Below are 56,315 nucleotides of genomic sequence, written 5' to 3' on the forward strand. Positions count from 1 at the left end.
GTCGAGGCGGATGATGTCGCCCTCATGGATCCTGGCGATAGGCCCGTCCTCGACCGCCTCCGGCGTCACATGGATCGCTGCCGGCACCTTGCCGGAGGCGCCCGACATGCGCCCGTCGGTGACCAGCGCCACGCGCTGGCCGCGATCCTGCAGGATGCCGAGCACGGTGGTCAATTTGTGCAATTCCGGCATGCCATTGGCCTTCGGCCCCTGGAAGCGGATGACGGCGATGAAATCGCCGGTCAAAGTACCGGCCTTGAACGCCTCGTTCAGCCCTTGCTGGCTGTCGAAGACTTTGGCCGGCGCCTCGATGAGGCGCCGCTCCGGCTTCACCGCGGACGTCTTGATGACGGCGTGGCCGAGATTGCCCGCAAGCACCTTCAACCCGCCGGTCGGCTGGAACGCCTTGGCGAACGGCGCCAGAACTTTTTCGTCGCCGCTTTCCAGCGGCGAGGCCTCGCGCACCACGCTGCCGTCTTCGCCGAGCCTGGCCTCGACCGCATAAGGCCTGAGACCTTCGCCCCACACCGTCTGCACGTCCTCGTGCAGGATGCCTTCGTCGAGCAGTTCGCGGATCAGGAAGCCCAACCCGCCCGCCGCGTGGAAATGGTTCACGTCGGCAAGGCCGTTCGGATAGACCCGCGCCAAAAGCGGCACGGCTTCCGAAAGGTCGGAAATATCCTGCCAGGTCAGCGCGATACCAGCGGCCGCCGCCATGGCGATCAAATGGATGGTGTGGTTGGTCGAACCGCCGGTGGCGTGCAGGCCGACGACGCCGTTGACGATCGAGCGCTCATCGATCATGCGGCCGACCGGCGTATAGGCATTGCCGAGCGCGGTGATCGCCAGCGCCCGCTTCGTCGCCTCGCGGGTCAGCGCGTCGCGCAGCGGCGTGCCAGGATTGACGAAGGAGGCGCCCGGCGTATGCAGGCCCATGATCTCCATCAGCATCTGATTGGAGTTGGCGGTGCCGTAGAAGGTGCAGGTGCCCGGCCCGTGATAGGATTTGGACTCAGCCTCGAGCAGCTCGGCCCGCCCGGCCTTGCCCTCGGCAAAGAGCTGGCGGACCTTGGCCTTTTCGTCGTTGGGCAGGCCTGTCGTCATCGGTCCGGCCGGCACGAACACCGCCGGCAGGTGGCCGAAAGTGAGTGCGGCGATCACCAGCCCCGGCACGATCTTGTCGCAGACGCCGAGATAGACGGCAGCGTCGAACATGTTGTGCGAGAGGCCGACCGCGGCCGCCATGGCGATCACGTCGCGCGAAAACAGCGACAACTCCATGCCGGGCTGTCCCTGCGTGACGCCATCGCACATCGCCGGCACGCCGCCGGCCACCTGGGCGATACCGCCGGCCTCGCGCGCCGCTTCCTTGATCAGCGCCGGAAACGTCTCGAACGGCTGATGCGCCGACAGCATGTCGTTGTAGGAGGTGATGATGCCTAGGTTCGGCACCCGGTCGCCGCCAAGCGCCACCTTTTCCGACGGGCTGCAGACGGCAAAGCCATGCGCGAGGTTGCCGCAGGACAGCACCGCCCGATTGGCGGTGCGGTTCGAGGCCTCGGCGATGCGGCCGAGATAACGTTCGCGGCCTGGCTTGGAGCGCTGGCGGATCCGTTCGGTGATGGCTTCGATGTCGCGTCTGGCTGTCATGGCGGTCGGTCCTTTCAAGTCCCGGAAAACATCCTCCCACCGTCTGCCGGGACCATTGGCGAGTTGAAAATCAGGGTGCCCAGTAAACCTCTACGGCCCTGGGTGCCGCCTCGAGCACGGCGCGGATCGGCTTTTGCGGTCCCGGCGCCACGGCGTTCTCGAAGGCGCTGCGTTTTTCCTGGCCCTCTATGTGGAGCGCGATGAAGCCGGCGGCAACGATGCGTGCCAGCGACAGCGTCAGCCGCGGCTCGCCGGCGCTGGCTGCGTGGACCGGCAGCACGATCCTTGGTGAGGACGGGTCGAGCAATGTCGCCAGGTCGTCCGCGTCGGGAAAGAACGAGGCGGTGTGGCCGTCGCCTCCCATGCCGAGCACGACGATGTCGAGCGGCCAGGGCAGCGACTGCAATGCCGCGTCGTCGGACGCCGCGGCGGTCTCGATGCCTGTCGCCTCATGGTAGAGCGGCACGAAATGTGCGGCGGCGGCCGCGTTCTGCAGCAGGTTGGCGGCCACCAGTCCGGCATTAGAGCGCGGCGAGGAGGCCGGCACGAAACGCTCGTCGACCAGCGTCACCGTGACCTTGTCCCAGGCGATCGGAATATGAGAGAGCGCAGCGAAGAACTTCGCCGGCGTCGTGCCGCCGGAGACGGCGAGCAGCCCTGTGCCGCGCTCGGCGATCGCCTTGGTCAGGCGTTCCGCGACATGGCCGGCGAGTGCCGCCGCCAGCTCCGGGCGATCGGCGAAGCCGTTCCAGTTGTAGCTGGCGCCGTTCAATTGCTCTCGTGCCATGTCCGCCCGTCGCGTTCGATCAGCGCAATCGAGGCCGATGGCCCCCATGTGCCGGCCGTATAGCCTTGCGCCTCCTGCCTGGCGCTTTCCCAGGCGTTCTGGATCGGATCGATCCATTTCCATGCCGCCTCGACCTCGTCGCGGCGCATGAACAGCGTCTGGTTGCCGCGCACGACATCCATGATCAGCCGCTCATAGGCGTCCGGCGCGCGGCCGTCGAAGGATTGCGCGAAGCTCATGTCGAGCGGGATCTGGCGCAGCCGCATGCCGCCCGGACCGGGATCCTTGATCATGATGAACTGCTTGACGCCTTCGTCGGGCTGCAGCCTGATGACCAGCTGGTTGGCGAAGATCGGCCCGGCGCTGTCGCCGAAGATCGAATGCGGGATCGGCTTGAACTCGATGACGATTTCCGAAACCCGGGTCGCCAGCCTTTTGCCGGTCCGCAGATAGAACGGAACGCCCGACCAGCGCCAGTTGCCGATCTCGGCCTTGATGGCGACGAAGGTCTCGGTGTTGCTGTCCTTGCCGAGTTCCTCGACATAGCCTTTCACCGGCCCGCCGGCCGAGGCTCCGGCGCGATACTGGCCGCGCACCGTGTGCTTCGGCGCCTCGTTGCCGTTGACGCGCTTCAGTGCCCTGAGCACCTTCAGCTTCTCGTCGCGCACCGCGTCGGCGTCCATTGACGAAGGCGCCTCCATGGCGACCAGGCACAGAAGCTGCAGCATGTGGTTCTGCACCATGTCGCGCAACGCGCCGGCCTTGTCGTAGTAGGTGACGCGATCTTCCAGGCCGACCGTTTCGGCGACCGTGATCTGCACATGGTCGACATTGGCCGAATTCCACAGCGGCTCGTAAAGTGCATTGGCGAAACGCAGCGCCATCAGGTTCTGCACCGTCTCCTTGCCGAGATAGTGGTCGATGCGGAAGATCTGGCTTTCGTGGAAATCGTCGCCGACCAAATCGTTGAGCGCGCGCGCCGATGCGAGGTCGCGCCCGATCGGCTTTTCCAGCACGATGCGCGAATTCGGCGTGATCAGATTGTGCTCTTTCAGCTTGTGCGAGATATCGCCGAACAGCGCCGGAGCAACCGCCAGATAAAAGGCGCGGATGCGGTCGCTATCGCCAATCGCCTTTTTGAGCTTGTCGAAGCCGGCCCCCGTGGTCGCGTCGGCCGAGACATAGGACAGCCGCGCCAGAAAGGTCTTCAGCTCCTTGGCGTCGATATCGGCTGGTTTCACATGATCAGAAATCGCCTGCTTGGCGAAGGCCTGGAATTCCTCGTCGGTCATCTTCGAGCGCGAGGTGCCGATGATCCGGGTCGGTTCGGAAAACTGGTGGTCGCGCTGGCGATGGTAGAGCGAGGGCAGGAGCTTGCGTTCCGACAGGTCGCCGGTGCCGCCGAAAATGATGAAGTCGAAAGGATCGACGGGAATAATCTGGCTGGTCATGGTCTGTCCGCGTTGGCGCCGGTCGCATTGACGGGGCTGATATAATCTAATCGATTTAAATTTTCCAGTGCCATGGTGTCACATCCTAAGTGCTGGAGCGTGCCCCTTGACACTGGCACAAGCCGGAGGTCTGTCGACGGACGATGGTTCCGGGAGCCTTCGCACCTGCAACATAGAGCGGGATTGTGACGAAAGCCAAAGGAGAAATTGGCGTTTGCTGCACATCTTTCGAGGGTTGTGGCCGGCGCAATGAGTAGTCTTCATCATGGGTGAGAAAAGCATGCGCCTGGAAAACAAGGTCGCCATCATCACGGGTGCGGCGTCGGGCTTCGGCGAAGGCATGGCCAGGCGATTTGCCGAGGAAGGCGCCAAAATCGTTGTCGCCGACCTCAACGCCAAAGGCGCCGAACGCGTCGCCGCCGAGATCGGCAAGGCCGCGATTTGGACCCAGACCGACGTTTCGCTGCGGTCCGAATTCGATGAGATGGTCTATGCCGCAAAGAACGCCTTCGGCCGCATCGACATCATGGTCAACAATGCCGGTTACACGCACCGCAACGGCGACATGCTCGACGTCAGCGAGGAGACCTTCGACCTGATCACCGCCGTCAACATGAAGGCGATCTATCACGCTGCTCTCGCCGTGGTGCCGATCATGGAGCGGCAAGGCGGCGGCGTCATCCTGACCACCGCCTCGACCGCCGGTCTCAGGCCCAGGCCCGGTCTCACCTGGTACAACGCCTCGAAAGGCTGGGCGATCATCGCGACCAAATCGATGGCGGTCGAGCTGGCGCCTAAGAACATCCGCGTCAACTGCCTCTGTCCCGTCGCCGGCGAGACCGGCATGCTGGAGAAATTCATGGGCGCCGACACGCCCGAGATCCGCGAAAAGTTCCGTGCCTCGATCCCGCTCGGCCGTCTCTCGACGCCGCTCGACATCGCCAACGCTGCACTCTGGCTTGCCTCGGACGAGGCCGCCTTCATCACCGGCGTGGCGCTGGAGGTCGATGGCGGGCGCTGTATCTGAACCGCGACTGCCGGGAGACTGATCGCCCGGCTGTGCCGGCTGCTACCCGGCGCTCAACCGCCACTGCCGATCGTCAGGCGCCGGTCTTGATGTAGGTCTTGTAGATCCAGCCGCGTTTGCCGTTGTAGACGATCTGGCACCATTTCTTGCAGCTTATGACCTGTACCGAAGTCTTGGCCGGCACGGTGAGCATGGCGGCGGCTTTCTGTTTCGGACCGGCCCGCATCGTGACGGCCTTCAGGATGCGTCCGGTGGCGGCGCTCGCTTTCTGTGGCTTGGCCTGGGCCTGGCTGTCGTCGCCTTCGCTGGCAGCAGCACTCGCCGCCGCAACCTGCGGCTTTGGTGTGGGAATGGCGGCGGTCTGTGCGCCGTCCATGCTGTCGTCCGTCGCTGCTTCTTCTGGTGCTGCGACCGCGGATAGCGCAGTCGTTGCGTCGTTTTTCGCTGCTGGTTCGGCGAAGGCCGCCGCCGATGGCTTGGCGCTTTCGTCCGCGGGCTGGTTTGCCGCCTGCCCGGAGGGGGCGGCCGCCGCCGTGCTGGCAGGGGTGGTCGTGGCTTCCGTGTCCGCACCGGACCAGCGCGGGTCATTGGCCGCCAGCGCCGGGATGTTGGCCTCCTTGGCCGCCACCGCCGGTGAAACCGCGTCGGCCTTGCGCGCTGCCTGCGGTGCTGCCACGGCGACCGTCGCGTTCGCGGTCGGGGGCGCAATCTTGGTTGTCTTCACCGGAACGGCTGGAACGGTCTGCTCGGGGCTCGCGATGGCTTGCCGGTCGTTGGCCGGCAATGCCAGCCACAGCGCCACGCCCGCGACGCCAAGCAGTGCCGCGGTACCGACCGCTGCGATCACCAGATGTGAGTTCGAGCGGACACCCTGCCAGAAAGTGGGCCGCATCTCATAACCGAACTGCATGGCGAAGCGCCGCCGTTCCGGCGCACCGAAACTGAAGGGCTCGTTCACTCCACTACCTCCAACATACGGGCCGACGTTCTTTCGATCGGCGCCGGAATCCGGCTTTCGATCGGCATCGGTCCCAAAAACCTAAGCGGGCATGCCCGCGGAAGTCCCCGTTTGATAGCCCAGAACCGGTACCTTTTGCCGGCGATTGTGGCATCAGTGCGCCCTTGGCGGGAATTTTGCACACTTGTTAAGGATTCTGCAACGTGTCGCTTGGGCAAGCCAACAGCAGACTTAACAGTATGATTCCGCGCGGAGATGCCTTTGTTAGATCCTGTCCCGCAGGGCGAACCAATTGAGCGCCAGGAACAGCAGCGGCGTGCGGAAGCGCCGGCCACCCGGGAAGGGCGGGATCTTCAGGTCCTCAATCAGCTTCAGCCGGTCGCGATTGCCGGCGACCGTCTCGGCATAGAGTTTGCCGAAGAAGTTGGACAGCATGACGCCGTGGCCGGAATAGCCGCCGGCCGAGATGACATTCGGCATCACCTCGCGCACGAACGGCTTTCTGGGCACCGTGATGCCGACATAGCCGCCCCAGCCGTGGGTGATCTCGACATCCCTCAACTCGGGATAGAGCTCCGAGATCTGCCGGCGGATGTGGATATGGATGTCCTTCGGATCTTTGACCGCATAGATCTCACGTCCGCCAAACAGCAGACGGCCGTCCCCTGTCTTGCGGAAATAGCGCACGACGAAGCGGGAATCGTCGACGGCTTCGCCGCCCGGCAGCACTTTTGTGTCAGCCCCGAGCGGCACCGTCGCGCCGATGAAGGAGCCGATCGGCATGATGTGTGCAGCGCTCACCGGCTCCAGTGTGCCGCCATAGGCGTTGACGCCGATCAGGCATTTCTCGGCAGTGATCGTGCCTTTCGGTGTCGTGACCCTCACCTTGCCGCCACTGGAGCTGATGCCGGTCGACGGCGTCTGCTCGAACAGCTGGGCGCCCGCTTCCGCTGCCACCCTTGCCGTACCGATCAGCAGCTTCAGCGGGTGGATATGCCCCGTGCCGATGTCGCGGGTGCCGCCGAAATAGGCGGTCGAACCCAGCCGCTCCGCCGTCTCCTTGGCGTCCATGAAGGTCATGTGCGGATAGTTGAAGCGGCTCGCCATGATCTCGGCATGCGCCTTGTAGTCGTCGACGTAACGCTGCTTGTGCGCCACCGACAGCTGGCCCGGCATGTAGTCGATCTCGATGCTGTTGGCGGCGGCGAATTCGAGGAGATGCGCCTTGGCCTCTTCGGCAAGGTCGAACAGCGCCTTGGCGCGGGCAAAGCCGTATTCGGCTTCCAGTTCCTCGGCCCAGGCGCGTTGGCCGGTGCCGAGCTGGCCGCCATTGCGGCCCGACGCGCCGTCGCCGAACCGGTGTGCCTCGATCAGCACGACATTGCTGCCCGACTTGGCCAGATGCGCCGCCGCCGACAGCCCGGTGAAGCCGCCGCCGACAACGACGACGTCGCAAGACCGGTCGCCGTCGAGCGCCGGATATTCAGCTCGCGGCCCTGCGCTATCCTCATACCAGGAGAGGCCGGGGGAAATGGGGGATTGGTAATTCATGATGGTGTCGGGAATGAGAGAGTGAGTAGCGAATAGTGAGTGGTGAATAGTGAATAGTGAACAGAAGCGCGAGGAGAGGTAAGACGGTAGGCGCCGGCGGCGACCAACCCTTACTACTCCCTATTCGCTACTCACTCCTTCACACATTCAATAACAAATACTCCCGCTCCCACGGGCTGATCACTTCCATGAAGGTCTCGAATTCCGCCCGCTTGATCGCCGCGTAGGTTGCGGTGAACGACTTGCCGAGGATCGCTCCCAGTTCCTCGTCGCCTTCGAACAAGTCGACGGCTTCGAGCAGGCCGCGCGGCAGGTCGATCTCGTCTTCGTTGGCGGTCGTCAGCACCGGCGGCTCGGCCTTGATCTTGTTGGTCATGCCGATCAGCCCGCAGGCCAGCGACGCGGCCAGCGCCAGATAGGGATTGGCATCGGACGAGGGGATGCGGTTTTCGACGCGCCGCGCCGCCGGATCGGAGCGCGGTACACGGAAAGCCGTGGTGCGGTTGTCATAGCCCCATTTGTTGTTGACCGGCGCCGAGGCCGCCTGCGTCAGCCGGCGGTAGGAATTGACGTAGGGCGCGAACATCACCAGCGCGTTCGGCACATGCTTCTGCATGCCGCCGATGAAGTGGAAGAAGGCGTCCGTTTCCGAACCGTCCTCGGCCGAGAAGACATTGCGGCCGGTCTTCTTGTCGATGATCGACTGGTGGATGTGCATGGCCGAGCCGGGCTGGCCCTGGATCGGCTTGGCCATGAAGGTGGCATAGATCTCGTGCTTCAGCGCCGCCTCGCGGATGGTGCGCTTGAACATGAAAACCTGGTCGGCGAGTTCGATCGGGTCGCCGTGGCGCAGATTGATCTCGAGCTGACCCGCGCCCTCCTCATGGATCAGCGTGTCGATCTCCAGGCCTTGGCTTTCGGAGAAATGGTAGATGTCGTCGATCAACTCGTCGAACTCGTTGACGCCTGCGATCGAATAGCCGGCGCCGCCGCCGATAGGCCGCCCCGAGCGCCCGACCGGTGGCGTCAGCGGATAGTCCGGATCGGGATTCTTGCGCACCAGGTAGAATTCGATCTCAGGCGCCACCACCGGCTTCAGGCCGCGCTTGTCGTAGGCCGCCAGCACGCGCTTCAGCACGTTGCGCGGCGTGAACTCGACCGAGCGGCCGTCCTGGTGGACGAGATCGCAGATCACCGCCGCCGTCGGATCCTCTTCCCACGGCACCACGGTCAGTGTCGAAAGGTCGGGCATCAGCTTGAGGTCGCCGTCGTCCTCCGGATAGTGGAAGCCGTTGCCGTCCTCCGGATAACCGCCGGAAATCGTCGTCATGAACACCGCCGAAGGCAGAGCCAGCGAGGTGTTGGAGGTAAACTTCTTCGACGGCATCATCTTGCCGCGGGCGACACCGGCCTGGTCCGGCGTGATGCATTCGATATCTTCGATGCCGCGCCATTCCAGCCAGGCGCTGACTTCCTTCCAGTTCTTGACGCCACGTTGGTTTTTCACAAAGGCAGGCGTACGGACACGTCCTCCGCGGCTCGACGGACGGACTTCTTTTTTCGCAGGCGGCATCATTCACCAGATTGGGTTTCGGATTTTGGAGTATAGCCGTGGCTGGTGATGGAAGGGAAGGGGAGCCCGGTTGGGTTCGCCCTGCCAGTTGAAAATCGCTGCAGGCATCTTAGGTTTCGGCCACCGCAGACTCGGGCGGTCCCAGTGGAAGGCGTCGAATGCAAGACACCCGTAAATTGACCACGATCGGCTTCGATGCCGATGACACGCTATGGCAGAACGAGCAGTTCTTCCGCATGACCGAGAAGCGCTTCGCCGGGCTGCTCGCCGATCACGGCGATGCCGAGCACATTTCGGCAAGACTGCTGGAGGCCGAGAGGCGCAACCTTGGCGTCTACGGTTTCGGCATCAAGGGGTTCACCTTGTCGATGATCGAGACCGCGATCGAGATCACCGAGGGCCGCGTGCCGGCGCCCGTCATCGCTGAAATCCTCGCCGCCGGCCGCGACATGCTCAGCCACCCGATCGAGCCGCTTCCCCACGCACGCGAGACGGTGGAAAGACTTGCCGGCGCCTATCGCCTGGTGCTGATCACCAAGGGCGATCTCTTCGACCAGGAGCGCAAGCTGGCGCAATCGGGTCTGGGCGATTTGTTCGATGCCGTCGAGATCGTCAGCGACAAGAGCGCAGCCACCTACGCCAGGATCTTCGGCCGTCATGGCGACGGGCCCGAGAAGAGCATGATGGTCGGCAACTCGCTCAAGTCCGATGTGGTGCCGGCCATCGAGGCCGGCAGCTGGGGCATCCACGTGCCGCATGAATTGACCTGGGTGCTCGAACATATCGAGCCGCCGGCGACCGCGCCACGCTTTCGCCAGATCGCCGATCTCGGCGAACTGCCCGCTCTGGTCGAGAGCATCGCGACATCAGGCTGATGACATCGCGGCCATTGAACCGGCCGCCGCAAATTCAAGCCGTCAGCTGCGGCACAATCCGATCAACCGGTCGATCACCGGTTGTAGCCTTTCGGGTGTGATCGGCTTGGCGACCACGACGTCGATCACGCTCGACAGGCCCAGGCTCTCCGGCGTGCCATTCCTGGTTGAAAGCAGGACCACCGAGGGTAGTGCCCTGCCCGATGTGCGCCGCAGTGCGTCGATGCCGGACAGCAGCGTGTCGCAGTCCTTGTTGTCGGCTCCGCCGTCCAGCACGATCGCGCCGGGGATGAGGGAACGCAGCGCCTTCGCCGCCGTCTCGGGTGATTCCGAGATCGGCTTTAGCCCGGATTTCTCGACGATTTTCGAAACCACGACCCGGTTGATCGGTGATTTCCCAACGACGAGCACCTGTGAGAAGTCCGTTACCATCTCGATGCTCGCGGCGCGTTCCGACAGATTGAGGTATTTTACAGTCCTGGTCTCGCGATTCAAAGGGGACATGGGCGGGCGGGCACTCATCTCTGTTTCAATGCAGGGTTGAAACCTGGAGCACAAATGGCGTGAGATCAATGCCGGTGTCAAGCTGAAACGGCAGGCATCTACAATATTGCAAGAAAAGCTAAAATTTAGTGCAAGTTCTATTCCTGACAGTAGTGCTAGAACGAAAGTCGCCCGCGCGTAACCGCGCGGGCGAGACTGCATCGCTGAAAGCACGCTCGCGAAGCGAGCAGCTGCGGAATCTGGTCAGCCGTGGCTCTGCTGGGTGACGATCACCGGGATCAACAGGTCGCCCCAATTGCCGTCGCCGCCATGGTGCCGCGCCGAGCGCACGAGCTCGACCGAGACGCCGGCTTCGACCGCCTTCATGACCGACTGGTTGAGCCTGTGCAGATCGTTGGCCAGCATGCGGATGGTCGCCTGCTGGTCGACGCTCATCGTGGTCGACTGTTCTTCGGCCCGTTCCTTGACGCGGCTTATCGATGCCATTGGTCTTCTCCTTGTGTCCTTGCCCTCTCGGGCGTTTCCTCTGGTTGTCTTGCCTTGTTATTCCGCTGCTGGCTTGAACTGGGCGTGTTCGGTCGATTCATGCATTGCCGTGGTCGACGACTGGCCGCCGGTGATCGCCATCGACACGGCGTCGAAATAGCCGGTGCCGACCTCTCGCTGGTGCTTGGTCGCGGTGTAGCCATGGGCTTCCGCCGCGAACTCGGCCTCCTGCAGTTCCGAATAGGCCGCCATCTGCCGCGCCTTGTAGCCGCGGGCCAGTTCGAACATACCGAAATTGAGCTGGTGGAAACCGGCCAGCGTGATGAACTGGAACTTGTAGCCCATGGCGCCGAGTTCCCGCTGGAATTTGGCGATGGTCGCGTCGTCGAGGTTCTTCTTCCAGTTGAACGACGGCGAGCAATTATAGGCGAGCAGCTTGCCCGGGTGATGCTTGCGCACGCCCTCGGCGAACTTCTTGGCCTGGGCCAGGTCAGGCTTCGAGGTCTCGCACCAGATCAGGTCCGCGTAAGGCGCGTAGGCGATGGCCCGCGCAATGCAAGGCTCGATACCATTCCTCACGTGATAGAAGCCTTCGACCGTGCGCCCGGCATCATAGTCGACGAAGGGCTGGTCGCGCTCGTCGATGTCCGAGGTCAAAAGCTTTGCCGCTTCGGCGTCGGTGCGCGCGACGACCAGCGTCGGCGTGCCCATGACATCGGCCGCCAGGCGTGCCGCATTGAGGTTGCGGATATGCGCCGCGGTCGGGATCAGCACCTTGCCGCCGAGATGGCCGCACTTCTTTTCCGATGCCAACTGGTCCTCATAGTGGACGCCGGCGGCGCCCGCCTCGATGAAGGCCTTCATGATCTCGAAGGCGTTGAGCGGTCCGCCGAAACCGGCTTCCGCATCGGCGACGATCGGCGCGAACCAGGTGTCGACCGAAAGCCCCTTGCCTTCGGAGGTCTCGATCTGGTCGGCGCGCTGAAGAGTGCGGTTGATGCGCTTGACGAGTTCGGGTGCCGCGTTGGCCGGATAGAGCGACTGGTCCGGATACATCGCCGACGCGGTGTTGGCGTCGGCCGCAACCTGCCATCCCGACAGATAGATCGCCTTCAGCCCGGCGCGCACCTGCTGCATGGCCTGGTTGCCCGACATGGCGCCGAGCGCGTTGACGAAATCCTCCTCGTGGATGAGCTTCCACAGCCGGTTGGCGCCCATTTCGGCGAGGCTCTGGCGGATCTGGACCGACCCGCGCAACCGCTTCACATCCTCCGGCGAATAGGGCCGTTCGATGCCGTCGAACCGGCCTTCAGGTGCGGACGGGACGAGATTGTAAAAATCGGTCATTGGTTACTCCAGATCATTCGATGGTGGTCTCGGAAACGCCGCGTCATTGTAGGTCTGCGTCGCTGGTGTGTGTGACATCATTTACATCGCGGCGCGAAACAAGCGAGGGAAACCGCCGTTTCGAGCGGAAAATAAAAGAAAACCTGTGTTGTGTTTGACTGGCGGGCGCTGTAAATTTGTCATGATTGTAAAGAATGATGCGCCGCCTACCGCGCTGCGTTTGTGTAAAATCCTGTCAAGGATAGACGATGGCCGACCAGAAAATCTTCGCCGGGCCGCGCATCCGCCGCATCCGCAACGCCAAGGGACTGACCCAGACGGCGATGGCCGAGGGCCTCGGCATTTCGCCCTCCTATCTCAACCTCATCGAGCGCAACCAGCGGCCGCTGACGGTTCAGCTGATCCTCAGGCTGGCATCCGTCTACAAGGTTGATCCGCATGAATTGCAGGGCGAGGCGAGGGGGTCGATATCGGCCTTGAAGGAAGTGTTCGGCGACCCGCTGCTTTCGGGCGAACTGCCGGGCGACCAGGAATTGATAGAGCTGGCCGAGGCCGCCCCCAACGCCTCGGCCGCGATGATCAAGCTTTTTCGCGCCTATCGCGAGCAGGCCGAGCGGCTTTCGGATCTCAGCGAACTTCTGGCGCGCGAGGGCCGGGCCACCGCGCTCTCCGGCGCCCGTCTGCCGGTCGACGAGGTACACGAGATTTTCGAGCGCCGGCCGAACCACTTTTCCGCGCTCGAGGAGGAGGCCGAGGCCTTCACCGCGCTGCTCGACCCGGGCGACGACCTGTTCGGCGCGCTGAAGGCCTGGCTGAGGCGCGAATACGGCATCGTGGTCAAGGTGCTGCCGGTCGCCACCATGCCGAACTGGCGCCGCCGCTACGATCGCCACTCGCAGCGCCTGTTCCTGTCCGAGCGGCTGTCACCGTTCGACCAGTTGCGCGAAGTGGCGATGGAGGCTTGCCTGATCCGCATGACGGTCGCGGTCGCCGGGGAGATTCAAGGCTTGAAGCTGACCACCGACGAGGCCCGCCGGCTGGCCCGCTTCGAACTCGGCCGCTACGCCGCGCATGCCTTGATGATGCCCTATCAGGCCTTCCATTCGGCCGCGGTGCGCGCCCGCTACGACGTCGACGTGCTGCGGTCGCGCTTCGGGGTGTCCTTCGAACAGGCGGCGAACCGGCTGACCATGCTGCAGCGGCCGGGTGCGCAGGGTGTTCCATTCTTCATGCTCGAGGTCGACAATGCCGGCAACCGCTTCCGCAAGGCGGGCAGCCAGGGCTTTCCGCAAAGCCGTTTCGGCGGCGGCTGCCCAAAGCTTCCCGTCCACGCCGCCTTCACGCTGCCGGGCCAGATCCTTGTCGAGGCGGTGGAGATGCCCGATGGCGCCGAATTCCTCTGCATCGCCCGCACGCTGGAAGGCCCGCAAGGCTCGTTCTCGGAGCGTCCGCGACGCACCGCATTGCTGCTGGCCTGCGATATCGGTTTTCGCGACGAGATCGTCTATGGCGCGGCCCTTCCGGGTCCGGCCGCAAGCGGCAAGGCGGGACAAAGCGCCGCCGCGGCCACGCCGGTCGGCCCCGCCTGCCGGCTCTGCGAACGCATCGGCTGCCTCGCCCGCGCCGAGCCGCCGGTGACACGCCCGCTCGGTCTCGACGAGATGGTGACCGGGTTGAGCGCCTTCGATTTCCAGTGAGGCGGTTCGCGACGGCATTCCGTTGTCACAACCGCCGCCATCCGGTGGACCTCGCCCGACCTTCGTCTTTGCCCTACGCAATTGAAGCACGTTTCTGTCGTCCATCGCGCATCGTGCCGTCCTGAAAATCGCGACAGTGGCAACCATGACCGATACCGCATCGCCAAGTGCTTCTTCGCCGGTCGTCTCGCCACGCGAGGAACGTATAGGCATGCTTCTGGTGTTTCTGTCGGCGCTGGTGTGGAGTTTTGGCGGCACCATCGCCCGGTTCATCGACATCACCGACAACTGGACGATTGTGTTCTGGCGCTCGGCCTGGGCCGCCGCCTTTCTCATCGCGTTCATGGCCTGGCGCGACGGCTGGCGCGGCATGCTGAAATTGTTTCGCGACATGGGCCTGCCTGGCCTGGCCGTGGCCTTCTGCTTCGCCATCGCATCGACCTCGTTCATCGTCGCGTTGGCCCACACCACAGTCGCCAACATCCTGTTGATGCAGGCCGGCGTGCCGCTGCTGGCTGCGCTGCTTGCCTGGCTGCTGTTTCGCGAGCGGGTGACCAGGGCGACCTGGCTGGCAATCGCCGCCGTCATTGCCGGCGTCGCCATCATGGTGTCGGAATCGCTTGGCGGTACCGTGTCTCCCATCGGCGACGGTCTGGCGCTGCTCATCGCCTGCGTGTTCTCGATCGCCACCGTCATCACCCGACGCTTCGCCTATGTGCGCATGACGCCGGCGACCTGCCTTGGCACGATGCTGGCCGGCGCCTTCGCCGCGTCTCAGGCATCGGCATTCGCCGTTTCCAGCCACGACATGGGTTTTCTGTTTGCCTTTGGCGTCATCAATCTCGGCGTCGGCCTTGTCTTCTTCGCCACCGGCGCCCGGTTGGTCCCGGCCGCCGTCGCCGCACTCCTCGGCACCTTCGAACCGATCCTCGGTCCGATCTGGGTCTGGCTTGTCCATTCCGAGGTGCCGTCGGCGCGCACCATCATCGGCGGCGCGGTCGTGGTCATCGCGCTGCTTGTTCACATCGGGTTCGAATTCACGCGCCAGACCCGGCCCGTGCGGCCAGGCGTCGCCGGCGTGCCATCGCCTAATTGATGCAGCGACGTGGTTGCCCACGCGTTTGCCATTGACAATGGTGTCGCTGGGCGGGCAGGCTGCTTGCACGGCAACAACAAGACAGGCGTATCTTGCCAAGTGTCTCCCCCGGCCCGATCGCGACCGGATCAGATCGTCGTATCCCTGCCCGCGCCGTGGCGAAAGCTTCTGACGGCGGCAAGACGCCCTCAAGATCTTGGCATGGGTACGGAAGCTCATCCTCCGATCGGGCATCGAGCCAGGCCTGCTCCGCCAACTCTGGCTTGCCGCTCTCCGGCAAACCCAACAATCTGAAGCAAATGCCCGGCCGCGCGGCTGTCGCGACGGACCGGCGATGGAACACTCACCAAAGGAGAATAGCATGATCCGCAAAGCGCTCTGGCTTTCGGCGACTTCGGCATTTCTGACACTTTTCACCATAGGCGGTCATGCCGAGGACCGCGTCGTCAACGTCTTCAACTGGTCCGACTATATCGACAGTTCGATCATCGACGACTTCACCAAGGAGACCGGCATCAAGGTCGTCTACGACACCTTCGATTCCAACGAGATCCTCGAAACCAAGCTCCTGGCCGGCGGCAGTGGCTATGACGTCGTCGTGCCCAGCGGCAATTTCCTCGCCCGCCAGATCCAGGCCGGCGTGTTCCAGAAGCTCGACAGGTCGAAGCTGCCGAACATCTCCAACATGTGGGATACCGTTCTGGAACGGACGGCCAAATACGACCCCGGCAACGAGTATTCGATCAACTACATGTGGGGCACCGTCGGCATCGGCTACAACATCAAGAAGGTGCAGGCAGCGCTGGGCACCGACAAGATCGACAGCTGGGACACGTTCTTCAACCCGGAAAGCCTGGCCAAGCTGAAGGATTGCGGCGTCTACGTGCTGGATTCGCCGGCCGACATCATTCCGGCGGCGCTGAAATATCTCGGCCTCGATCCGAACAGCACATCGCCCGACGACATCGCCAAGGCCGAGGAAACACTGCTGAAGATTCGGCCTTACATCAGAAAGTTCCACTCGTCCGAATACATCAACGCGCTCGCCAATGGCGACATCTGCCTGGCGGTCGGCTGGTCGGGTGACGTCTTCCAGGCCCGCAATCGCGCCGTCGAAGCCAAGCAGGGCGTCGAGATCGGCTATGCCGTGCCGAAGGAAGGCGCCCAGATGTGGTTCGACCAGATGGCGATACCGGCCGATGCGCCGCATGTCGCCGAGGCGCTCGAATTCCTCAACTATATGATGAAGCCCGAAGTGATCGCCAAATCGTCGAACTATGTGCTGTACGCCAACGGCAACAAGGCCTCGCAGCAGTTCGTCGACAAGGCGGTGCTCGAAGATCCGGCGATCTATCCGGACGCTGCGACCTTGCAGAAACTCTATACCGTCCAGCCCTACGATCCGAAGACCCAGCGCCTGATAACGCGCACCTGGACCAAGATCGTCACCGGCCAGTAAGCGATTAGACACGACCCCGGCAGCCAGCTGCCGGGGTCAAATCTTTCGGAGCAATTCCAGGAAAAGTGTGAAACGGTTTTCCGTCCGGAATTGCGTCAAAACAAAGAGATAGAGCGGTTCTGCGTTTCCGTGAAACGATGGGGCAAGCAGCAGACGGAGTGGGGATATGAAATCGCTTGGCAGCATCCGCAGGGATTTCGCGCCATGGAATGATCCGAACGCCAAGCCGTATATCCAGTTCGACAATGTCACCAAGAAGTTCGGCGACTTCACCGCCGTCAACAATCTGTCGCTGACTATCTTCGAGCGCGAGTTCTTCGCGCTGCTCGGCGCGTCCGGCTGCGGAAAGTCGACGCTGCTCAGGATGCTTGCCGGTTTCGAGGAACCGACCGCAGGCCGCATCCTGCTAGACGGCCAGGATCTGCGCGGCATCCCGCCCTACCGCCGGCCGGTCAACATGATGTTCCAGTCCTATGCGCTGTTCCCGCACATGACGGTCGAGAACAACATCGCCTTCGGCCTCAAGCAGGACGGCATGCCGAAGCCCGAGATCGCTTCGCGCGTCGCCGAGATGCTGAAGCTGGTCAAGCTCGAGCAGTTCGCCAAGCGCAAGCCGCACCAATTGTCGGGCGGCCAGCGCCAGCGCGTGGCGCTCGCCCGCTCGGTCGCCAAGCGGCCGAAGGTGCTGCTGCTCGACGAGCCGCTCGGCGCGCTGGACAAGAAGCTGCGCGAGGAGACGCAGTTCGAGCTGATGGACCTGCAGCAGAAGCTCGGCCTGACCTTCGTCGTCGTCACCCACGACCAGGAAGAAGCGATGACCATGGCCGATCGCATCGCCATCCTCGACAAGGGCGAGGTGATGCAGGTGGCGACGCCGCCCGAAGTCTACGAGGCGCCTGCCTCGCGCTTTGTCGCCCACTTCGTCGGCAACGTGAACATGTTCGAAGGCAAGGTTGCCGAGCGGACGGCAAGGACAACCCGCATCTCCGGTGCCACCGGAGCCCAGATCGTCGTCGAGAACGCCGGCGATGCCGCGGCGGGCGCCGACATCGTCTTCGCCATCAGGCCGGAGAAGATCAAGATTTCGTCGAAGAAGCCGGCCGAAGCGGTCAATGCGCTCGAAGGCGAAGTCTACGACATCGCCTATCTCGGCGACATGACGGTCTATCACGTCAGGTTGGATGACGGGCAGATGGTGCGGGCGAGCACGATGAACGCGGCGCGCGTGACCGAAGATCCGCTGAGCTGGAACGACCGCGCCTGGGTTTCTTTCCGGTCCGATGCCGGCGTCGTGCTGACACGGTAGGGGGCGATCATGTCGAACGCCGCCGCCGCTGCAACAACGTCCCCGTCGGCAGATGCCGCCAAGTCCCCGCTGGCCAGACTGGGAGCGGCTTTCGTCGGCCGTCTGGTCATCATCATCCCCTATCTCTGGCTGCTGTTCTTCTTCCTCATCCCCTTCATCATCGTCTTCAAGATCTCGCTGTCGCAGACCGCGATCGCCATGCCGCCCTACACGCCGGTGCTTGACTTCAGCGGCGGCATTTCCGGCTTTTTTGATCAGCTCAAGCAGCTCAGCATCGACAACTACACCTGGCTGACCGAGGACGCGCTCTATTTCAACGCCTATGTGACCAGCGTCATCATCGCCGCGATCTCGACGGTCCTGACCCTGCTCGTCGGCTATCCGATCGCCTACGGCATGTCGCGCGCCCCGGCAACGATCCGCCCGACCCTGCTGATGCTGGTCATCCTGCCGTTCTGGACCTCGTTCCTGATCCGCGTCTACGCCTGGATCGGCATCCTCAAGCCCGAGGGGCTGCTCAATCAGCTGCTGCTCGCCACCGGCATCATCAGCCAGCCGTTGATCATCCTCAACACCTACACGGCGATCTTCATCGGCATCGTTTATTCCTATCTGCCGTTCATGGTGCTACCGCTTTATTCGTCGCTGGAGAAGATGGATTACTCGCTGATCGAGGCGGCCAAGGATCTCGGCTGCCCGCCAACCAGCGCCTTCTGGAAGATCACCTTTCCGCTGTCGCTGCCTGGCGTCATCGCCGGCTGCCTCCTGGTGTTCATCCCGGCCGTCGGCGAGTTCGTCATCCCCGACCTGCTTGGCGGCTCGCAGACGCTGATGATCGGCAAGACGCTGTGGAACGAGTTCTTCGCCAACCGGGACTGGCCGGTGTCGTCGGCCGTCGCCGTCATCTTGCTGCTGCTGCTGATCGTGCCGATCATGCTCTTCCAGCAGGCCCAGGCGCGCGCCCAGGAGCAAGGCAAATGAACGCCACCTGGAGCCGCTTCAACATCACCTCGATCATATTGGGCTTTGCCTTCCTTTACCTGCCGATCGTCCTGCTCATCGTCTTCTCGTTCAACGAGTCGAAACTGGTCACCGTCTGGGGTGGCTTCTCGACCAAATGGTACGTCTCGCTGTTCCACAACCAGGGCCTGATGGACGCCGCCTGGGTAACGGCCCGCGTCGGCGTCATCTCGGCCACGGTGGCCACTGTGCTCGGCACCTTGGCGGCGCTCACCTTGACCAGGTACACGCGCTTCAGGGGCAGGGTGCTGTTTTCGGGCATGGTCTTTGCCCCGCTGGTCATGCCTGAGGTCATCACCGGCCTGTCGCTGCTGCTGCTCTTCGTCGCTGTCGGCCTCGACCGCGGCTTCGTCACCGTAACACTTGCCCATATCACGCTGACCATGTGCTTTGTCGCCGTCGTCGTGCAGTCGCGCCTCATCAGCTTCGACCGTTCGTTGGAAGAAGCCGCGATGGATCTTGGCGCGACACCGGTGAAGACCTTCTTCCAGATCACGCTGCCGGTCATCATGCCGGCGATCGTCTCCGGCTGGATGCTGGCCTTCACGCTGTCGCTCGACGACCTGGTCATCGCCAGCTTCACCTCGGGGCCTGGCGCCACAACCTTACCGATGAAGATCTACAGCCAGGTTCGCCTCGGCGTAACGCCGGAAATCAACGCCGCCTGCACCATTCTGATCGCCGTCGTTGCAGTCGGCGTCATCATCGCCTCGCTCGCCAACAAGCGGCGTGAAGTGCAGCGCCAGCTCGACGAGCAGGCGGCGCAGCGCGGCTGATCAAGCTGCAGTAGTCAGATGATGGATCGGGAACGGGCGTTCGGCTGAAGAGGAGGCTCTACTCGCCTGAAATGCCGCGGCTGATCGGCGAGATGAACGGCGTGCTCCAGGTTCCGCCGACGAAGAAGGACGACTGGCTGGGCCCTTGCTGCCCATTCGGCTGCTTGGCCGCCTGTTCCGGCTGGATGACGCCGCCCGACAGCGCCAGGCCACGTCCGGCATAGGAGGCGATGCCGGAAAGCCAGATCTTGGACTTGGCCGAATTGGCCTCGGCCTTGTCCAGCCTCGCTACGCCCCTCGAGATGCTTGCCTTGATCTCAGCGCCGTCGATCGGCAGCGTCCCGTTGGAGACATCGTCGAGCGCGAAGAACCCGCCCTGTTCGGTGCGCTTGAGGAAGGCGGGCAGGTTGAGGCCGGTGAGCGCGCCCGGTCCGAATGTCGCCGTGACCGAGCCGTCGGCGTTTTCGAAGATCGAATCCCAGGATTTGCCCGGCCCTTTCAGTATGACCGAGACCGTTGCGGTTCCGACCGGCACCAGCCGCGTCATGCCGGCCGCGGTGGCGAAGGCGCCGCCATCGACGTCGGAGGCGAGAAGCCGGATCTCGACCTGCGTGCCTTCGGGCTTGCGGTCGAAACGCAGGCTGCTCTGGATGTTGCCCCCGAATGCCGAGGCATCCGAAATGTCGAAGACGGCAAGCCCGTTCTTGACCTGTGCCGTGGCGGCGACGTCGGCAAGCTGGACGGGTCCGGCCGTGGCGTGCGCCGCTGACAGCCGCAGGTCGAGATTGATCTTGTCGGCAAAACTGGTGTTGATTTCGCCGGGTCCGGCTTCGCCCGTCGGCGCCAGCGGCGTGAAAGCGGACAGAAACGACCGGAGATCGAGCGTGTCAAAGGCGAGCGTGCCGGAGATGACGGGCAGGGACTCGCCGAAGGAGAAGTCCAGCGCCCCCATGCCCGGATTGTTGTCGAGCGCTACAGTGGTGTTTTCGAATTTCACCCGGCCGGCCGCCGCCGTCACCTTGCTGGCGACCGAGACGGAGCCGATCGCTGCATTTGGCGCGATGCCAGCCTGCGACCATTCGAGCACGCGCCTCAGCGATGGGGCGGCAAATTTTGCCTGGCCGTCGAAATAGCCGTTCTCCGACATCGAGGCCACGCCGTCGAAGGAAAAGGTCGCCGGTGCGGCCTTGAAGGACAGCGTGATCGGCGCGGCACCGCCGGCAAACAGCACCAACGGGTTTGGCGATGCGAAATCGACGGCGACGCTTTCGCCGCGCCAGATGCCGGTCGCCGACATCGTCGCGTTGCTGTTCATCGCCGCCCAGTTCGCCTGGCCGGTGAGGCTGCTCAGGATTTCAATCTCCTTGCCGCCGACCAAAGCCACGATGCGGCCGTCCCTGAACTCCACCGTGCCGAACGGATCGGCCGGCAGCTTGCTGAGATCGGGTTTGGTCGGATCGGCATTGACCACGCCGCGCGCCGTGTCGATCGAGCGCGTGATGCGTCCGCCGGACGGAATGGCCGGCAGGTAGAAGCCGTTTGCCGCGTGCTGGACCCTGATCGTCGGCCGCACCAGCCGCGCGGTGGAAAACACCACGTCGCCGCGCAATGCCGCCATGGCGGAGAGGTCGACCTCGACGCGCTCGGCTTCGATCACCGGCGGTGCGTCGGTCTCGGTCCACTGCGAAAGCGTCACGTCGCTCAGAATGGCCCGGAATTTCGGCCAGACCTCGATGCGCGGCGAGCCCTGGATGGTGACCCTGAAGCCGCTCCAGGCGCTCATCTCCCAAGCGATGCGGTCGCGCACGATGCGGGTCGAGGCAAACAGCGGCAGGGCGGCGACAACCAGCGCGATGACGAGCACGGCAACGCCGATCACCCATATTCCGCGCCGGATCAAAGATGATCGCATATCGCCCCGGTTGCTTCCATTGCCGACAAATCGCCCGACGGGTGTAACCCAGCGCTGACGCATTTCAAGTCTTTATGGCCCGGCGATGGCATTTGCGCACACCAACAGCCACGGACGTCTGCTTTGCCGGCGGTTTTCCCGATGCGTCATCGCTTGTCGGAACAAAATCTTGCTCTGCTGCGCTGCGATATGCATAAGCGATGCAGCCCGTGGAGGAACGATCATGGCTGCCGACGCACCACTCTGGATCCCGACGCAAGACCAGATCGGCGCCGCGCCGATGACGGCCTTCATGAAGGCCGCTGCGGCGAAAACCGGTCTCTCCTTCGCCTCCTATGCAGAGCTTCACCGCTGGTCGATCGACGATCGCGAGACGTTCTGGGACCTGGTCTGGGATTTTTGCGGTATCGTCGGCGACAAGAGCACCGGTGGGGGCAGCCGCGTGTTGATCGATGGCGAAAGGATGCCGGGGGCAGCCTTCTATCCCGACGCGACGCTGAATTTCGCCGAGAACCTTTTGAAGAAAACCGGGTCCGGTGAGGCGATCGTCTTTCGCGGCGAGGACAAGGTCGAGCGGCGGCTGTCCTGGAATGAGTTGCACGCGCTGACCTCGCGTCTGCAGCAGCTTTTCCTATCGCTGAAGGTGAAGAAGGGCGACCGCATCGCCGCCATGATGCCCAATATGCCCGAGACCGTGGCCGCCATGCTGGCGGCGGCCTCGATCGGCGCCGTCTGGTCGTCCTGCTCTCCCGATTTCGGCGAGCAGGGCGTGCTTGACCGTTTCGGCCAGATCGAGCCGGTCGTCTTCATCGCGCCGGACGGCTATTGGTACAATGGCAAGGCGATCGAAGTCGCCGACAAGATCGCGGCGGTGGCGGCAAAGCTGCCTTCCGTCCGCAAGATCCTGATCGTCGACTATCTCGGCACATCGGCCGATGTCGCGGCGACCATCGACAGGGCGGATGCCCTGGAGGAGGCCCTGTCTCCCTTTGCCGCCAAGCCGGTCAGCTTCGAGAGGCTGCCGTTCGCGCACCCGCTCTACATCCTGTTTTCCTCAGGTACGACCGGCATCCCCAAATGCATCGTCCACTCGGCCGGCGGTACGTTGATCCAGCATGTCAAGGAACAGCGCCTGCATGCCGGCCTGCTCGACGGCGACCGCTTCTTCTACTTCACCACCTGCGGCTGGATGATGTGGAACTGGTTGGTCTCCGGCCTGGCATCGGGTGCGACGCTGCTGCACTATGACGGCTCGCCTTTCTACCCGGACGGCAACGCGCTGTTCGACTTCGCCGACGCCGAGAAGATGACCTATTTCGGCACCTCGGCGAAATTCATCGATTCCGTGCGCAAGGCTGGCCTTCAGCCTGCCCGCACGCATGACCTTTCGACCGTGCGCACCATCTCCTCGACCGGTTCGCCGCTGTCGCCGGAGGATTTCCGCTTCGTCTATGACGGCATCAAGAAGGACGTGCATCTGGCCTCGATCTCCGGTGGCACCGACATCGTCTCCTGCTTCGTGCTCGGCGTGCCGACGGAGCCGGTATGGACCGGCGAGATCCAGGGACCCGGCCTCGGCCTTGCCGTCGACGTCTGGGACGACGACGGCAGGCCGGTCCGGCAGGAGAAGGGCGAGCTGGTCTGCGCAAAAGCGTTTCCGGCAATGCCGATCGGCTTCTGGAACGACCCCGAGGGCAAGAAGTACAAGGCCGCCTATTTCGAGCGCTTCGACAATGTCTGGTGCCACGGCGACTTCGCCGAGTGGACGGCGCATGGCGGCCTGATCATCCATGGCCGCTCCGACGCGACGCTCAATCCGGGCGGCGTCAGGATCGGCACCGCGGAGATCTACAACCAGGTCGAGCAGATGCCGGAGATCCTCGAGGCGCTGTGCATCGGCCAGGATTTCGACAATGACGTGCGCGTCGTGCTGTTCGTGCGGCTGGCCACCGGCGTGGTGCTGGACGCCGATCTGGAAAAACGCATCCGCGCGAAAATCCGCATCGGGGCGAGCCCTCGCCACGTGCCGGCAAAGATCGTCGCCGTCACCGACATTCCGCGTACCAAATCGGGCAAGATCACCGAACTTGCGGTACGCGACGTCGTGCATGGCCGCGCCATCAAGAACAAGGAAGCGCTCGTCAATCCCGAGGCGCTGGAACTGTTCAAAAATCTGCCGCAGCTTGCCGACTGATGCATGCCGCCCAAAAGTGTGTAGCGGTTTTGGGAGAACGGCATGCATGGCTAAAATGGCCATTCGCGCTGGTTAACGAATTATCTCGGTCGAATTTACCTAGATTTCATGAGTGGTACACATTCGTAAATTTTCCGGCCGGCCGGTAAGGATTTGTTAAGGGCCGGCGCCGATAGTCGCACGTAACTTGAGGGAGAAATCCCGTCCTCGTCCCCTGAGGATCAGTTTCGCTCAAGCCCCATTGTGACAGCAATCTCATTACCTAAGGCGTCCACTGGACGCCTTTTCTTTTGCTGCATAAAGCAATGGATCGGGGTCTACTCCGCCAGCACGCGGGTCGAGGGGAAGGCGACTTCGACGAGCGTGCCTTCGCCGGGCGTGGAGTTGATGCTGAACCGGGCCCGGTTGGCCTCGACCATCGCCTTGGTCAGCGGCAGTCCGAGACCGGTGCCATCACCGCGTCCGCGCTTCAGCGCATTGATCTGCTTGAACGGCTTCAGCGCCTGCTCGATCTCGGCCTGGCTCATGCCGATGCCGGTGTCGCGCACACGCATGACGACATCGCCCGAGGTCTCGTAGGCGGTCGAGACGATGACCTGGCCACCGGCCTGCGTGTAGCGGATGGCGTTGGACAGGATGTTGAGCGCGATCTGGCGCACGCTGCGCAAATCCGCCACCACCTCCGGCAGCCGCGAAGCGAAGCTGGAGCGGATGATAACGCGTTCGCGATTGGCCTGCGGCTGCATCATCGCCACCGTCTCGGCTAGCGTATCGTTGAGCGACACCGCCTCGTAGTCCATCTCCTGCTGGCCGGCCTCGATCTTCGAAATGTCGAGCAGGTCGTTGACGAGGTCGAGCACGTGGTTGCCCGAGCGGTTGATATCGCGCAGATAGTCGCGGTAGCGGTCGTTCGCCACCGGGCCGAATTTCTCGTCCACCATCAGTTCGGAAAAGCCGATGATGGCATTGAGCGGCGTGCGGATCTCATGGCTGATGCGCGCCAGGAAATCCGTCTTCTGCGAGGAGGCGCGCTCGGCCACGGCGCGCGCCTGGGTAAGATCTTCCTCGGCTCGCTTCCACTGCGTGATGTCGCGCACCACGGCGCAGAAGCCGCTGTCGCTGGGCAGCCTGCCGATGGTCATGAACAGCGGAATGAAGCGGCCTTGCGCCTCGCGCCCGATCACCTCGCGGCCGTCATTCATCACGCTTGCGACGCCGGGCTCGGAGAGCCCGTTGAGATAGTCGCGCGCCGCGCGCTGGCTCTCGATGGCGAACAGCGAGGCGAACGGCTTGCCGGCCACCTCGTCACTGTCGAAGCCGAACAGCGCTTCCGCCGGACGGCTGATCGAACGGATCGCGCCGTCGCGACCGATCAGCACCACGCCGTCGGTGGCGGTGTCGATGATGGTACGCATTTCGGCAATGCGGCTTTTGAGCTCGGAAACATCAGGCTGGGTCGGCTCGTCCGACAGGCCATGAAGGGCCGCGGCCGGCGCCTCGTCCTCGCCTGAACGGCGCACCACCAGCATCAGCGCCTTGCCGCCGCGCCACGGAACCGAGCGCAGGATGGCGTCGATCGGGAATTCCTGCCCGTCGCGCGTCTTCAGCCTGAGCGCGCGATCGCTTTCGTCGGCAGCGCCGTCGTCGGAGTAATGATCGGCAAACAAGGCGCCGAGGCCTCCGGCATCGGCCAAATCATCGAGCGCGTCATAGCCGGTCAGATGGAGGAATTCGTCATTGGCGTAGTGAAGCTCGTCGCCGGAATGGATGAGCAGCGGCACCGGCAGCTTGCCGATGATCGATGTATCAGGGGCTTTGGTCTCATCCCCGGTTGAGAAAGCCGAGGGCAGGAACCCGTCGAGCTTGAGCGGCGGCACCTCGAGCAGCGGCCGCTCTGGCGGGGGCACGGCCGCGTCGGAGAGGTTGTCTTTTGCCAACGAAGCGGCTTGCTCTGCGGAAGCAGCGGTGTCCTCGCCGGATCGCGCCCAATCCTCGCTGTCCTCGGCGTCGCGGAAATCGTCGGCCGTCATGCTGTCGTCGCCGGCGCGCGTAGCCGGCGTCTCGGCAACGGCCGGCTCGACATCGTCAGTCTTGGTAGCTTCTGGCGCCGTTGCCGCCCGGTCCGGGGAAACCGGCGCGTCGTCGCTATTGTCCGCGACCTGGCCGGGTTCGTCCGTGTGGTCGGCATAGTCGAGCAGCGAACCTGAAACGGCAGACGCCGTCGGCTCCTCTTCGCTGTCTTCGTCCGGCTGCGCGCCATCGAGCCGCGCCAGATCCTTCTCGTCCTCGGCGTCGCTCTTGGGCGGTTCACCCGCTGCCGTTTCGCTTTCCGCCGAGGCCGGCGGTATTTCCCCATCCGCCGGTTCGCTGACGGTCGCCGCTTGCTCCCCGGCATCGGCAGCCGGCCCCTGTGCGGCACCCGACTGCTCAGGCGAGGCCTGGTCAGCCAGCCCGGTCGCCTCGATCGGGGCATCCCTGTCGGCGGCTGGCTTCGCCTCCTTGGCCCGGGTCTCCGCGGCCGGCGGCTGTTCGACCGGGGTCGCGCTGTCTTTCTTCAGGCGCTCGCCGATCTCGCGGAAGGCGCTGCGCTCCAGGGTCGACAGGCCCTTATCGTTGGCCGGTTGCCGATGCTCGGCCAGCCGGATCACCTTGTCGGCGAAGCGGCGTTCCGGCTTCGGCACGATGGTCAGCGCCGGCACTTCGCCCTTGAACGGGTCGGCCGGCTCGGCTGTCTCCCTCTCGGGCGCCTCGACCGCCGGCTCGCTAGGCCCGTGCGTCTCGCCATTTGGGACAAGCGCCATGCCGATCGCTTCCGGATCGGCCACCGCGTCGCCGCTGCGGGCAACGCCGAAACCGCGAAAACCTTCGAAGGCGCGGCTGCGGCCATAGACCGGCAATGCCGCCAGATCGACTGGTATCTTGAGATCGGTGCCGGCCACCGGCCACAGCACCGAACGGCCGGACCAGGTGTCGCGCCGCTCCAGCAGGCCGGCAATCTCGCCCGAGGCATCGAGACCGAAAGTGGCAGCCACATCCTTGAAGCGGCGGCCGATCACATCGGCGGCAGGCTTGCCGACGATCCCGGCGAATTCCGCCGATAGAGCGCTGAACCTGCCTTCGGCATCGGTGCGCCAGACGAAGCGCAGCGGCGGCGCAGAACGGTCGATTGTCGCAGCGGCGGGGCGCTCAGTGGGAGAAGCGGCCCTGCTTTCGGCCGGGGCGTCGGGTTCCGGTGCCTCGACCTGCGCCGGCGTGCCTGACCGGTTCGGCTGTCTCGCCTCATCCCCGCCGGCGTTGAAGTACCAGTGTTCGTGTTGCGCCAGTGCTCCGCCCGTTGTTTGCCGGTCACTGTCGTCCGGGCTCTGCGTCGCCGAAGGGGCAGGCTGCTCGTCGGCCGGCCGCACAACGCTGCCGGCGTCCTGCGTCACTTCCGTTGCTGCACCCGTCGGAGGTGTTGTCGTGGGCTCATTGTCCTGACCCGTCTCTGGCCGGGCAGCCTTGTTGTCTTCTGCCGATGCAGTGTAGGGCTCACCAACGGCCCCTTCATCGTCGAGTTGGTCTTCGTCGATGACCACCAGCAGGTGGCGCGCATCGGTCAGCCGGGCGAGCCCGGCCGGATAGGAATTGGCTCCGCCCGGAACCAGGCGCTTGACGATACGGTCGTCCTCGTTCGCCACATCGGCGACAAGCGCCGCCAGCGTCTCGGGCAGGATCCCGAGCGCCGCAAAGCCGTCCGAGGCGGCCTCGACACGGCCCGCGGCGTTGATGAAGGCGATGAAATGGCCGACCTCGGTAAAGCCGCCAATGGCGCGGCTGGCGATTTCGGCCGGGCTGCGCGAGCCGGTTTGCGCCGCCGGCAACACCAGCATGATCGCATGCTCGCCATCCGGCATCCTGACCGCGCTGGCTAGGAAGCCGACGGCACGGCTGCTGAGGCCGGTCGCCAGCCTGACTGTGATGGCGCGGTCGCTGCCGATTTCCGGAAAGCTGCTGGTCGCCATGATCTGGCGCCGGGCGATCAACGGCAGCCGTGCCGAGGCGCCGATGATGGCCTCGATATCCGGGTAGCCGAACACCGCGGCCCCGGGCCCATTGGCCCAGATCACCTGTTCGAGGTCCGCCGACAATATGGCGATCGCGTCGCCGGCGGCGAAGCGCTGGCGGACCGCGTCGAGCACGGCGACGTCGAGGAAGGAGTAGTTTTCAGGCGGCATGCGCTTGGCGAATCCCTCGGCGGGCAATTTCAGTTAACGCTTTGTTAATAAAAGCCGGCGGGGCGAAGGTCCACAAGCTATGACGTGCAGCGGTCGGAATCTCTGGGCTCTTGGTTAACGGTGGGGAAGAATTTTATGGTGCACCGCAACAAAGATGTTGCATCGCACAAAAAAACCTCTATATTGCCATTATACATGAACGAGACGGCTTTCTGTCAAAGCCGCTACCACTGAAAAGGATGGAAAATGTCCAAGACCAAGACCGGCGAGACGATCGAGAACGTTGAATTCCCGACCTTCGATGCTTCCAAGACCACCGACCAGATTCGCGCTTTCGCCGAAAAGGGCGTCGAGCAGTCGAAAGAGGCCTACACCAAGCTGAAGACCGGCGCTGAGGAGACCCAGAAGGTTCTGGAGTCGACCTACGAGACCGCCAAGACCGTTTCCAGCGACCTGTCGCTCAAGACCATTGCCGCTCTGCGCGCCAATGCCGAAGCCGGCTTCTCGCATCTCGAAGCCCTGATCGGCGCCAAGTCGCTGTCGGAAGTCGTCGAGCTGCAGACCGCGTTCCTGCGCAAGCGTGTCGAGACGACCGTCGAGCAGGCCAAGGAATTCCAGGCCGTTGCTTCCAAGGCTGCCGAGGACGTCTCCAAGCCGGTCAAGACCGCTTTCGAGAAGGCCCTGAAGGACATCAAGGCCGCCTAATATTTGCGCACGTCCTGGCGATGCATCAAAACGTCGCATTTCGTCAGACAAATAGATGTGCGATAAAGTGACCAAGTGAATACCCGGCGAGTGGAACCTCCTCCCTCTGCTCCCCGGGGTGACCAGCCAGCACCTCCTCCCGCTGGCTCGTAACAGGAAAAGGCCGGCACCTCCTCCCGCCGGCCTTTTCTTTTGTCTGGCGGAATCCGGCGCGGTTTGTAGAACCGTACCTTTGCTTCTCAAAGGCCTTGAATTAAGATCCGATAGCCCGTATTGGACGCATCGCCGAACGACAGTTCGGGTCCCGGAGAACAAGCTTCACCTGGATCCTGCTTAGGCAGACGTGCCGTTGTAGCTCAGCTGGTTAGAGCGCCGGATTGTGGATCCGGAGGTCGCTGGTTCGATCCCAGCCAACGGTACCATCGTTTTTCAGTTAAGTTATTGAATTTGTTGCGAAATTTTACATTTTGGCGATTAAATTTGTATCGCAAGACCGCGGGCGCCATCTTGATAGCGAAGCATCATATGCGCGTTGTCGTCGAGCGCCCGCCCTTGAACGAACGTGGCGAGATCTGCAGTAAGTGACTCGAGCTTAATTCCAGAGACGGACCCCGCAAGGTGGTAGGCATGCGTGCCGATGTCGCCGATCGAGCCACCTCTGCCGTTCTTTTTGGGATCGGTACGCCAAGCTGCCTGGACGTTGCCCTCTGTCTCGATCGCAGTCGCCATCCACTCAAGCGGATATTCGACCTGGATGGTCCGGATCTTTCCGAGTTGACCGGTGGCGACCATGTGCCGTGCTTCATGCACCATCGGATAACCCGAATACGTGTAGGTCACGCCCATGACCTGTCGGTGTCGCGCACCAGCTTTTCTAGTGCGATGGCGTCTTCCAGGGTCGCCGTTAGCGGCTTTTCGCAAATGACGTCAAAGCCCGCTTCCAAGAACGCCTTGCTGATGGGGAAGTGCGTGAAATTCGGCGTACAGATGGCGACGGCGTCTATCCTGTCCTCGCGAGACAACTCTCCACTGATCATCGCCTTGTAGTCGTCATAGGAACAGGTGGCATCGAGGCCCTCGCGAACCGCAAATGCTTGGCCGGACAGCCGGCGCGCAAACGGCCGACGAGTCTCCTATGACCTTTGCGTGCGAGCCCGCGGCGTCAGTTTTCAGACCGGGTTAGACGCGCGGGAAGCGCGCATGCTCCTGGAAAAGGCGATCGGACTCGATCCTGACTATGCCGAAGCACATTGCTGGCTGGCCCTCAACCTTTGGCTCGGCTGGCTGTTCTGGAACGAGCCGAAAGAAACCAACCAGCCTCGCTCGCTCGCGGAAGCGCAGCGGGCAGTTGCGCTCGACCCTAACGATGCCGGGAACCGCTGGGGGCTGGGCATCATACTTGGTCACGAACGGCGTTACGCGGAATCGGATGCCGAGTTCGAGGCAACCTTCAAGCTTGATCCTAATCATGCCGATGCCTGGGCGATGCGCTCGGATCTCATCACCCTGAGGGGCGACGCGGTCAAGGGCGTCGAATTCGTGAAGCGGGCGTTGCGGCTCAATCCGCGCCCACCGGGATGGTACTATTGGATGGCAGGCCAAGCCTATTATGCGCTCGGCGACTATCAATCCGCGGTTGAGGCTTTGCGCAAGCCGGAAACCTACCGCACCACGTCGCGGCGCTTGCTTGCGGCGGCCCTCGCGGAGCTCGGGCGCCTGGATGAAGCCCGTCAGGAGGCGGAATTTTTCATGATGAGCGATCCCCATTTCAGCATCAGGCACTGGGCAACATCCCAGCCATTCGACAACGAGGAAGTGCTCCAGCGCTTCGTCGAAGGCTACCGCAAGGCTGGCCTTCCCGACTAAAGAGCGCATCGTTTTGGATCGCCGGCTTGCTCTGGTCAGGACATAGGCTCGTCTTTTGGCTGTGAGGGCAATGCCCGTGGGTTCCATCGATCAATGTCGGTTGATGGCGCGCGAGTACGACGTTGGTGATGGATCCTGCGATGTCCTCTGTGGATGGCTCCCACATTGCAAGAGGTAATTCGTTGTTCTGGCGCATTGGTCGGGTGCAGTCTTCTGTCCGGCCTGTTCATGCAGCCGTTCGAAGCTGCTGGCCCTGATGGGGTCGGCGAACAAGGTCCCAATCTGCTTTGCAGGCTATGATGCCTCCGACATCGCATGGGTTATCCCTGTTCCCGACCTGACCGGTCTCGCCATCACATCGCGTCGCTCTTACAACCTCATGGAGCCGATTGATCGGCTCGATCTGATTTCTGCTTCAGTGTCTCGTCTTCTGCGCAACTTACGCTGCAAGGTTCGGAGCATGACGCGCTTGATAGGTTTCGCCGCGCGCCATGATAGCCCACACCACGCGGGCCATCTTGTTTGCCATGGCTACGCTCGCCACGCGCGCTGGCTTCCTGGCGAGCAACGCGAGGAGGCGCGGATCCGCAGCCTCGGGCTTATGCCTTGCCCGTCGGATCAGAGAGGTCGCGCCGATCACAAGGAGCTTTCTCAGGTACCGGTCGCCCATCTTGGTGATGTGCCCGAGACGGTCCTTTCCGCCGCTCGAGTTTTGCGAAGGTGTCAGCCCGAGCCAGGCGGCAAACTCTCGACCCGAGCGGAACCGACTCGGATCAGCAACCGAGGCCGCCAACGCAGTGGCACCGATCGGGCCAATGCCAGGTATGGTCGATAGACGCCGTGCCACTTCATTCGTTCTTTGCTGGGCAAGGATCGACCGGTCAATGGTCTGGAGCCGGGCATGGGTGTCGAGCACCTGCTCGCACAGGAGACACAGAATCTGCAGTGCCATTGCCGGTACGTCCAATGTGGATTTCTTCGCGGCTATCTGGCGCGCCAGCCTAAGCGCCCGCTCCAAACCTTCGGGAATATCGATGCCGAACTCGGCCAACAGGCCGCGGATCATATTCACCAGTTGCGTACGCTGCTTGACCAGAAGATTACGGGCGCGGTGAAGCGATAGGGCCGCTTGCTGCTCGGCTGACTTCATCACGACGAAAACGCATGGTCGGGCGTGTCACCGCTTCGCAAATCGCTTCCGCGTCCACCGCATCATTCTTTCCGCGCTTCACATAGGGCTTCACGTAGGACGGTGGCATCAGGCGGACTTCATGGCCGAGCTCCGTCAACTCTCGAGCCCAATGATGCGATGTGCCGCACGCCTCCATGCCGATCAGTGAGGGCGGCAACTTGGTGAAGAACGGCAGAACTTGCGATCGGCGCAGTGCCTTGCGAACGACAACGTCTCCAGACGCGTCGACGGCGTGAACTTGAAAAATGCGCTTGGCCAGATCAAGGCCCACGGTGGTAATCTGCATGGCGGATGGCTCCTTGGCTCGGGTTGCCTGACAGCAAACCCACTGTGGCACTGTGATGCCGGGAGCGGGAGCCATCCACCTCATCTGCTTTCGAGAAGCCGGAAAAGCGCGGAGCTGACATTCAAGCGGAGTCATTGTTGTTATCGGGTTCGCCAGACCATACGAGATCATACGAGAGATATGGGTTGGCGAACCAGCCGCTAACATATTGATTTTGTGTAGAAAACGCTGACCCTCCGGGTCCACCATGACCATTGACTTTATTTACAAAATTTTGGCTTTGCCCACGCTTTGCCCGCACCTTGCCCACGGCCCGTGCGACCTGCAGGAATGGGAGCTAAGGCGCCTTCCTTAACCACTTGGCGATTGCTTCTCACCGGGCGATCCGCAAATTCGCCCGTCGCTTCATCTGGTCGCGCTTTCCTCACGCTGGTTGATCGCTCTCGTGATGTCGACGGCTATCCGTTCTTGTTAGCGCCTTGCGTTCCGTGTGATCAGACGTCGCGTCCCCGCAACCACCGACATTCGTGATGTCGCGGCGGAGACAAGGTCACCGCGGATGCCGTCGGCCGCCATCTCCTGACAATCCTCCCAGCGCTTTAAACTGTGCGTGATGACCAATGCCGCTCGGGAAAGCTCCTGCTTATTCCCAGTATGGAGGTCGTGCGCCTATCTCACTAACCACTCGGCGGAGCAAGCCTGCGTGGCGCTGGTGTGTCCGGATGGGGTCAAAAGCGTCGGTTGCGGTCGCAATCTGGAAGCAGCCACCTTATGTGCGTCGAGCCCATGAACCATCGGACCGTACTTTGAATGAGCAAATTAGACAAAAGGCGCGCATTGCTGCTCCTCAATCCCAAGGCGCGGCGCGGCCAGGAGCTGATCGCGCCAGTTGTGGAGCGGCTGGAGGGAGGTCGGCTTTCCGTCACCGTCGAGACGTTCGAGGCGTTGCCTGAGATCGCTCGTGACATCGTTCGCTTACGCCATACGGCCGATCTTGTGGTTGTGTGCGGTGGCGATGGTTCGGTATCGTCGGCGGCGATGGCAGTGATGGAAAGCGGCCTGCCGATGGGCATTATTCCTATGGGAACGGCGAATGACCTCGCTCGCACACTCAATATTCCGATGGATCTCCTGCAGGCCGCCGATGTGATCGCGCGAAGCCAAACCCGGCTGATCGATGTCGGCACGGTCAATGGTCATGCCTTTTTCAACGTCGCGAGTATCGGACTCAGCACCGAACTGGCGCAGAGTCTGGACCCCGCTCTGAAGAAGCGTTTCGGCAGGCTTGGCTATGCGCTGGCGGCGATGAAAGTGTTGACGCGGGCCGCCAGGTTTCACGCGAGGATTACCGAGAAAGGCGCGGCGATCGAAGCCGAAACCTACCAGATCGCGGTTGGAAACGGTCGGCACTACGGCGGCGGCAACGTTGTGGAAGAGACGGCCGAGATCGATGACGGACATCTCGATCTCTATAGCTTGGAAATGACGAATCTCTGGAAGCTGGCGCTGATGCTCCGCTCGTTCCGTTCTGGAACGCATGGCGCCTGGCGTGAGGTACGCACGGCCAGGTGCGTCGAGTTCGACATCGAGACGGAGAAGCCGATGCCGGTCAACACCGATGGTGAGATCGTCACCTCGACACCGGCCCATTTCAAGGTTCACCCAAAGGCGATCTCGGTCTTCGCGCCTCCGATCCTGAGCATTCCAGGCCGCACGGAAATGTTTCGTCGAGCAATCGGCGCAGACCTCGCATTGTCGGGAGATTATCCAGGCGCTGGCGCTGCGCATTAGCTTGTCGCCGGCGGGACAAAACGCCGAGGCACGCATGACGCTCGAATGGATACAAGGACTGCTGATTGGGCCCGACCATACCTATTCGGCGAGTCCGGCCTTGCGATACCCCTCGACGAAATGCTGTACGATTGTCTCGTCACGTGCAGGCTGGCTCGCCGCCCAGTGGCTGATGGTGAATTTTGGGTTATCGGCCAAGAACTGCGCTGCCTCGCGTTTCGCCTCTTCCGTTCTCCCAAGTTGCGCAAGGGTTGCTGCTAAAACGCGTCGGGAGCCCGTTGCGTAGGTCGAGGGGACAGTCAGCATCTCCAACGCGAGCTCGTACTGGCGCGCGGCGTAGTAAGACAAACCATACTCCCAGTAGTACCAAGCTGCTGGATGCGGATTGACACGCAGGGCGCGCTTCAAAAGTTCTATAGCCTCAAGAGGACGACCGTCGAAAGAAAGTGTTTCAGAGTAGAGGACCAGAGCGTCGGCGTGGTTCGGATCAATTGCCAGAGCAGCCGAGAATTCCGATTCCGATTCAACCCATTTTCGCTCATGTGCAAAAAGATAACCGAGCACCCATCGGTTTGCGGCGTCATCCGGATCGAGTTGCACGGCTCGGGAAGCCATCTCCAGCGCAATCGATCTCGATGGCTCTTTCGGCTCGATCGCCAATGCCCAAGCTTGCCAGAGCGCGAATGCTAGCAATCGATAGGCCTCGGCATATCCGGGATCGACAACAGTGGCCTGCCACGCGATCAAACTTGCCTCGCGGGCTGCCGGAGATCCGGCATTGAACTCAATCAGGCTTCTGGCTCGCACACAGAGGTCGTAGGCCAAAATATCCTTTGGTCGGTTTCGTTCCGGCCGTGGAGCGAGACGCCCCGCGAGTTCCTGGACGATGCGCCCCGTCACTTCATCCTGGACAGCGAAAATATCCTCAAGCCCCCTATCAAACCGTTCGGCCCACAGGTGACCTCCTTCGGTTGCATCGATCAATTGAACGTTGACCCGCACCCGGCCTGCGGAGCGTCGAGCGCTGCCCTCCAGAATATACCGCACTCCAAGATCGCGTGCGATCAACCGAACGTCGATTGACTTTCCTTTGTATGCGAAAGTCGAGTGTCGGGCGATCACGAACAGACCTGTGTTGCGCGAGAGGTCTGTAATGAGGTCCTCGGTCAGCCCGTCGGCAAACATATCCTGATCGGTTTCGCCACTCATATTTGTGAATGGCAGGACTGCGATGGACGGCTTTGACGGCAGCGGCAGCTTCCACGAATCGTCGCTGAATATTGCAGTCTGCGTCTGTGCCTTGACCCGGTAAACCTGTACCGGCTCGGAGATGTTTTTGAGAGCCATTGCGCCAAGATCGTCAAATCGGGCTTCAATCTTTTTCCTGACTTGATCGTAGACATTGCCGGCGATGCAGATGTCACCGGGCTGCCCTAGTGCCTCGAGCCGGGCAGCAATGTTAACGCCGTCGCCGTAGAGGTCATCCCCTTCGACGATCACGTCGCCAACGTTGATGCCAATGCGCAGAACCATCCGCGATTTGTGCGGTATCTTGTCGTTTGCCAGCCCGGTTTCGCGCTGAAGCTCAATTGCGCATTGCACCGCATCAACGGCGCTGCCGAATTCAATCAGTATGCCGTCGCCCATGAGCTTGACCAGACGACCGCCGTATCTGGCAATCAGTGGGCTTAGGATGTCGCGACGTTGCGCCCTCAGCACATCAAGCGTTCCAGCCTCGTTCTGCTCCATGAGCCGGCTGTAGCCTGATACGTCGGCAGCAAGGATTGCTACGAGGCGGCGCGGAACGCGATCCTGGGTCATCACGCAAATGCCTTGAGACGGCGACTCTTGCATCCTATGGGTGCGTTGCCGGATAGTCTATCGCTTAGACTTCATAAGAGAGTCGGCTCCGAGAACAATCCGCAGAGTGCGGCTGGAGTCTCAAGTCCACCTCTGGCGCGAAGCAGCCGTTAGCGCCTGGAGTTGCGCCTCCAGCGTGTCGATTGCGTAGCTGATGGCGGGCGTAGCGCGCCGCAGGCGTTTGGCCGCGGCGCTAAAGCTTCCCGTTTCGGCCACTGTCAGCAGACCAGAAGCTGATCGAACTCGCCATCGCCGGGCTTCGCATTTCGAATTCCTTGAAAAGGACCTTCAGTTTTATACGGATTTTGTCGGGTTCAGAGAAGTCCTAGCTTAGGACGCCTCATGTCTCAGAGAAGATCGCAAACCAATTCGGACGAACTGACAATCGAAGTTCGGTGCTGGTGCTCATCGATCACCTGCCATGGATTGCCTGAATGGTTCACTCGATGCGTCCGAGACTAGCCATCTGGCGCTGGGGGCGGTTCAGGGAGGAAGGCTACTGGAACATGCGCCTGTTCGACCAGACAATCGGAGCCCGGGCCATCGGCAAGGAAACCAATGTCACGGACATGGACGAGACTGGATTCGAAACCCTGCAGGGCTTCGCCGATCCCAGCTATCTCTGAGCGGTGACGCTGAACCTGACCGGTATGGTCGGTCTGTGCGAGATGCGGAACCCAATCGAAACAAGAGGCGGTGGCAATCCTGAGGAGAATTCTTGCTGGAGGGGTTCGAGCGATGACATGTGGCCGTGTAACCCGCGCGGCTCTACTTGTGACCTTTGCGGCTATGATGAGTGGGTGCCTTGCAATGCACGATCGCGTGGCCGTGCCGGGGACGCAACTTGATGCCGCCCGTGTCAGCGGCTACGGCGATATCCGATTCTGGGGCGACGAGTTCACGCCAGCGATGGAGGCGGGCATCCGCCGGCAATATGGCTAGGTCAGGGAGTCCGCTCTTGCCGGCGAATTGGGGTCAAGCACCAGGAAAGCCGACTTTCTGGCCATCTCAGGTGGCGGCGGCGATGGCGCCTTTGCTGCCGGCTTTCTCACCGGATGGACCCGGAGCGGTCTGCGCCCTCAATTCGAGGTGGTGACGGGCGTCTCGACAGGCGCACTTGCCGCCCCGTTCGCCTTCCTTGGGCCTCAATATGACGGAGTGTTGAAGGACGTATATACGAAGTACGGCAACAGTGACCTTGTCATCGATCGCGGGATCTTCGGTTTCCTCGGATCGTCCCGGTATGACACGGCTCCACTTAAGCGCTTGATCGAACAATACATGACGGACGATGTAGTAGATGCGATCGCGCGGGAGTACTCCAAGGGGCGTCGTCTGATCGTGCAGACCACCAATATTGACGCTCAGCGCCCCGTCATCTGGGATCTTTCGGCGATCGCCGCGAGGCAGCAGCCTGATCGTCGTGATCTCATCGTTCGGGTTCTGCTCGCATCGAGCGCCATCCCTGGCGCTTTCCCTCCCGTGCGAATACGCGTGAACGTCCATGGACGCACCTACGACGAACTACATGTCGATGGTGGCGTCACGGCTCAAATCTTCTTCGCGCCACCGCGGATAATTTTCTCCCGATTTGAGCGAGTGGCGTTTGGCGGTGCGAGAGAACGAACTCTCTATGTGATCCGCAACGGCAAGTTCACACCCGACTACAAGCCTACCGAGGAAGCTACTTTTCCGCTTGCGATCCGATCCATCGCGACCCTGACAAAATACCAGGGCTTATCGGACTTGCGGGAAGTGGATCGCATCGCTCGCGAAACCAACACGAACACTTTGTTTACCTCCATTCCATCAGAATTCATGAAAGCGGCTCGATCGGAGTTCGACCGCGAGTACATGGAAGAGCTCTTTCTCGTTGGCCAACAGATGGGGTTTTCGGGGCGAGCCTGGCATTCAGGCCCACCGTCGGCGCCTGCTTCAGCCCTATGACAGGGAAGGCATATGTCAGCGCATGGAGGTGATCGGGGCCTACGGCGTTCATGTCGGTACTGTTGACCGTAGGGAAACCGCATCAAGTTGACCAAGCAGGACAACGGCCAGGCTCCATTGGGCGCGCCATCAGTTGCTGCCCGGCCGGCGCTCGGCAGGCCTAGTCCGGGTGGCGCGCTTTGCTTTGGTCGGCTTTGCAATTTCCTGGATAGGCGCCTCGCCCCCGTCCGACAGCGTGACCAATCGCTCGATCAGCCACCGTCCGGCTGGACCCGGCGGAGTATCGGTCATGTGTACGGCCTGCAGGGTATATTCTCCACCACGCCAGTCGGGAAGGTGCAGTCGCACGAGCCTTCCGGATGCGATATCGGCGCGAACGATCGGCTCCGGCATTCCGGCCCATCCGAGTCCGGCGAGAAGAAGCTTGTGCCTCGCTGCTTGATCACCGATGCGCCAGGTATTGAGACTGACAACGCCAAAGTCCCGGCTTTCCCCCGCCGGTTGCTCCGAAAGAACAAGCTGGACGAAATCGCTTGCCTGCCGTGGAGCAGCCTTGCTCGCCTGAGCCAGAGGATGATTAGGCGAAGCCACGGGAATGATCTGGACGCTTTCAATGTCGATGCGGCGAAATCCCGTCATGTCCATGTGCAGTTGGCTTCCCACGCCGATTCGAGCATGACCGTTTCGGACCGCCCGCTCGACCCCGCTAAGGGTCTGCACCAAGAGCCTAATTGGCACCGTGGGGAACTGGGCGTTGAATTCACCAAGCAACCTTGTCAGCCGATCGCCTGGCAGCATGCTGTCGACCACAAGCGACACTTCGGGTTCAAGGTCATCGAGGAATCCCCGGACTCGCGCGCGCAATGTCTCGATGCTGTGGGCAACCGCCCGGGCTTCTGACAGGATCGCTTCGCCATGTTGCGTGAGCTTTGGCTTGCGCGTCGTTCCACGATCGAACAGCGAAAGACCGAGCTGTTGTTCCAGCGTGTCGATCGCGTAGCTGATGGCGGACGTGGCGCGCCCCAGGCGTTTGGCGGCGGCGGTAAAGCTTCCCGTTTCGGCCACTGTAAGCAGCACCAGAAGCTGATCGACGCTCGGTGTGGCTGGACTCCGCATTTCGAATTCCTTGAAAAGGACTTTCAGTTTTATACGGATTTTGTCGGGTTCTGAGAAGTCCTAGCTTCCCCGGAGGGGGGCCTGCACGCCTGAGACAGTTCAGACCGGGAGGAACCTATGGGAATACTCGACAAGAAGGTTGTGCTGATCACCGGCACCGGAGGAGGTCTGGGCCGCGTCGCGTCACAGACCTTTGCGCGAGAAGGCGCAAAGGTTGTCGGGTGCGACATCAAGGTTGATGCCAACAACGACGCGGTCCAGCTCATACGTCGCGCCGGCGGTGAGATGACTGGCATCGCGCCGATCGATCTCACCGTCCCCGAACAGGCGCGGAAGATGGTTGAGGATGCCGCGGCCGCTTACGGCGGGCTCGACGTGGTCTACAACAACGCTGCCATACAATACTTCGGTCCGATGCCCGACTTCTCTATCGATGACTGGCGAGCGACCATAGCTGGCGAGCTCGACATTCCCTTCTTCGTGTCGAAGTTCGCATGGCCGCACCTTGTCCGGCGCGGTGGCGGTGTCATCATAAACGTCGCGTCCGCGGCAGGCATGATCGCCCACGAGGCCCCCCTGATGGTCGGCCACGTCGCAGCGAAGGCGGGCGTCATCGCCATGACGCGACAATTAGCGCTCGAAGGCGCACGCCATGGGATTCGTGCGGTGGCGATCAGTCCCGGGCCGTTCCTGACCCCGGCCGCCGACCGCGACCTTGGCGACAACCAGGCGGCCCGGGACGCGATAACCAGAAAGACGCTTCTCAAGCGCTTCGGTCAGCCCGCGGAGCTAGTGGAACTCGCGGCCTTCCTCGCTTCTGACCGGGCGTCTTACATCACAGGCGCCAACTACCCGGTCGACGGCGGCGAGACCGCTTGGTAGAGCCACGCACTGTCATAGCCTGAGGCGTTGCGGCATCAATCAGGTTGGCATGGCGAAAATTCTGAATAGACTTTTCAATATTGTTTGGATTTTCGTACTAGCGGCGGACCGGTACAACTACCCCCCGAGTGTGCGCCGACCGCGCCCCCACGTGCGGTGGCCGGCAGTCTGTCTGAACAGCGGCGCATCTTGGCCCCGGTTTAGAACTGCCCTTGCTTCAAGGAGAAGACAATTGCTGAATGTGGCGATCATCATCGGAACCACCCGTCCCGGCCGCAAGGCCGAGGTCGTCGCACGCTGGGTCCACGGCATCGCTGCGGAGCGGAGCGATGCCTCTTTCGAGGTCGTGGACATCGCGGCTTTCGACCTGCCTCTTCTCGACGAAGCGCTTCCTCCCTCGATGGGTCAGTACGCACAGCCGCACACCAAAGCCTGGGCCGCGAAGATCGCGACTTTCGATGCGTTCGTCTTTGTCACGCCCGAGTACAACCATTCGACATCAGGCGCGCTCAAGAACGCGATCGATTATCTGTTCCGCGAATGGAATGACAAGGCCGCCGGGTTTGTCGGCTACGGCGGCGTTGGTGGAACGCGCGCCGTCGAGCATCTGCGACTGATCATGGGCGAGATCAAGGTTGCCGTCGTGCGGGCTCAGGTCGCGCTATCTCTTTTTACCGATTTCGAGAATTTTTCCACGTTCAAGCCCGGTCCGCATCAGGCGGCGGCGGTCAACGCCATGCTCGATGACCTCGTCGCCTGGGGCCAGGCGCTGGAGACGATGCGAATGCAAAACAGTGAGCGCGGGATACTTTAGCACCGGCAAAAGACAGTCCTCAATGTCAGAATCCACTGCGCCGACCAAACAGCGCACACGCCGGATCGCATATCGCACCTTCGGCAAGCGGCAGGGACCTATCATCCGGCTGGTGGGCCCACCGACCTTGGCCGCAGGCTGAAGCCGTTCGAGTAGGGCGGCACAGCCGCCGATGACTATGTTCCGCTGATCTTCGCGCCGGGCGAAGCCTACCAGTTCGACTGGAGCCACGAGAACGGGTGACGACGACGATGAAGGTGGCGCATAGGCATTCACGGCGGGCAGCCCAACAAACCCGCGGCAACGAACGGCGCCCAGACCCCGAGCTGGCGCAGCAGCCCCTGCGCCACCGCCGGCAATATCTCGCCCGGCTTTGCCCGGTCGGGCCGCCCCGCGTCGAACAGCGCCACGCGCCGTCCGGGCACGTGGCGACGCAACGTCAGCGCTGCCGCGGCACCTGCCGGCCCGCCGCCGATGACGACAAAGTCAGCCCGCTCGCACGGCATAGAACGACGCCACCACCCCGATGCGTGGATATCGGGCAAATCGCGACCGTGATCCGAGTTCCCGACAATGCCAAGGGCATTGACGAGGTGGCTGTCTGGCACCAGCCCTCAGCGCGGCGGAAAAAAGCAGGGCAGCGAGCAGAGTCGACATTGCGTGGCGATGTCACTATATAGCGGCGGCTTCGACGGCTCACCTTGGGTTGTGTCCGTGAAGGCGCTGTAAACGTGCTACATGTTGTGACACCTATTGTGATGCAAATCGGCCTTGAAGGCCGGGGAAAAGCAAATAGAAACAGCGCGTCGGATCGCTAACGATCCCAGGCAACAGTTCCATTATCCTCAACAGTCAGAACGTGCTCCTTGAACCTTCTTCCTTCGCCTCTGTGGACCTTGGGCACGACCGGCTTGCCGGGCGGCGCCGACTCGGTTGGAATGGGAACATGCATCCTTTGCGGGATGCGGACGTTTATGATTACCAACCGGCTTAGCCGCTAGGGAAGCAGCAGTATGAGTGAACATGCGATCGAGTTTTTGCAGGGGTGGATTGGCGAGAAGGTCCATTGCCAGCCCGTACCGGCGGAGATCGACAAGCAGGCCGAGACCCTTGCCAGGGAATGTGCGGCCAAGGCGGCTGAGGCCGGCATACCGCTGGAAGACATCCAGGAAGAGGTTGGCGACATCCAGGAACTGATTGCGTCGCGTCTCGAAGAGGCGGCCGAGGCCGAAGAGCGCGAAGCGAATTCGAACAAGCCCTGACGAGCCGCCCGGCCGCAGGGTCGGGCAAGGCAGCCCTTTGCGGGCGCCTATCCCTTTGGAAATTTGGCCTGAAGCCAGGCCTTCGGCAGCGCCGGCACGAAATTGCCGTCGCGGCCGGTCATATCCTCATTGGCGACCAGCGCATTGAGGATCGCTTCCTCCACCCCCTGCATGACCGCGTCGAAGAACGGGTCGATATCGACGTCCGGTATGAAATCGGCGTTGGCCATCCGCCCTGACGGCGCCAGCGCGGCTTCCGGATTGGCGGTCGAAAAGGCGAGAAAAATGTCGCCTGAGCTGTGGTAGCCGAAGCCGCCGGTCATGGCGATGCCGAGCGGCACCCGCCGCGCCAGCCGCTTCATCTGATGCGGCAGGAACGGCGCGTCGGTGGCGAGGATGGCGATGATCGAACCCTTCTCAGTGCGCGGCGTGCCTTCGCGGATCTCCGGCTCCGCGAGATCGAGCCCGGCCCGCAGGCCGCGAAGGGTGAAATTGCACCGCTTGCCGAAATTCGCCTGCACGAACACGCCGACCGTGTAGCGGCTGTCCTGCCATGCAACGACACGCGACGCCGTGCCGGACCCGGCCTTGAAGCCGAATGAGATCATGCCGGTGCCACCGCCGACGCTACCTTCCTCGATCGCCCCGCCAGCAGCGGCATCGAGCGCGACTTCAACATGTTCGAAGCTCAGATGATGGCCGTTGATGTCGTTGAGGAAGCCGTCATAGGTCTCGGCCGCCACCGGCAGGCCCCACGCGCTGTCGAGTGCCGCCGGCAGCACGCGCTGCATCCAGCGCAGCGTGCTGTCGCGCGAAACGCCACAGGAATGGGTGTTGGTGACGGTGACAGGCAGGTTGAAGGCGCCGGTTTCCTCGATGATGTGCGATCCCGTCAATTCGCCATTGCCGTTCTGGCTGAAGACGCCGGCGAACACCGGTGTGGCGAGTTCGCCGAGCGGCCGCGGCAGGATGGCGGTCACCCCGGTGCGCACTGGTCCCGTGCCAACTCTAAGCGGCCCGTCGCCTGAGATCAGCGTTGCGTACCCAACCGAAACGCCTGATACGTCGGTGATGGCGTTGAAGCGGCCCGGCGCCCCATCGAACGGGATGCCGAAGGCGCGGGCGCGCGGCTTGCCCGATGGCGTCCGAAGATGCGGATCGAATCCGGTCATGCCGTCCTCTAGAAAAGCGACCCCTGATTGCCCGGTTCCTTCGGTTTGGCGGCGGAGGATTTGGCGGCCGGCTTGTCGACTGTTTTCGGCCGCGCCGTGCCGCTGGTCGCGATCGCATCCGCGCTGCCGTCGGCAAATTCCAGCGAGAGCGCTGCCCCCGGCGCCACCTCCGCCGCCAGCTTGATCACTGCGCCGTCGGCATCCTTGACCAGCGCGAAGCCGCGCGCCAGCACGGCCTTGTGCGACAGTGTCGCCAGCAGCCGATCGGCTTGCGTCAATTTTCCACGCAGGCGGTCCAGCTGTCTGGCAACCGCCTGGTCCTGCCGTCGTGTCAGCCCGGCGAGCGCATCCGCCTGCAGTTTCTGCCGCCTGGCAATCGGCGCCGGCGAGAGCCTGGTCGAGGTGCGCTGAAAGCGGGCCCTGCGTTCGCGCACAATGGCGAAGAACGCCGCCTGCACCCGGGCAAGGTCGCGGCCGGTCAGCGTGCGGGCCTCGTTCATGCGTCGGGACAAAGTGGCCGGCGTCAGCCGCTGCCCGGCAAGCCGTGCCCGCTTGCGCTCGATGCTGACCGAAAGCGCTCGGCCGAGCCGGCTCGTCGCCTCGTCGAAGCGCCGGCGCGGCAGCGCCAGAAGCTGGTCGGGCGAGGGCAGGGCCCGCGCCGCCGCGCGCACCGCCTGGCGCTTGCGCTCGAAATTACGTGAGGCCGCGGCCTTGAGCCGCGCGCCGAGGCTGGCAAGCGTCGCCTCGAGATCGGCCTTGACCGGCACGGCGATCTCGGCCGCGCCCGTCGGCGTCGGGGCCCGCACATCCGCGGCGAGATCGATCAGCGTCCAGTCCGTCTCGTGGCCGACGGCGGAAATCACCGGAATGCGCGAGGCGGCGACCGCGCGGGCCAGGCCCTCGTCGTTGAAGCCCCAGAGGTCCTCGAGGCTGCCGCCGCCGCGCGCCACGATCAGAAGGTCGGGCTGCGCAATGGCGCCATCCCACGCCAGCGCGTTGAAGCCGTTGACGGCGGCGGTCACTTCCGCGCCCGTTGTCTCGCCCTGTACCCTGACAGGCCAGACCAGCACATGCAGCGGAAAGCGGTCCTTGATGCGGTGGATGATGTCACGGATCACCGATCCCGTTGGCGAGGTGACGACGCCGATGGTGCGCGGCATGAACGGCAGCCGCCGTTTGCGGCCGGCATCGAACAGGCCTTCGGCCTGCAGCCGACGTTTGCGTTCCTCCAGCAGCGCCATCAGCGCGCCTGCGCCGGCGGGCTCGAGATTGTCGATGACGATCTGGTAATTGGATTTGCCGGGATAGGTGGTGAGCTTGCCGGTGGCGATCACCTCCATCCCTTCCTCGGGACGGAATTTCAGCCGGCTCATCGTGCCTTTCCACACCACCGCGTCGAGCCGGGCGCGGTCGTCCTTCAGCGCGAAATAGGCATGGCCGGAGGAGTGTGGTCCGCGATAGCCCGATATCTCGCCGCGCACCCGCACATTGCCGAAGACGTCCTCGACCGTGCGCTTCAGCGCGCCGGAAATCTCGCTCACCGTGTATTCGGTGGCGTTGGTGCGTGATTCGGATGCTTCGCTCATGGCTCGATTGGGGAGCGGTTATCGGCCTGCGTCAAGGCGAGGGATCAATCCTCGCTAATATTATAACGCGATCTTAAGCCTGATTTGCTTTGAGTGAGGGCCACTCAAACGGCCAAGGACGCATGAGCGCACGCCCAAACAGCAGCCCGTTGACGCACCAGGTCACGCTGACAGTGCTGATGCTCGCCGCCTTTGCGCTGGCGATGGTCGTCGGCTTTGGCATCTACGCCACCGCCCAGGCCGATCATGTCTCGCTCGAACGGCAGAAGATCTTCTTCGCCAATGGCCTGAAGGATCAGATCGCGGCGGTCGTGCGCGAGCAGGAAAGCGTTACCGTCTGGGACGATTCCGTGATCAACACCAAGGCCGGCAACGAGAGCTGGATCGAGGAAAATCTCAGCGTCTGGATGTATTCCTATTACGGTCACGATCGCGTCTACCTACTCGACGCCGCCAACCGTCCGGTCCATGTCATGCGGGAGGGCAAGGTGCTCGACCCATCCGTCTATGGCGAGGACGAGCCCGCCATCCAGCCGACGATCGCAAAGCTGCGCGGCATGATCGCCCAGCCGCCGAAGGATGACACGTCCGACGCGCCTGCCAAGATGGTCGCCCAGGACCTTGTGTCGCTTGGGGGCAGGCCCGCCATCCTCAGCGTCATGCCGCTGGTGCCGAGCACAGACCGGCTCACGCAGGAGCCGGGCAGCGAATATCTGCACGTGTCGGTGGAATTCATCAACTACGCGGTCATCGGCAGGATTGCCGAAAAGTACCTGCTGGCCAGCGCGCATCTATTGCCGCTTTCGCAGCCGGCCGCCTCGGCAACCATCCCGCTAATGGATTCGCAGGGTGTCATCCTTGGCTATATCGGCTGGGACCAGGAGCGCCCCGGCCTGACGCTGGTGCGCAAGACAGCTCCCGCTTTGATCGTTGGGTTGCTGCTCGCGGCAAGCGTACTGGCATTTCTGCTGCGCCGCCTGCGCCGTGCCTCGTCGGCGCTGCAGACCAGCCAGGACCAGGCACAATATCTCGCTTTCCACGACACGCTTACCGGCTTGCCCAACCGGGCCCTGTTCGAGGACCGGCTGCGGCGGGCCCTGCTCACGACCGGCCATGATACGGGAAGGGTGGCGCTGCTCTATATCGATCTCGACCGGTTCAAGCACATCAACGATACGCTTGGCCATCCGGCGGGCGACGAACTCGTACGCCAGACCGCGGCCAGGCTTCAGCACACGATCCGTGAAGTCGACACCGTGGCGCGGCTGGGCGGTGACGAATTCGCCCTGATCCTCATCGACATCCGCGATGTCAGAGCTGCCGAGGATATCGCCGAGCGGCTGCAGCAGAAACTGCAGGAGCCGTTCAAGCTGATGGACGACCAGGTCTTCGTCAGCGCCAGCATTGGCATTTCGCTCTCGGCCAGCGCCGATGCCGATGCCGACGATCTGCTGCGCAAGGCCGACATCGCGCTTTACGAAGCCAAGAAGAACGGCCGCGGCCGGCATCAGGTGTTTGCCGGCGACATGGACGACCTTCTGCTGCGCAAGCGCAAGGTCGAGAGCGAGCTTCGCAAGGCGCTGAATGGCGGAACCGGCATCAAGCTGGCCTACCAGCCTGTCTTCGCAACCAACGGCAAGACCATCCTGGGCGCGGAAGCGCTGATCCGCTGGGGCCATGAGGTCCACGGCGCATTGCCGGCGGCACAATTCATAGCCATCGCCGAAGAGCGCGGCATGATCGGCCAGCTTGGTGCATGGGTGCTGCTCGAAGCCTGTCGCTTCGCAGTGCGCACCGAACTACCATGGCTCGCCGTCAACGTGTCGCCGCTGCAATTGCGCGACGTTGGCTTTCCCGAACAGGTTGCGTCGATCCTCGCCGAGACCGGGCTGGCGCCGCAGCGCCTGCAACTCGAGATCACCGAAAGCGTGCTGCTGGAGAACAACGACACGTCAAGGGCGGCCCTTGCCGCTTTGCGCCAGTCGGGCGTCGGCATCGTGCTCGACGATTTCGGCACCGGCTATTCGTCGCTCGGCTATCTGCGCCGTCATGCCATCGACAAGCTCAAGATCGACCGCTCCTTCGTGCGGCTTCTCGACGGCGAGGGCAATTCGGCGGCGATCGTCAAGGCGCTGATCGATCTCGCGATCGCGCTTGAGGTCGAGGTCACCGCCGAGGGCGTCGAGACCGAGGCGCAGAAGACGCTGCTGGTCGCCATGGGCTGCCGGCAATTGCAAGGCTTTCTACTCTCGCCGCCGCTGGAGCCGGCCCAGTTGCTGGCTCTGCCGGGGATCTCGCCCGGCGGCGATCAGGAGCCGGCCGCAGCCCGCGCCTGATGCATGTCACCCAAGAGCCCGGAATTTTGGGCGACATGCATGAAACAGGGAACTCTACCAGCCGGGCAGGATCTGGTTCGGCTTGGTCCGCTTCATCTTCGTAAAGGCGAGCGCGGCGAAATCGAAGCTTCCCGTCTCTTCGCCGAGCGGCACGGAAATGTTGTCGAGGCTTTCCGAGATGTGGCGGGCAAGCGCGTCGACGATCTCCGGCTGCGAGGTCTGGCCGCGCATGATGCCGATGCGGCAGTCAGGCAGGATGCCGAAGCCGTCGGCTTCGCCGAGCACGCGCATGCCTGGCCGCAGAGCGCATTCCGGTAGCACCGAAATCGCCAGGCCTGACAGCACTGCGGCGGTGATGACGGTGGCCGAGAAGCTGGTGAACAGGATGCGGTATTCGCGGGCCTGCCGGTCGAGCACATCGACGGCGGCGCGCCGCCAGATGCAGTTCGGCCGGCCGAACGCCATCGGCAGGATTTCCTGCTCATGCGTCGCGTGGTTGGCCGAAGTGACCCACAAAAGCGGCTCGCGCCGCACCACTTCGGACTGGCCGCGCGTGTCGTTGTGCGTCACCAGTGCCAGGTCGAGGTTGCCGCGCTTGATATGCTCGACCAGGCCCGGCGTCGGTTCGCAGATGACGGTCAGTTCGACCCGCGGGTTGGAGCGCGTGAAGCGCGCCATGATCTCCGGCAGGAAACGGTCGGCATAGTCGTCCGGCGTGCCGATGCGAATGGTGCCTTCCAGCCGCCGGTCGTCGAAGGCAGCCAGCGTTTCGCGGTTGAGATAGAGCAGCCGTCGCGCGTAGGAGAGCAGCTTGTCGCCTTCCTCCGTCAGCTTGTTGGTGCGCCCGTCCTTTTCGAACAGCGGCTTGCCGATCCGCTCCTCCAGCCGGCGCATCTGCATGGACACCGCCGATTGTGTCCGGTGCACCTCTTCCGCCGCGCGGGTGAAGCTGCCGGTATCGGCGATCGAGATGAAGGTCTGCAACTGATCGAGATCGAGCGGCGCTTTCATCGGGTCAATCCATCATTGTTGTTGATGCTAAAGATTAGAAACATTCGTTGGATTAATCAATCGGGCCGTGACAAATTCGCATTGTCCACATGAAGGCATGTGAATCGAGACCGGAACGGCGCTGTGCTCCAGCGCCGTTCGGCCGGCTTCGTCTGTTCGAATCTGAAGGAGATCGACATGACCACGTATGATTTCGCCACCGAGACCTCGCGCATCACCACGCGTCCGGCCGTTGCGACGCGTGTGATCAATGCGGTCGCCAACGCCTACCAAGCCTGGAAAAACCGCCGGGCCTTCTATCGCCTCGGCGAGATGTCGGACGCCGAGCTTGCCGATATCGGCCTGACGCGCGGCGACCTGCACGTCGCCATCGACCTGCCGTTCGGCCGCGATCCGACCGCTAAGCTGCGTTCGATCGTGAGCGACCGGATCGATACGATCGAGGATCTCGCCCGCAAGGTGGCTTGATCGCTGTTGCTTGCTGTTTGGGTGCTCATGAACCTTCTTGAGGTTCGGCGCGACCAACGTTTATCGCAGGCTTCCCACTCCCTGCCGGTTCCCCGCCGGCCCGCCTGCATCCTGCCCGGTCCTCCCAAGGACCGGGCTTTTCTTTTTTTGGCTCAGAACTGGTCGATAAACTGGGCGAGCCAGTTGTGAGCAAAGATCAAGGTCCCAAAGACCCAAAAGCTCAAAACCAGTATGGCATAGCCGACACGATTGTTGTCATCGAAGCGTTTCCATTGTGATGGAAGCGGCTTGCCATGCCTTAGGGCGTCGCGGATGTCCCGGTAGCCAGGAGCGTCACGCGGATCAACCAGATCGTATCGAACTACAGAATAGACAACCCCAAGTCCCGCCGCGCCCATCGCACAACTGACAACGAGTTCGCCCAGGGTCATTTTTCGCGTCTTCCGGGCTACCGCCGGTCCATGCCGCGCTTGAACTGGTCGAAGATCGATTCCATGCCCTTCTGATAGTCGTCGCGCTGCTGGGCGCCGGTCTCGAACATCTTGCCGAACAGATCGTCGAACGGGTTCCTCGGCCTGCCGCTCGGATTGGCCTGCGGCTGTGGTGCCTGGCGCGGCTGCGGCGCCTGCGGCGCGGGCTGGCCACCCGGCATGCCGAAACCGCCGCCACCGCCTTGCCGCAGCATCTCCTCGAACATCTTGCCCAGCGGGTTGTCGCCATACGGGCTCTCAGTCTGCTGCGGCTGCGTCTGCCGGCCCTGCGGCTGTTGTGCACCGCCGCCGAACATGTCCTGCAGCACCTTACCGAGCGGGTTGTCGCCATAGGGATTGGGCGCCTGCTGTGGCTGGCTTTGCGGCTGCTGCGCGCCGCCGCCGAACATGTCCTGCAGCACTTTGCCGAGCGGGTTGTCCATCGGGCTCTGCGGCTGCGGCGCCCGCGCGCCGCCGCCCGCCTGCCGCATCATCTGCTCGATGATCTCGCCGAGCGGATTGCCGCCGCCACCAAAACCGCCTGCCTGCATCTGGTTGGTGGTCTGTTTGAACAGTCCGCCCATCATCATCGAAGCCATGGCCGGCAGCATCTGCTGCAGCACCTGCTGGCTGAGGCCGGTCGCCTGCGCCGCCTGGCTGGCCACGGCGCGCGACAGGTCCTTGGAGCCGAACAGATGCCCCAGAATGCCGTTGCCTTCGTCAAGGCCCTGTGGCGAGAATGCCCTGGTTGCGTCCTCGAAATACTTGGCGTGCTGGCCGCTCGCCATCGCCGTCATGAAGGCGCCGAGCCCATAGGGGTCGGCGGTGTTGCGCCGCAGCCCTTGCGAAAAGGCCGGCAGCAGCGCCTCGACCGCCGACTGCGTCTGCTGCATGGAAAGCCCGAACTGCTGGGCAAGCGCCTGCATGCCGTTGCCGTTCTGGGCCTGCGCCAATATGTCGAACAAGGAAGGCATAGGTCTCTCCTCCGGAAATCCTCTTGGGAGAAACCTAGTTCGTTTCCACCGCCGATTGAAGCGGCTTTTACCTGTCAGGCGGCCGGGCCAACCCCCGCAGGGCTAGTACGCGTATTCCATGAACACCGGCTCGATCGAACCGCCCCAGCGCGTGTGGTAGGCCGAAAGCATTTCCTCGGCGCTGGTGGTGCCGCGCGCCACGACTTCATCCAGCGTGTTGAGGAACGAGGTCTCGTCATAGCCGTCGCGGTTCTTCTTGCCGCGGTTCTTCAGCCCCAGGCGCGAAATGACCAGCACGTCGCGGGCGATCTCGCGCAGCGTCGTGTTGCGGAAGGGCGCGGCAATGCCGTGCTCGGGCACCGCATTGCGCATCGCCAGAACCTCCTTGTAGGTCCAGCTCGAAGTCAGCGCCTCGGCGGCGTCGAGCGCCGCCTCGTCATAGAGCAGCCCGACCCAGAAGGCAGGCAGCGCGCAGATACGCCGCCACGGCCCGCCATCGGCGCCGCGCATTTCGAGGAAGCGCTTCAGCCTGACGTCAGGGAACAGCGTCGACAGATGGTTCGCCCAGTCGCCCATCGTCGGCAGCCCGTCGGGCACTTGCGTGCGGGCGGCACCGACCATGAACTGGCGGAAGGTGACGTGCGTCATGTCGTGATAGTGGCCGTCGCGGATGACGAAATACATCGGCACGTCGAGCGCCCATTCGACATAGTCGGCGAAGCCGAAATCGGGCGAGAAGCAGAATTCGAGCAGGCCCGAACGCTGGTTGTCGGTGTCGCGCCAGATGTCGCCGCGCCAACTCTGCAATCCGTTGGGCCGGCTCTCTGTGAAGGGCGAGTTGGCGAACAGCGCCGTCGACAGCGGCTGCAGCTTCAGCGACACCTGCATCTTGCGGCGCATGTCCGCCTCGCTCTCGAAGTCGAGGTTAACCTGGATGGTGCAGGTGCGGTACATCATGTCGAGGCCTTTGCTACCGACCTTGGGCATGTAGCGCGTCATGATCTCGTAGCGCGACTTCGGCATTTTCGGGGTGTCGGCCAGCGACCATTTCGGGCTGCCGCCAAGGCCGAGGAAACGAATACCCATCGGCTCGGCGATCTCGCGCACCTGCGCCAGATGCGCATTGCCCTCACGGCAGGTCTGGTGGATCGACTCCAGCGGCGCGCCGGACAGTTCGAACTGGCCGCCGGGCTCCAGCGAGATCGCGCCCTGACCGGTCGGCTCAACCAGGCCGATGATGCGGCCATCATCGATGATCGGATCCCAGCCGAGCTTCTCCTGCATGCCTTCGAGAATGGCGCGGATGCCGTGCTCGCCGCCATAGGGCACCGGCGCGTTGCCGTCGACATAGAAGGGGAATTTCTCGTGCTCGGTGCCGATGCGCCATTTGTCGCGTGGCTTGTTGCCTTCGGCCAGGTGCTCGACGAGTTCGTCGACGCCTTCGATCGGCCGGAAATCGGTTGTGTCGCGCGCCATGAAAAGCCCTCCGCGGCGGTGGGGACAACCGCCGGGCGCTAGATGGACGAAATGTCAGCAGCCGATCAAGCGAAAAATCCTGAGCCACAGGTCAAGTGGAATTGATCACCAGTCGCCGATCGTCGCCTGCATCACGGCAAGGGCGGCCACCGCCGCCGTATCGGCGCGCAGGATACGGGGCCCGAGCGGAATGGCGGTGACGAAGGGCAGCGACCGCAGCATCTTGCGCTCGTCGTCGGAAAAGCCGCCTTCCGGCCCGACCAGCAGCCCGAATTTCTTGTCCCTCAATGCCTGCAGAGCCGGCAGCGGATTGTTGGTCGAAGCATCCTCGTCGCAGAAGATCAGCTGGCGTTCCTTGTCCCAGCCGCTGAGCAGGCGTTCGAATTTCTCGGCCTCCCGCACCTCCGGCACCGCGAGGATGCCGCATTGCTCGGCTGCCTCGACGACATTGGCACGCAGCCGATCGATGGAGGGTTTCGCCACTTGTGTGTGCTGGGTGATGACCGGCTGCAGGATGCCGGCGCCCATCTCGACCGCCTTTTGCACCAGATAGTCGAGCCGCCCCTGCTTCAGCGGCGCGAAGCAGTAGACGAGGTCGGGCAGCGGCGGCTGCGGTCGCTGCAGGGCGAGCACCTTGAGCCGCACCGCCTTCTTGGACTTCGCGGCGATCGCCGCCGACCACTCGCCGTCGCGGCCATTGAACAGCAGGATCTCGGCGCCTTCGCCAAGCCGCAGCACATGCATCAGATAATGGCTTTGCTGCTGGCCGGCATCGAATTCGATGTCTGCTCCGAGATCGTCAGGCACGAACAGCCGCTGCATCTTGTAATTGGCGCGCATCGCCGAGGAATGGGCGAGGCGAGGGTTGCCGTCAAGTATCGGCGGAAGGATGCCAGACAGGCGGATAGCCTTGCCGCAGCACCGAAATGGTGGTCGCCGGCGTGACGTGGCCAAGCTTTCGGCTGGCCATACTGTCGAAGTCCTTCGCATCGCCATAGCCCGCGAACGACCAGCGAAGCGCCTTGCCGGCGCGCAGGGCATAGGCAGAGGCACCATCCGCGACCATCGTCCCGTCCGGTAGGCCAACAAGGTCTTGCGCTTCGATGGACAGCGGCTGGCCGCCCGAGGCCAACCGCTCCTTGTGCAGGCGCCTGTCGACCATCGGCGCGCGCGGCTCGTCAATGCCGAACGCCTCGCCGAAGCGCCGTACGAAATCGCTTGCCCTCTCGCGCTGGCAGAAGAAGCAGGGGCGGTGCCCGGCGGCGAGCGCCGTCACCTCGTCGAGGAAGAACAGTTCGGTCCAGCCAGGCTTGCCACCCGCCCGGTTGCGGCCCATCGGCTCGCGCCGCGCATTGCGGAATTGGCAGACGCAGATGATCCAGGCCGGCAAGGCCCAGCGTTTCTTTAGCAGCGTCTTGGTCTCGGGGTCATGGATGATGCCGCGATTGCCGGTGAACAGCCCGCGTTCGGGCACGGCGTGGATGGCGCCGAACGGATCGACCCGGTTCTGCAGTGGCATAGCTTTCTCCCCGAATGCGCATCTTGGCTGCAATGCTGGCGCCATGATATCGCTCGCTGCATCGTTTTCATGTCAGCAGGTTTTCGATGCGGGTCTTGGTCGTCCAGAATTTCGACAATGAGGGACTTGGCCAGATTGGTGCGGCCCTTGTCGAGGCGGGCGCCGATATCGACCTGCGCCGCCCGCACCAAGGCGACCCCTTGCCGGACGATGCGGCCGGGCACGATGCGATGGTGGTGCTCGGCGGCGCCCAGAACGCGCTCGACGACGAGAATTGCCCGTATTTCCCCGGCCTGCTCGACCTGACGCGCGACTTTGCCGACAAGGACCGCTCGGTGCTCGGCATCTGCCTCGGCAGCCAGCTGCTGGCGCGTGCCTTTGGCGGCGAGAACCAGATCGGCGGCGCCACCGAATTCGGTTGGCATAAGGTGTCGCTGACGCCGGCGGCGAAGACGGATCCGGTGCTGGCGTCACTGCCCAAAAAATTCCCGATCTTCGAATGGCACGACGATACCTTCGTCTTGCCGGACAATGCCGTCCGGCTGGCGGGCAGCGCCATTGCCGAAAACCAGGCGTTCCGCATCGGGCGTGCCGTCTATGGCTTCCAGTTCCATTTCGAGGCGGATCGCCCGATGGTGCGCGACTGGAGCACGTCCTTCGCTTCGCTCATTGCCGAGCGGCATCCCGACTGGAACGACCGGCTCGACGGCGAGATTGCCCGCAACGGACCGGATGCCGACGCCGCCGGCCTCGCCATTGCCCGCGCCTGGGTGGCGACCATTTGAGCGCCCAACGCCGGCCGCGACCGTTGGATCGCGCAGCGTGACATATTTGGCACGCGGCGCCGGTTCCATCTGGGGAAAACTCCTTTCATCCTTGGTCTGTGGCCGGCCGCCAGCATAGAAGGCGCGCGTTCTGCATCTTCCGTGCAACCGCGATGAACCTTTTGTGTGACCCGCGCGACACATGGCCGATACAGAATCGGCCTAGAAGCGCGAAATCGTCGAAACTTTGAGACGAATTTTTCGTTTCAACGCATTGGTAACCGCCTCGTGCACAGATGCAGCGAGCTCAACAAGAGATGACGTCCGTGAAAGCAGCACTTCTGTCCTTTGTCATGCTGTCTGCCATCGTGCTGTGCGGTCTCGGCATCTATTCGGCCGATGCTGCCAACAACCATCAGGCCGTCGACGGCTACGGCGTCACCGCCGCCCTCCGCTAAAATCCTTCGCCTTCGCCAGTCGCCGTCAGGATACGCTTGTCCGCGCCGTCAATGGCGAGCGCGGTGAGCTTGCCTGAATGCCAGGCGAGCGTGTCGACATTGACGCGGTTGGCCATCACTTCGGCTTCCGGCACCGGCGTGTGGCCATGCACCACGATCTTCTCGTAGAGGCCGGGATGGTCGTGGAAGATTTCACGGATCCAGATCAGGTCCTGCGGGCTCTGCTGCTCGAGCGGGATGCCCGGCCTGATGCCGGCATGACAGAAGAAGAAATCGCCAAACGTCACTGAAAATGGCAGCGAGTGCAGGAAGTCGACATGGCCCTGCGGCACGGCCTCGACCAGTGCTGCATGTCCCCGTCGCACCGTCTCCGCCTTTCCGAACCAGCTGGCATCGGCGGTCAGCGACACGCCATAGGACAGCGCCGTCTGGACGCCGCCAAAGCGGATGAACAGCCCGTCCGCATCGGGGGTGTCAAGAAAATCGAGGAAGCCGATGTCGTGATTGCCGGCCAGCATCAGGTGGCGCGGGTCGCGTTTGCGGGCTTCGATCAGGAAATCGATGACGCCTTTGGAGTCCGGTCCACGGTCGGCATAGTCGCCGAGATGGATGACGCGCCAGTCGGCGATTGGCTTATGTTCGATCTCGCTTTCGATCCTGCGATGCATGGCGCTGAGCAGGTCGAGCCGGCCATGCACGTCGCCGATCGCGTAAAGCCGCATGTCCTGCGGTCCGCGCGCGTCGAGAAAGTGAATGCCGGGCTGGGTCAATGGTTTAAGCGTCTCCGCGACGGAACCGTCACGGGAGACGCTAGGCCCAATCGGTGAACAAGCTCCTAGCGCCGGAGCTGATCCTTACCCATGTCGGTCACCAGGCGCTTCCCGCACAGCGCCAGTGTTATATCCATCTCCTTGCGGATGATTTCCAGCGCCATGGTGACCCCGTCCTTGCCCATCGCGCCGAGGCCGTAGAGGAAGGGGCGGCCGATATAGGTGCCCTTGGCGCCGAGGCACAGCGCCTTCAGCACGTCCTGGCCCGAGCGGATGCCGCCGTCCATATGGACTTCTATACTGTCACCGACCGCATCGGCGATCTCTTCCAACACCGCGATCGACGACGACGCGCCGTCGAGCTGGCGTCCGCCATGGTTGGAAACGACGATGGCGTCGGCGCCGGTCTGGGCCGCCATCACCGCATCCTCCTTGTCGAGGATGCCCTTCAGGATCAGCTTGCCGCCCCAGCGTTCCTTGATCCAGGCCACGTCCTTCCACGACAGTTGCGGATCGAACTGCTCCGTCGTCCACGACGCCAGCGAAGCGACGTCGCCGACGCCCTTGGCGTGGCCGACGATGTTGCGAAAGGTGCGACGCTTCGTGCCGGCCATGCCCATCCACCAGCGCGGGCGGATCGCGATGTCGGCAATGTTGGCCAGCGTCATCTTGGGCGGGGCCGAAAGCCCGTTGCGGACATCCTTGTGGCGCTGGCCGAGGATCTGCAGGTCGAGCGTTAGCACCAGCGCCGAGCATTTCGCCGCCTTTGCCCGGTCGATCAGGTTGAGCACGAAATCCTTGTCGCGCAGCACGTAGAGCTGGAACCAGAACGGCTTTTTCGTCACCGAGGCGACATCCTCGATCGAGCAGATGCTCATCGTCGACAGCGTGAACGGCACGCCGAACTCCTCCGCCGCCTGCGCCGCCAGCATCTCGCCATCGGCATGCTGCATGCCGGTCAGGCCGGTTGGGGCCAGCGCCACGGGCATCGCCACCTTCTCGCCGATCATGGTCGATTCCAGCGAGCGGTTGCTCATGTCGACCAGCACGCGCTGGCGGAACTTGATCTTCTGGAAGTCCTCCTCATTGGCCCGGTAGGTGCTCTCGGTCCAGGCGCCGGAATCTGCATAGTCGAAAAACATCTTCGGCACGCGCCGGCGCGCGAGATCCTTGAGATCGGCGATAGTGAGAATGCTGCTCATGGTCTTTCCCTGCTAGGTCGTTGTCTTGGCGCCGTCGCCGGCTTCCGAGCGCTGTTTGAGCCGAAGCCGCGACACACGCTGCCAGTCGCCGCTGCGCTCGGCCTCGAGCATCGACCGCTCGACATAGGAGATGTGATCCATCGCCGCTTGCCTAGCAGTGGCCGGATCGCCGGCCTTGATCGCGGTGTAGATCGCCCGATGCTGCGCAAGCAGCGCCTCGCGCGCGCCGGGCACGGTGAACACCAGCAGCCGGTTCTGGAACACGCCTTCCGACAAAAGCCGGTAACAGGAGCGCAACGTGTGCAGCAAAATCATGTTGTGCGCGCATTCGCAGACCGCATGATGGAACTCGATGTCGATTTCCGCCTCGTCGTCGAAGTCGCCGGTGCGATGCGCCTCGTCCATGCGCGCCATGATGCGATCGAGCAGCGCAAGGTCGTCGGCGGTGGCGCGCCGCGCCGCGTATTCGGCGGCGATCGCCTCGATCTCGCGGCGATATTCCAGA

The 56,315-nt window shown here is 63.0% G+C and carries 49 protein-coding genes, 1 tRNA gene and 2 pseudogenes (2 of these 52 running past the window's edge); 23 read left to right on the forward strand and 29 right to left on the reverse strand.

The genetic code is table 11. From position 1 onward, the window contains the following. From edd to zwf, 3 genes are all read right to left on the reverse strand, one after another. Positions 1-1,650: the 5' portion of a phosphogluconate dehydratase gene (gene edd, locus ACSQ3Z_RS08540; protein ID WP_436170859.1), read on the reverse strand. Its footprint begins 174 nt before the window's first position; only the first 1,650 of its 1,824 coding nucleotides appear in the window; its start codon is at positions 1,648-1,650; its stop codon lies off the left edge, out of view. 70 nt (positions 1,651-1,720) lie between these two features. Then, complete coding sequence (gene pgl, locus ACSQ3Z_RS08545; RefSeq protein WP_436170860.1) at positions 1,721-2,437, reverse strand: 6-phosphogluconolactonase; 717 nt, start codon at positions 2,435-2,437, stop codon at positions 1,721-1,723. Beyond that, positions 2,419-3,888: a glucose-6-phosphate dehydrogenase gene (zwf, locus tag ACSQ3Z_RS08550; RefSeq protein ID WP_006202754.1), complete on the reverse strand. Its 1,470-nt coding sequence runs from the start codon at positions 3,886-3,888 to the stop codon at positions 2,419-2,421. The genes pgl and zwf overlap by 19 nt, the downstream gene beginning before the upstream one ends. Before the next feature lie 280 nt (positions 3,889-4,168). On the opposite strand from zwf, the gene ACSQ3Z_RS08555 reads away from it, so the two are divergent. Continuing rightward, positions 4,169-4,915 carry an SDR family oxidoreductase gene (locus ACSQ3Z_RS08555; RefSeq protein ID WP_436171872.1) on the forward strand — a complete coding sequence of 249 codons (747 nt, stop codon included), beginning with the start codon at positions 4,169-4,171 and terminating at the stop codon, positions 4,913-4,915. A 73-nt stretch (positions 4,916-4,988) separates the two neighbouring features. On the opposite strand, the gene ACSQ3Z_RS08560 is transcribed toward ACSQ3Z_RS08555, so the two are convergent. From ACSQ3Z_RS08560 to ACSQ3Z_RS08570, 3 genes are all read right to left on the reverse strand, one after another. Continuing rightward, entirely contained in the window at positions 4,989-5,873 is an 885-nt protein-coding gene (locus ACSQ3Z_RS08560) for an SH3 domain-containing protein (protein WP_436170861.1), read from the reverse strand. A 264-nt stretch (positions 5,874-6,137) separates the two neighbouring features. Continuing rightward, positions 6,138-7,424 (reverse strand): NAD(P)/FAD-dependent oxidoreductase, encoded by a 1,287-nt coding sequence (locus ACSQ3Z_RS08565; RefSeq protein ID WP_436170862.1) that lies wholly within the window; start codon positions 7,422-7,424, stop codon positions 6,138-6,140. A gap of 139 nt (positions 7,425-7,563) precedes the next feature. Then, positions 7,564-9,000: a glutamine synthetase family protein gene (locus tag ACSQ3Z_RS08570; protein WP_436170863.1), complete on the reverse strand. Its 1,437-nt coding sequence runs from the start codon at positions 8,998-9,000 to the stop codon at positions 7,564-7,566. A 155-nt stretch (positions 9,001-9,155) separates the two neighbouring features. Here ACSQ3Z_RS08570 and ACSQ3Z_RS08575 point away from each other — a divergent pair, with 155 nt between their 5' ends. Beyond that, the gene (locus tag ACSQ3Z_RS08575; protein WP_436170864.1) at positions 9,156-9,872 is read left to right on the forward strand and encodes an HAD family hydrolase; all 717 of its coding nucleotides are present in this window, start codon (positions 9,156-9,158) and stop codon (positions 9,870-9,872) included. A 42-nt stretch (positions 9,873-9,914) separates the two neighbouring features. Here the strand turns inward: ACSQ3Z_RS08575 and ACSQ3Z_RS08580 are convergent, their stop codons facing one another. The 3 genes from ACSQ3Z_RS08580 to aceA all read right to left on the reverse strand — a co-directional run bounded on the left by ACSQ3Z_RS08580 (position 9,915) and on the right by aceA (position 12,209). Next, positions 9,915-10,376, reverse strand: a complete 462-nt coding sequence (locus ACSQ3Z_RS08580; protein ID WP_436170865.1) for a response regulator — start codon at positions 10,374-10,376, stop codon at positions 9,915-9,917. Positions 10,377-10,619: 243 nt separating this feature from the next. Further along, positions 10,620-10,862, reverse strand: coding sequence for an SMc00767 family acetate metabolism repressor (locus ACSQ3Z_RS08585; protein WP_006202762.1), 243 nt, complete (start codon positions 10,860-10,862; stop codon positions 10,620-10,622). A gap of 57 nt (positions 10,863-10,919) precedes the next feature. Next, positions 10,920-12,209 carry an isocitrate lyase gene (aceA, locus tag ACSQ3Z_RS08590; RefSeq protein WP_436170866.1) on the reverse strand — a complete coding sequence of 430 codons (1,290 nt, stop codon included), beginning with the start codon at positions 12,207-12,209 and terminating at the stop codon, positions 10,920-10,922. A 248-nt stretch (positions 12,210-12,457) separates the two neighbouring features. Here aceA and ACSQ3Z_RS08595 point away from each other — a divergent pair, with 248 nt between their 5' ends. The 6 genes from ACSQ3Z_RS08595 to ACSQ3Z_RS08620 all read left to right on the forward strand — a co-directional run bounded on the left by ACSQ3Z_RS08595 (position 12,458) and on the right by ACSQ3Z_RS08620 (position 19,563). Further along, entirely contained in the window at positions 12,458-13,906 is a 1,449-nt protein-coding gene (locus tag ACSQ3Z_RS08595) for a helix-turn-helix domain-containing protein (protein WP_436170867.1), read from the forward strand. A gap of 145 nt (positions 13,907-14,051) precedes the next feature. Next, positions 14,052-15,002 (forward strand): DMT family transporter, encoded by a 951-nt coding sequence (locus ACSQ3Z_RS08600; protein WP_436170868.1) that lies wholly within the window; start codon positions 14,052-14,054, stop codon positions 15,000-15,002. Between the two features lie 361 nt (positions 15,003-15,363). Then, positions 15,364-16,461, forward strand: coding sequence for a polyamine ABC transporter substrate-binding protein (locus ACSQ3Z_RS08605; RefSeq protein WP_436170869.1), 1,098 nt, complete (start codon positions 15,364-15,366; stop codon positions 16,459-16,461). A 166-nt stretch (positions 16,462-16,627) separates the two neighbouring features. Next, entirely contained in the window at positions 16,628-17,767 is a 1,140-nt protein-coding gene (locus ACSQ3Z_RS08610) for an ABC transporter ATP-binding protein (protein WP_436170870.1), read from the forward strand. 9 nt (positions 17,768-17,776) lie between these two features. Further along, positions 17,777-18,748 (forward strand): ABC transporter permease subunit, encoded by a 972-nt coding sequence (locus ACSQ3Z_RS08615; protein ID WP_436170871.1) that lies wholly within the window; start codon positions 17,777-17,779, stop codon positions 18,746-18,748. Then, on the forward strand, positions 18,745-19,563 hold the full coding sequence (locus ACSQ3Z_RS08620; protein WP_436170872.1) for an ABC transporter permease: 819 nt from the start codon (positions 18,745-18,747) through the stop codon (positions 19,561-19,563). The genes ACSQ3Z_RS08615 and ACSQ3Z_RS08620 overlap by 4 nt, the downstream gene beginning before the upstream one ends. Before the next feature lie 58 nt (positions 19,564-19,621). Here the strand turns inward: ACSQ3Z_RS08620 and ACSQ3Z_RS08625 are convergent, their stop codons facing one another. Then, the gene (locus ACSQ3Z_RS08625; protein ID WP_436170873.1) at positions 19,622-21,475 is read right to left on the reverse strand and encodes an AsmA family protein; all 1,854 of its coding nucleotides are present in this window, start codon (positions 21,473-21,475) and stop codon (positions 19,622-19,624) included. A 223-nt stretch (positions 21,476-21,698) separates the two neighbouring features. On the opposite strand from ACSQ3Z_RS08625, the gene ACSQ3Z_RS08630 reads away from it, so the two are divergent. Then, the gene (locus ACSQ3Z_RS08630; RefSeq protein ID WP_436170874.1) at positions 21,699-23,669 is read left to right on the forward strand and encodes an acetoacetate--CoA ligase; all 1,971 of its coding nucleotides are present in this window, start codon (positions 21,699-21,701) and stop codon (positions 23,667-23,669) included. 317 nt (positions 23,670-23,986) lie between these two features. On the opposite strand, the gene ACSQ3Z_RS08635 is transcribed toward ACSQ3Z_RS08630, so the two are convergent. After that, complete coding sequence (locus tag ACSQ3Z_RS08635) at positions 23,987-27,883, reverse strand: PAS domain S-box protein (RefSeq protein WP_436170875.1); 3,897 nt, start codon at positions 27,881-27,883, stop codon at positions 23,987-23,989. 246 nt (positions 27,884-28,129) lie between these two features. On the opposite strand from ACSQ3Z_RS08635, the gene ACSQ3Z_RS08640 reads away from it, so the two are divergent. Together ACSQ3Z_RS08640 and ACSQ3Z_RS08645 are read left to right on the forward strand one after the other, a co-directional pair. Continuing rightward, entirely contained in the window at positions 28,130-28,588 is a 459-nt protein-coding gene (locus ACSQ3Z_RS08640) for a phasin (RefSeq protein WP_436170876.1), read from the forward strand. Between the two features lie 345 nt (positions 28,589-28,933). Then, positions 28,934-29,010 (forward strand) — tRNA-His (locus tag ACSQ3Z_RS08645). A 52-nt stretch (positions 29,011-29,062) separates the two neighbouring features. On the opposite strand, the gene ACSQ3Z_RS08650 is transcribed toward ACSQ3Z_RS08645, so the two are convergent. After that, positions 29,063-29,434, reverse strand: a complete 372-nt coding sequence (locus ACSQ3Z_RS08650; RefSeq protein WP_436170877.1) for a Gfo/Idh/MocA family protein — start codon at positions 29,432-29,434, stop codon at positions 29,063-29,065. Beyond that, positions 29,425-29,625, reverse strand: coding sequence for a Gfo/Idh/MocA family protein (locus ACSQ3Z_RS08655; RefSeq protein WP_436170878.1), 201 nt, complete (start codon positions 29,623-29,625; stop codon positions 29,425-29,427). The genes ACSQ3Z_RS08650 and ACSQ3Z_RS08655 overlap by 10 nt, the downstream gene beginning before the upstream one ends. A 163-nt stretch (positions 29,626-29,788) precedes the next feature. Between ACSQ3Z_RS08655 and ACSQ3Z_RS08660 the strand changes: the two genes are divergently transcribed. After that, entirely contained in the window at positions 29,789-30,454 is a 666-nt protein-coding gene (locus tag ACSQ3Z_RS08660; protein ID WP_436170879.1) for a tetratricopeptide repeat protein, read from the forward strand. Between the two features lie 439 nt (positions 30,455-30,893). Here ACSQ3Z_RS08660 and ACSQ3Z_RS08665 read toward each other — a convergent pair. Beyond that, positions 30,894-31,932, reverse strand: a pseudogene (locus ACSQ3Z_RS08665) (IS110 family transposase). Positions 31,933-32,742: 810 nt separating this feature from the next. On the opposite strand from ACSQ3Z_RS08665, the gene ACSQ3Z_RS08670 reads away from it, so the two are divergent. Further along, positions 32,743-33,723, forward strand: a complete 981-nt coding sequence (locus tag ACSQ3Z_RS08670; RefSeq protein WP_436170880.1) for a lipid kinase — start codon at positions 32,743-32,745, stop codon at positions 33,721-33,723. Between the two features lie 81 nt (positions 33,724-33,804). On the opposite strand, the gene ACSQ3Z_RS08675 is transcribed toward ACSQ3Z_RS08670, so the two are convergent. Next, positions 33,805-35,544 (reverse strand): adenylate/guanylate cyclase domain-containing protein, encoded by a 1,740-nt coding sequence (locus ACSQ3Z_RS08675; protein WP_436170881.1) that lies wholly within the window; start codon positions 35,542-35,544, stop codon positions 33,805-33,807. Between the two features lie 156 nt (positions 35,545-35,700). Further along, a pseudogene (locus tag ACSQ3Z_RS08680) lies at positions 35,701-35,808 on the reverse strand (LysR family transcriptional regulator); the annotation flags it as partial. Positions 35,809-36,029: 221 nt separating this feature from the next. Between ACSQ3Z_RS08680 and ACSQ3Z_RS08685 the strand changes: the two are divergent. The 3 genes from ACSQ3Z_RS08685 (at position 36,030) to ACSQ3Z_RS08695 (ending at position 37,530) form a co-directional block, all read left to right on the forward strand. Further along, entirely contained in the window at positions 36,030-36,209 is a 180-nt protein-coding gene (locus ACSQ3Z_RS08685; RefSeq protein WP_436170882.1) for a hypothetical protein, read from the forward strand. A gap of 184 nt (positions 36,210-36,393) precedes the next feature. Then, the gene (locus ACSQ3Z_RS08690) at positions 36,394-36,525 is read left to right on the forward strand and encodes a hypothetical protein (protein WP_436170883.1); all 132 of its coding nucleotides are present in this window, start codon (positions 36,394-36,396) and stop codon (positions 36,523-36,525) included. 27 nt (positions 36,526-36,552) lie between these two features. After that, complete coding sequence (locus tag ACSQ3Z_RS08695) at positions 36,553-37,530, forward strand: patatin-like phospholipase family protein (protein ID WP_436170884.1); 978 nt, start codon at positions 36,553-36,555, stop codon at positions 37,528-37,530. 129 nt (positions 37,531-37,659) lie between these two features. Here the strand turns inward: ACSQ3Z_RS08695 and ACSQ3Z_RS08700 are convergent, their stop codons facing one another. Next, positions 37,660-38,646: a LysR family transcriptional regulator gene (locus ACSQ3Z_RS08700; RefSeq protein WP_436170885.1), complete on the reverse strand. Its 987-nt coding sequence runs from the start codon at positions 38,644-38,646 to the stop codon at positions 37,660-37,662. Between the two features lie 117 nt (positions 38,647-38,763). On the opposite strand from ACSQ3Z_RS08700, the gene ACSQ3Z_RS08705 reads away from it, so the two are divergent. Together ACSQ3Z_RS08705 and ACSQ3Z_RS08710 are read left to right on the forward strand one after the other, a co-directional pair. Continuing rightward, entirely contained in the window at positions 38,764-39,528 is a 765-nt protein-coding gene (locus ACSQ3Z_RS08705; RefSeq protein WP_436170886.1) for an SDR family NAD(P)-dependent oxidoreductase, read from the forward strand. 241 nt (positions 39,529-39,769) lie between these two features. Continuing rightward, the gene (locus ACSQ3Z_RS08710; protein ID WP_436171873.1) at positions 39,770-40,342 is read left to right on the forward strand and encodes an NADPH-dependent FMN reductase; all 573 of its coding nucleotides are present in this window, start codon (positions 39,770-39,772) and stop codon (positions 40,340-40,342) included. A 272-nt stretch (positions 40,343-40,614) separates the two neighbouring features. Here ACSQ3Z_RS08710 and ACSQ3Z_RS08715 read toward each other — a convergent pair whose 3' ends face one another. Beyond that, positions 40,615-40,950, reverse strand: coding sequence for an FAD-dependent oxidoreductase (locus tag ACSQ3Z_RS08715; RefSeq protein WP_436170887.1), 336 nt, complete (start codon positions 40,948-40,950; stop codon positions 40,615-40,617). A gap of 405 nt (positions 40,951-41,355) precedes the next feature. Here ACSQ3Z_RS08715 and ACSQ3Z_RS08720 point away from each other — a divergent pair, with 405 nt between their 5' ends. Beyond that, the gene (locus ACSQ3Z_RS08720; RefSeq protein WP_192179824.1) at positions 41,356-41,604 is read left to right on the forward strand and encodes a DUF768 domain-containing protein; all 249 of its coding nucleotides are present in this window, start codon (positions 41,356-41,358) and stop codon (positions 41,602-41,604) included. Between the two features lie 47 nt (positions 41,605-41,651). On the opposite strand, the gene ACSQ3Z_RS08725 is transcribed toward ACSQ3Z_RS08720, so the two are convergent. Together ACSQ3Z_RS08725 and xseA are read right to left on the reverse strand one after the other, a co-directional pair. Then, positions 41,652-42,776: a P1 family peptidase gene (locus tag ACSQ3Z_RS08725; RefSeq protein ID WP_436170888.1), complete on the reverse strand. Its 1,125-nt coding sequence runs from the start codon at positions 42,774-42,776 to the stop codon at positions 41,652-41,654. 8 nt (positions 42,777-42,784) lie between these two features. Further along, positions 42,785-44,362, reverse strand: coding sequence for an exodeoxyribonuclease VII large subunit (xseA, locus tag ACSQ3Z_RS08730; RefSeq protein WP_436170889.1), 1,578 nt, complete (start codon positions 44,360-44,362; stop codon positions 42,785-42,787). 122 nt (positions 44,363-44,484) lie between these two features. Here xseA and ACSQ3Z_RS08735 point away from each other — a divergent pair, with 122 nt between their 5' ends. Next, the gene (locus ACSQ3Z_RS08735) at positions 44,485-46,698 is read left to right on the forward strand and encodes a bifunctional diguanylate cyclase/phosphodiesterase (RefSeq protein WP_436170890.1); all 2,214 of its coding nucleotides are present in this window, start codon (positions 44,485-44,487) and stop codon (positions 46,696-46,698) included. Between the two features lie 54 nt (positions 46,699-46,752). Here ACSQ3Z_RS08735 and ACSQ3Z_RS08740 read toward each other — a convergent pair whose 3' ends face one another. Continuing rightward, positions 46,753-47,709 carry a LysR substrate-binding domain-containing protein gene (locus ACSQ3Z_RS08740; protein WP_436170891.1) on the reverse strand — a complete coding sequence of 319 codons (957 nt, stop codon included), beginning with the start codon at positions 47,707-47,709 and terminating at the stop codon, positions 46,753-46,755. 177 nt (positions 47,710-47,886) lie between these two features. Here ACSQ3Z_RS08740 and ACSQ3Z_RS08745 point away from each other — a divergent pair, with 177 nt between their 5' ends. Continuing rightward, complete coding sequence (locus ACSQ3Z_RS08745; protein ID WP_436170892.1) at positions 47,887-48,177, forward strand: DUF1127 domain-containing protein; 291 nt, start codon at positions 47,887-47,889, stop codon at positions 48,175-48,177. A 152-nt stretch (positions 48,178-48,329) separates the two neighbouring features. On the opposite strand, the gene ACSQ3Z_RS08750 is transcribed toward ACSQ3Z_RS08745, so the two are convergent. The 5 genes from ACSQ3Z_RS08750 to ACSQ3Z_RS08770 form a co-directional block, all read right to left on the reverse strand. After that, positions 48,330-48,608: a hypothetical protein gene (locus tag ACSQ3Z_RS08750; protein ID WP_436170893.1), complete on the reverse strand. Its 279-nt coding sequence runs from the start codon at positions 48,606-48,608 to the stop codon at positions 48,330-48,332. A 17-nt stretch (positions 48,609-48,625) separates the two neighbouring features. Further along, on the reverse strand, positions 48,626-49,621 hold the full coding sequence (locus ACSQ3Z_RS08755; protein ID WP_436170894.1) for a DUF937 domain-containing protein: 996 nt from the start codon (positions 49,619-49,621) through the stop codon (positions 48,626-48,628). Between the two features lie 102 nt (positions 49,622-49,723). Next, positions 49,724-51,097, reverse strand: coding sequence for a glutamate--cysteine ligase (locus tag ACSQ3Z_RS08760; protein ID WP_436170895.1), 1,374 nt, complete (start codon positions 51,095-51,097; stop codon positions 49,724-49,726). A 105-nt stretch (positions 51,098-51,202) separates the two neighbouring features. Continuing rightward, complete coding sequence (locus ACSQ3Z_RS08765) at positions 51,203-51,937, reverse strand: 16S rRNA (uracil(1498)-N(3))-methyltransferase (RefSeq protein WP_436170896.1); 735 nt, start codon at positions 51,935-51,937, stop codon at positions 51,203-51,205. Between the two features lie 31 nt (positions 51,938-51,968). Beyond that, the gene (locus ACSQ3Z_RS08770; protein WP_436170897.1) at positions 51,969-52,616 is read right to left on the reverse strand and encodes a hypothetical protein; all 648 of its coding nucleotides are present in this window, start codon (positions 52,614-52,616) and stop codon (positions 51,969-51,971) included. Positions 52,617-52,702: 86 nt separating this feature from the next. Here ACSQ3Z_RS08770 and ACSQ3Z_RS08775 point away from each other — a divergent pair, with 86 nt between their 5' ends. Together ACSQ3Z_RS08775 and ACSQ3Z_RS08780 are read left to right on the forward strand one after the other, a co-directional pair. Beyond that, the gene (locus ACSQ3Z_RS08775; RefSeq protein WP_436170898.1) at positions 52,703-53,401 is read left to right on the forward strand and encodes a type 1 glutamine amidotransferase; all 699 of its coding nucleotides are present in this window, start codon (positions 52,703-52,705) and stop codon (positions 53,399-53,401) included. 305 nt (positions 53,402-53,706) lie between these two features. Then, positions 53,707-53,838 (forward strand): hypothetical protein, encoded by a 132-nt coding sequence (locus tag ACSQ3Z_RS08780; RefSeq protein ID WP_280110155.1) that lies wholly within the window; start codon positions 53,707-53,709, stop codon positions 53,836-53,838. Here ACSQ3Z_RS08780 and ACSQ3Z_RS08785 read toward each other — a convergent pair. The 3 genes from ACSQ3Z_RS08785 to ACSQ3Z_RS08795 form a co-directional block, all read right to left on the reverse strand. Continuing rightward, positions 53,835-54,608 carry a metallophosphoesterase gene (locus ACSQ3Z_RS08785; RefSeq protein WP_436170899.1) on the reverse strand — a complete coding sequence of 258 codons (774 nt, stop codon included), beginning with the start codon at positions 54,606-54,608 and terminating at the stop codon, positions 53,835-53,837. The genes ACSQ3Z_RS08780 and ACSQ3Z_RS08785 overlap by 4 nt on opposite strands. Positions 54,609-54,673: 65 nt before the next feature. Beyond that, the gene (locus ACSQ3Z_RS08790; RefSeq protein WP_436170900.1) at positions 54,674-55,810 is read right to left on the reverse strand and encodes an alpha-hydroxy acid oxidase; all 1,137 of its coding nucleotides are present in this window, start codon (positions 55,808-55,810) and stop codon (positions 54,674-54,676) included. Positions 55,811-55,822: 12 nt separating this feature from the next. Continuing rightward, a protein-coding gene (locus ACSQ3Z_RS08795) for a FadR/GntR family transcriptional regulator (protein ID WP_436170901.1) crosses the window boundary here: on the reverse strand, positions 55,823-56,315 show its 3' portion. 305 nt of this gene lie beyond the right edge of the window; only the last 493 of its 798 coding nucleotides appear in the window; its start codon lies beyond the right edge, outside the window; it ends in the stop codon at positions 55,823-55,825.

It is taken from the genome of Mesorhizobium sp. LjNodule214 (assembly GCF_964252735.1).
Classification (GTDB): Bacteria; Pseudomonadota; Alphaproteobacteria; order Rhizobiales; family Rhizobiaceae; genus Mesorhizobium.

Bases quoted from the DNA above. Each gene is read 5' to 3' on its own strand.
- pgl (WP_436170860.1), bottom strand. From the start codon at position 2,437: ATGGCACGAGAGCAATTGAACGGCGCCAGCTACAACTGGAACGGCTTC.
- zwf (WP_006202754.1), bottom strand. From the start codon at position 3,888: ATGACCAGCCAGATTATTCCCGTCGATCCTTTCGACTTCATCATTTTC.
- ACSQ3Z_RS08555 (WP_436171872.1), top strand. From the start codon at position 4,169: ATGCGCCTGGAAAACAAGGTCGCCATCATCACGGGTGCGGCGTCGGGC.
- ACSQ3Z_RS08565 (WP_436170862.1), bottom strand. From the start codon at position 7,424: ATGAATTACCAATCCCCCATTTCCCCCGGCCTCTCCTGGTATGAGGAT.
- ACSQ3Z_RS08570 (WP_436170863.1), bottom strand. From the start codon at position 9,000: ATGATGCCGCCTGCGAAAAAAGAAGTCCGTCCGTCGAGCCGCGGAGGA.
- ACSQ3Z_RS08575 (WP_436170864.1), top strand. From the start codon at position 9,156: ATGCAAGACACCCGTAAATTGACCACGATCGGCTTCGATGCCGATGAC.
- ACSQ3Z_RS08580 (WP_436170865.1), bottom strand. From the start codon at position 10,376: ATGTCCCCTTTGAATCGCGAGACCAGGACTGTAAAATACCTCAATCTG.
- ACSQ3Z_RS08585 (WP_006202762.1), bottom strand. From the start codon at position 10,862: ATGGCATCGATAAGCCGCGTCAAGGAACGGGCCGAAGAACAGTCGACC.
- aceA (WP_436170866.1), bottom strand. From the start codon at position 12,209: ATGACCGATTTTTACAATCTCGTCCCGTCCGCACCTGAAGGCCGGTTC.
- ACSQ3Z_RS08595 (WP_436170867.1), top strand. From the start codon at position 12,458: ATGGCCGACCAGAAAATCTTCGCCGGGCCGCGCATCCGCCGCATCCGC.
- ACSQ3Z_RS08600 (WP_436170868.1), top strand. From the start codon at position 14,052: ATGACCGATACCGCATCGCCAAGTGCTTCTTCGCCGGTCGTCTCGCCA.
- ACSQ3Z_RS08605 (WP_436170869.1), top strand. From the start codon at position 15,364: ATGATCCGCAAAGCGCTCTGGCTTTCGGCGACTTCGGCATTTCTGACA.
- ACSQ3Z_RS08610 (WP_436170870.1), top strand. From the start codon at position 16,628: ATGAAATCGCTTGGCAGCATCCGCAGGGATTTCGCGCCATGGAATGAT.
- ACSQ3Z_RS08615 (WP_436170871.1), top strand. From the start codon at position 17,777: ATGTCGAACGCCGCCGCCGCTGCAACAACGTCCCCGTCGGCAGATGCC.
- ACSQ3Z_RS08620 (WP_436170872.1), top strand. From the start codon at position 18,745: ATGAACGCCACCTGGAGCCGCTTCAACATCACCTCGATCATATTGGGC.
- ACSQ3Z_RS08625 (WP_436170873.1), bottom strand. From the start codon at position 21,475: ATGCGATCATCTTTGATCCGGCGCGGAATATGGGTGATCGGCGTTGCC.
- ACSQ3Z_RS08630 (WP_436170874.1), top strand. From the start codon at position 21,699: ATGGCTGCCGACGCACCACTCTGGATCCCGACGCAAGACCAGATCGGC.
- ACSQ3Z_RS08635 (WP_436170875.1), bottom strand. From the start codon at position 27,883: ATGCCGCCTGAAAACTACTCCTTCCTCGACGTCGCCGTGCTCGACGCG.
- ACSQ3Z_RS08640 (WP_436170876.1), top strand. From the start codon at position 28,130: ATGTCCAAGACCAAGACCGGCGAGACGATCGAGAACGTTGAATTCCCG.
- ACSQ3Z_RS08650 (WP_436170877.1), bottom strand. From the start codon at position 29,434: ATGGGCGTGACCTACACGTATTCGGGTTATCCGATGGTGCATGAAGCA.
- ACSQ3Z_RS08655 (WP_436170878.1), bottom strand. From the start codon at position 29,625: ATGATCAGTGGAGAGTTGTCTCGCGAGGACAGGATAGACGCCGTCGCC.
- ACSQ3Z_RS08660 (WP_436170879.1), top strand. From the start codon at position 29,789: ATGCTCCTGGAAAAGGCGATCGGACTCGATCCTGACTATGCCGAAGCA.
- ACSQ3Z_RS08670 (WP_436170880.1), top strand. From the start codon at position 32,743: ATGAGCAAATTAGACAAAAGGCGCGCATTGCTGCTCCTCAATCCCAAG.
- ACSQ3Z_RS08675 (WP_436170881.1), bottom strand. From the start codon at position 35,544: ATGACCCAGGATCGCGTTCCGCGCCGCCTCGTAGCAATCCTTGCTGCC.
- ACSQ3Z_RS08685 (WP_436170882.1), top strand. From the start codon at position 36,030: ATGCGTCCGAGACTAGCCATCTGGCGCTGGGGGCGGTTCAGGGAGGAA.
- ACSQ3Z_RS08690 (WP_436170883.1), top strand. From the start codon at position 36,394: ATGCACGATCGCGTGGCCGTGCCGGGGACGCAACTTGATGCCGCCCGT.
- ACSQ3Z_RS08700 (WP_436170885.1), bottom strand. From the start codon at position 38,646: ATGCGGAGTCCAGCCACACCGAGCGTCGATCAGCTTCTGGTGCTGCTT.
- ACSQ3Z_RS08705 (WP_436170886.1), top strand. From the start codon at position 38,764: ATGGGAATACTCGACAAGAAGGTTGTGCTGATCACCGGCACCGGAGGA.
- ACSQ3Z_RS08720 (WP_192179824.1), top strand. From the start codon at position 41,356: ATGAGTGAACATGCGATCGAGTTTTTGCAGGGGTGGATTGGCGAGAAG.
- ACSQ3Z_RS08725 (WP_436170888.1), bottom strand. From the start codon at position 42,776: ATGACCGGATTCGATCCGCATCTTCGGACGCCATCGGGCAAGCCGCGC.
- xseA (WP_436170889.1), bottom strand. From the start codon at position 44,362: ATGAGCGAAGCATCCGAATCACGCACCAACGCCACCGAATACACGGTG.
- ACSQ3Z_RS08735 (WP_436170890.1), top strand. From the start codon at position 44,485: ATGAGCGCACGCCCAAACAGCAGCCCGTTGACGCACCAGGTCACGCTG.
- ACSQ3Z_RS08740 (WP_436170891.1), bottom strand. From the start codon at position 47,709: ATGAAAGCGCCGCTCGATCTCGATCAGTTGCAGACCTTCATCTCGATC.
- ACSQ3Z_RS08745 (WP_436170892.1), top strand. From the start codon at position 47,887: ATGACCACGTATGATTTCGCCACCGAGACCTCGCGCATCACCACGCGT.
- ACSQ3Z_RS08750 (WP_436170893.1), bottom strand. From the start codon at position 48,608: ATGACCCTGGGCGAACTCGTTGTCAGTTGTGCGATGGGCGCGGCGGGA.
- ACSQ3Z_RS08755 (WP_436170894.1), bottom strand. From the start codon at position 49,621: ATGCCTTCCTTGTTCGACATATTGGCGCAGGCCCAGAACGGCAACGGC.
- ACSQ3Z_RS08760 (WP_436170895.1), bottom strand. From the start codon at position 51,097: ATGGCGCGCGACACAACCGATTTCCGGCCGATCGAAGGCGTCGACGAA.
- ACSQ3Z_RS08765 (WP_436170896.1), bottom strand. From the start codon at position 51,937: ATGCGCGCCAATTACAAGATGCAGCGGCTGTTCGTGCCTGACGATCTC.
- ACSQ3Z_RS08770 (WP_436170897.1), bottom strand. From the start codon at position 52,616: ATGCCACTGCAGAACCGGGTCGATCCGTTCGGCGCCATCCACGCCGTG.
- ACSQ3Z_RS08775 (WP_436170898.1), top strand. From the start codon at position 52,703: ATGCGGGTCTTGGTCGTCCAGAATTTCGACAATGAGGGACTTGGCCAG.
- ACSQ3Z_RS08790 (WP_436170900.1), bottom strand. From the start codon at position 55,810: ATGAGCAGCATTCTCACTATCGCCGATCTCAAGGATCTCGCGCGCCGG.